Genomic DNA, 56809 nt, shown 5'->3' with positions numbered 1-56809 from the left:
GTCGACCTCGCGCGTCATGGTGACGCGAGCAAGGTGCTCGATGTTGACCTGGTGCACGATGCCCGTGCCCGGGGGGACGACCTTGAAGTCGTCGAAGGCCGTCTGGCCCCAGCGGAGGAACTGGTAGCGCTCGCCGTTGCGCTCGTACTCGAGCTCGACGTTGCGCTCGAACGCGTCGGGCTGGCCGAACAGGTCGGCGATCACCGAGTGGTCGATGACGAGCTCAGCCGGAGCGAGCGGGTTGATCTTGGTGGGGTCGCCGCCGAGCTCGCCGACTGCCTCGCGCATGGTGGCGAGGTCGACGATGCAGGGCACACCCGTGAAGTCCTGCATGATGACACGGCCAGGGGTGAACTGGATCTCGGTGTCGGGGTCTGATTCGGGCTTCCACGCGCCAAGGGCAGCGATCTGCTCCTTGGTGACGTTCTTGCCGTCTTCTGTGCGCAGCAGGTTCTCGAGCAGCACCTTGAGGCTGAACGGGAGGGTCTCGTGACCCTCGACCTGGTCGATGCGCCAGACACGGTATTCGGTGTCTGCCGCCTTGATGGTGCTCTCTGCACCGAAGCTGTTGATCGTAGACAAGGGGAACTCCTTCGCGGTCATCGAAGCGTGCAGCCAGTCTACTTGCTGCAACTGTCGGGCGATATCAATCGTTGAAGTATCTTGATATCAAGATACCTTACTCTTTGCGCCGGGGTCGACCGAAACGCTGCGGACCATCAGCCACACCACCCACAGCACTCCCGCGTAGAGCGGAGTGCCCATGAGCAGCTTGGTTGCGGCAAGCGCCTGCACGCCCGACTCCCCCATGAGGTAGAGCGGAACCTGCACGGCAAGCCTGGCTGCGAAGGTCGCGAGCAGCAGCACCGTGGCCCAGAATCCGACGCGCCTCTTGGCCGCTTCCGTGCGCCAGGCGTGCGGCTTCTCGGTGAGTGCGCCGGCGATGAGCGAGACGAGGGGCCTGCGAACCGCGAGCGTGATCAGGATGACCACGATCAGCACGCCGTTCACGATGAAGCCCCACAGGAAGTTGTTCTCGGCCCTGCCCGTCAGCAGCGCTGTCGCGGCCGAGAGCCCCACGCCGATGAGCCCGGCGAACGCCAGCATCGACTGGCCCTTCGTGATCACGCGGATGGCGACGAACAGCAGGGAGAGCCCGAGTGGCACAAGCACTGAGATCCACACATCGCGGGTGATCGTGTAGAGCAGGAGGAATAGGAAGCCGGGCGTCAGCGACTCGACGAGTCCGCGGACTCCGCCCATTGCGCTGAGCACCGCCTGGCCAGTCGGCTTCTGGTCGGGGCTCAGCTGCCCGAGCTTCGACTGCTGCAGCGCTTCTGCGAGGGGGCTGCGCTCCTGCTCCTCGGGTGTGTCTGTCACAGGTCGCTACTCGCGGCCCTTGGCCGCGGGAGCCTTGAGCGGAATCAGGTCGCGCGGAGGCATCGGCTGCTGGCCGCGGACCACGACTGTGGCGCGGAGCACGTCCACCATCGTCTCGTAGTCGGCTTCGCTGCTGGCAGCTTTGCCTGCGATCATCGCCTGCAGCATCCAGCGCGGTCCGTCGACGCCGACGATGCGCACCTGACGCTTACCGGCGTCTCCGACGGGGATGGATGCGCGGAGCTCGGGGCCGATCAGGCCGTCGACCTCTTCGACTGCCGCACCCTGCTTCTCGAGCTGCCCGAGCAGGACAGCACGCACCGAGTGCCAGATGCCCTCGCTTCGCGGAGCCGCGAATGGCTGCAGCTGCACTGTGGACTCGCCGAGAATCAGCGTCACGGCAACGACGCGCTTGGTGCGCTCTTCGACCTCGAGGCGCATCTGGAGGCCCTCGCGGGGAACGACCTTCAGGCCGCCGAGGTCGATGTAGGGGCGAACGGGCGCTTCTGCGTCGTCGAGGGGGCCGACTTCATCGCGGTCGTCGGGTGCCGACTTCTCGATGGGCTCGTACTCGACGTCAGTCTCTTCTGCTTCACTCATGCTGACTCCTGGTCTGTGGTGGTCTCGTCTGCTGCACGGTGGCCTGTCGAGCCGAAGCCACCTTCTCCGCGGTCGGATCCGGGCAGCTGCTCGACGCGGATGAACTCCGCTCGCTCCACACGCTGCACGACGAGCTGTGCGATGCGATCGCCGGGCTCGACGGAGAATGGCTCCCGCCCGAGGTTCGCGAGGATGACCTTCACTTCGCCGCGGTATCCGGCGTCGATCGTGCCCGGTGTGTTCAGCACCGTGACCCCGTGCTTCGCAGCCAGGCCGGATCGCGGATGCACGAGCCCGACGAATCCGTCGGGGAGTGCAATGCGGATGCCCGTGGCGACGAGTGCGCGATCGCCCGGTTCGAGGGTGATCGCCTCGGAGGCACGCAGGTCTGCACCCGCATCGCCCGGATGCGCGTATTCGGGAGTGTTTTCGCCTGTGACGAGTATCTGTGCGTCAGTCATCGGCACCCAGCGTAGTCGAGCTGGTGGAGAATGGAGACATGACCACGTACCGCGAACGCGTCACTCCCCCTCTGTGGGTGTTCCTTCTGACGCTCCTGCTTGTTCCCACTTCGCTCATCGTCTTCATGCCCATCGACCTGATTCTGGGATGGGTGTGCGCGATCGTCCTGGTGATCGGCGCCTGCGCGGCGCTGTGGCTCGCTTCCCCGACCATCCGAGTCGAAGGCGGGCACCTGCAGGCAGGCCGAGCGCGCATCCCGCTGACTGAGCTGGGTGCGGCAGAGGCATTCGACAAGGTCGGCGGCAGGCGGCTGCTGGGTGTCGAGTTCGACGCCGCCGCCTACCACTCGACTGCGCCTTGGGCGCTGCGCATGGTGCGAGTCGAAGTGACCGATGCGGAGGATCCGACGACGTCGTGGGTGCTGTCGAGCCGAAAGCCCGATCAGCTGGTCGCGGTGCTCAGAGAGACCGCGACCGTCTGAGATCAGCGGTGGATCAGGCGCACTCGGCACACACGGGGCCGAGCGCCGAATCGTGGTCGTACTGCAGGCGGTGCTTGACCAGGAAGCAGCTCACGCAGGTGAACTCGTCCTCCTGCGGCGGGAGGACTATCGTCTCGAGCTCGACGTCGGTGAGGTCTGCAGCGCTCAGGTCGAAGCTGCCGGGGTTGTCGGCGTCCTCGTCGGCTCCCGAGGCGGGGCGCGACGGAACGCGTTCCTTGAGCGCCTCGATCGAATCGGAGTCGTCTTCGGTCTTGCGCGGAGCGTCGTAGTCAGTTGCCATCCGTGGTCCTTCAGGTGGTGGTTAATGCGTGAACTCGGCGCACAGTATGCACGACTATCGACATGGATGCAAATGCCCTCACGGGAATCAGCGGATGTGCATGTCGAATGCCGGGCCACGCGTCTGTTCGCACCGACGCACGGCGCGCCTCCCCGAACAGAACGCACGTGTGGCCAGAATATTTCACGAACGCGCCCTTAAGGAGCAATACGCATGGAACGACTCACCGTAATCGGTGTCGAGGACGACACGCTGATCGTGGAATCCGCCGGCGGCAAGCGCTTCGGCATTGCGGTCACTGACGTGCCGAACCTGACACGACGCCCTTCGAGCGAGCATGTCAAGCGCAAAGCATCGCCGCGCGAGATCCAGACGCTCATCCGCCAGGGAATGACCGCAGCAGAGGTCGAGAAGACCACGGGCGAAGAGCTCGAGTACATCGAGCGGTTCGAAGCGCCTGTTCTCGCAGAGCGCGCGCACATCCTCGAGCGCGCTCGAGCCACGCCCGTCGCGAGCGGCGACCTCGACCCCCTGGCCGGCGAGCGCACGTTCGAGTCGGCCATGACCGAACGCCTGGACGAGCTCGGCGCGACCGGTGTCGAATGGCTCTCGTGGCGTGAGGTCGATCGCGGCTGGGTCATCAGGCTCACCTTCACGGCCGACGGCAACCAGACCGACGCCCAGTGGGCATTCGACCACCGCAAGCAGACGCTGCAGCCGCTCGGCAAGGAGTCCAAAGCGCTGAGCCAGAGCGCAGATCCGACGAGCGTCCTGGTGCCGCGGCTGCGACCGGTCGCCGCACAGGAGCCCCAGTCCCCCGCTCCGCAGGAGGCAAAGCCCGAGGCGGCAGCTGAGCCCGCGGCCAGCGCTGCCAAGACAGAGGCACCCGAGCAGCCGCAGCAGACGCGACAGCGACCGCAGCGATTCGACTCAGGAGCCTTCCGCGCCCTGCCCACCGAGCGCGACAGCCAGCCGTCGGCGCCTGAGCTCGCAGCAGAAGAGGCGCCGCGTCGCACCGCACGCGACGCTGCAGCGGCCCGCTCGAGCCGACCTGCAACCGAGCCCAGCCACACCGCTGACCTGCTCGACGCCCTTCGCCGTCGTCGCGCCGAACGCGACGCGGCGGCATCGTCGGCATCGGCTGCCAGTGCGCCGGCAGAAGAAGAGGACACACCCCTCTTCCAGGTCGAAGAGACCGAGCCCGCTGAGAAGCCAGCGGCTGATGACGACGGACGCCACCACACCTCGCCGCTGTCGCCCGGCAAGCGCAAGGGATCACGCGCGTCCATGCCGAGCTGGGACGAGATCGTCTTCGGGTCGCGCGGCGACGACGCCTAACGGCCGGTGCGCCAAGCCCCGAGGCGGATGAGCGGAACAAGCAGCTCGTCATCGGTCATGCTGCCGTGCTGCCCGATCATGCCCCGTGCTGCGTCCTGCTCGTCGAAGTAGTGCGCGTGCCTGCCTCGGCTGAGGATGAACACGTCACCCAGCCGCGGCAGCACTTCGGGGTCGACGCGGCCGAGGGCGCCGGAATCCACGAGCTCTTCGCGAGACGCCACCCAGGCGGTCTTGCCCAGCGCATCCGACAGCTCTTCTGCGACTGCCTCTGCGGCCGCTGGATCGCGCAGCCGCAGCTGGCGCCCCCTCGGCTCGCCGGCCAGGCCGTCCAGCTGCGGCACGTCATCCGCGTCGAGCAGCACATGCTTGTCTTCAGGAACATCGACCATCCCGTGGTCTGCCGTGACCGCGATTCCCGCATCGGGGTTCGCTGCGGCGAGATCAGCCAGCAGGCCGTCGATCTCCTCGAGCTTCGACACCCACGCATCGCTAGCGACGCCCCCCGAGTGGCCGAGGCGGTCCAGCTCGGGCAGATATAGGTAGGTCACGTCATGAGTCCGGGCCGCTTCGCTCGCCGCTTCGACGCGATTCGACAGCCGGTCATGACCGATGTACTCGGCTCCGCGCAGGATCGCCGCGGTGAACCCGCTGGAACGGTGCTTGGCCTCTGACACGACCGCGCATCCGTCTCTCCAGAGGGGCTGAGAGCGCTGATGCGCCACCGGATCCATGTCTGCGCCCCAGTCGCGCAGCTGGTTGCGCACCCCGACACCGGGCACGAACGCGTCGTAGCCCACGATGCCGTGCGTGCCGGCCGAGGCCCCTGTCGCCAGCGAGGCGAGGGCGGATGCGGTGGTCGTCGGGAATCCGGAGACCAGCGGTTTCGAGGCGGGCGCTAGGAATCGCGCGTGTCCGCTGTGGGCCTTCAGCTGCATGTGGCCGAGGCCGTCGATGACCACCACGATCGCTTTCTGCACAGCGGAGAAGCCGAGCGCATTGTCGCTTGCGGCGACCGCGCCGAGGCAACTGCGGAGAACGTCGGCAAGGCGCGGGGAATCGGGCTTCAGCGGGGGTAGCATCTCCTCAGCCTATGACTGAGAACACTGCAACGCACGAGCGTATCGATGAGATTGACGTAGCCGACGAGATGCGCGGCTCGTTCCTCGAGTACGCCTACTCCGTTATCTATGCACGCGCCCTGCCCGATGCCCGCGACGGGATGAAGCCCGTGCAGCGCCGCATCATCTTCCAGATGACGAAGATGGGCCTGACCCCCGACAAGTCGCACGTCAAGAGCGCAAGAGTCGTCGGTGACGTCATGGGCAAGCTGCACCCGCACGGCGACACCGCGATCTACGACGCGCTGGTCAGGCTCGCCCAGCCGTTCACGATGCGCCTGCCGCTGGTCGACGGGCACGGCAACTTCGGCTCGCTCGACGACGGTCCAGCCGCAGCCAGGTACACCGAGGCTCGGCTCGCACCGGCTGCTCTCGCCCTGACGGACGGACTCGACGAGGACGTCGTCGACTTCGTGCCCAACTACGACAACCAGTACCAGCAGCCCGACGTGCTGCCGGCGGCCTACCCGAACCTGCTCGTCAACGGAGCCAGCGGCATCGCGGTGGGCATGGCCACGAACATGGCACCGCACAACGTGGTCGAGGTCGTCAACGCCGCCAAGCACCTGCTGGCGAACCCCAAGGCGACCGTCGAAGAACTCATGGAGTACCTCCCCGGCCCCGACCTTCCCGGCGGCGGTGTCATCGTCGGACTCGACGGCATCAAGCAGGCATACGAGACCGGTCGCGGATCATTCAAGACTCGCGCCCGCACATCGATCGAGCGAACAGGCCGCCGATCGCAGATCGTCGTGACTGAGCTGCCGTACCTCATCGGTCCCGAGCGGATCATCGAGAAGATCAAAGACGGCGTCTCGAGCAAGAAGCTGCAGGGGCTCGCGTCGATCGACGACCTCACTGACCGCAAGAACGGCATGCGTCTCGTCATCGGCGTCAAGACCGGGTTCGACCCCGAGGCAGTGCTCGAGCAGCTGTTCAGACACACACCTCTTGAAGACGGCTTCTCCATCAACGCGGTCGCGCTCGTCAACGGCCGGCCTGCCACGATGTCGCTGACCGAGCTCCTCAAGGTCTACCTCGACCACCGCCTCGAAGTCGTCACGCGACGCAGCCAGTTCCGACTCGACCGCAAGCGCGAGCGACTGCACCTCGTCGAGGGCCTCCTGGTAGCCATCACAGACATCGACGAGGTCATCCAGGTCATCCGCTCGAGCGACGACAGCGCCCAGGCTCGCGAGCGGCTGATGAGCGTCTTCGACCTGACTGAGCTGCAGGCCGAGTACATCCTCGAGCTGCGCCTGCGCCGCCTCACGCGATTCTCGCGCATCGAGCTCGAGACCGAGAAGGACGAGCTGCTTGCGGCAATCGCAGAGCTCGAGTCGATCCTCGCCTCGCCGACTCGCCTGAAGAAGGTCGTCGCAGACGAGCTCGACGCATCCGCCGACTCCCTCGGCACCGAGCGACGCACGCTGCTCACGAACGGCAGCGCGACTCCGGCGAGGCCCGCGAAGGGCGCCGTCAGCCTCGAGCTCGCCGACGAGCCCGCCACAGTGCTGCTGAGTGCGACCGGCCGGCTGCTGCGGATCGACACTGCTGAGGCGCTGCCCGCACCGTCAAGGCGGTCGAGACACGATGCCATCCGTGCCGAAGTGCGCACGAGCACGCGCGGTGCATTCGGCATCGTCACGAATCGCGGACGAATCCTGCGAGCGACACCGACCGATCTTCCGTCGGTGCCGCCCTCGAGCATCGGCATGGCGGCCGGTGTGAAGCTGAAGGATCTCGCACCCGGCATGGAGCGAGGCGAGCGTCCACTGACGATCGTGTCGCTGGCAGAGGACTCGACGATGCTCGTGGCGACAGCGGCAGGCAGCGTGAAGCGGGTCAAAGCGACTGCCGTGTCAGACAAGCCAGAGAGCAGCATCATTGCTCTCAAGCCCGGTGACGAGGTCGTCGGTGCCACAGCAGCAGACGATGACGCATGGATCGTGCTCGTATCGAGCGACGGACAGCTGCTCAGATTCCAGGCGAGCCAGGTGAACCCGCAGGGTGCCGGTGCCGCAGGCATGAAGGGCATGTCACTGAAGGACGACGCCAAGGTAATCTTTGCGGCAGCCGTGACGGAAGACGCTCAGGTCGTGACCGTCACCGCTGGAGCCGAGACCCTGGCGGGACTCGACGAGTCACGTGTCAAGGTCACACCGCTCGAGGAGTTTCCGCGCAAGGGCCGAGCGACCGGAGGCGTTGCCAGCCACCGCATGCTGCGCGGCGAGCATTCGCTCTCACTGGCATGGGCCGGCATCCAGCCACTGGCGCAGGGCCGCGACGGCTCGCTCAGGCAGCTGCCTGCAGACGCAGCTCCTCGCACGGGCTCTGGCGTCTCGCTCGAGCAGTCGGTGGACATCGTCGGCTCCCGGATCGGAGCCGTGAGTGAGTGAGCCCGGTTTTCCGAGTGCACCTGTTCACGACCCACAGCTGATCATCCTCGGCGGTGCCTCGGGCTCAGGCAAGTCGTATCTGGCTCGCAAGTTTGGTCGCCCGCACGTGGAGCTCGACTCGTTCTACCGCGAGATCGACGACGACTCCCCCGAGCTTCCGCTTCCGCGCACCGAATACGACGAAGTCGACTGGGACGACGACGGCACCTACGACGCCGATCATGCCGCGGATGCCATTGAGCGCCTCATGCAGCACGGCAGCGTGTCGATGCCCGAGTACAGCATCCCCGTGTCGCGCAGAACGGGCACCCGGCAGGTGCGCGTGACACGCGGGCCGGTCGTCGCTGAAGGCATCTTCGCCGGCGTCGTCATGCAGCGGCTGCAGCAGCGCGACGTCGCACTGCACGCCTGGTACATCACCGAGCCCCGGGCCGTCACAGCATTGCGGCGCTTTGCCCGCGACGTTGCTGAGCGACGCAAGCCGATCCCCCACCTGGTCAGACGCGGTGCGAGCCTCTACCGAGCAGAATCGTCGCTGCGCCGCCAGGCGCAGGAAGACGGCTTCGAGCTGATCCGCAAGTCGCGAGCCAAGCGGCTGCTGCGCGCGATCTAGGCGTCGATCCGATCGCGGTCGATCTGGCTGCTCATGATGAGGTCGCGTCTGGGAGTGACGTCGTTGCCCATGAGCAGGTTGAAGATCTGCTCTGCCGCTTCGCCGTCCTGAATCGTCACGCGGCGCAGGGTGCGCTTCGTGCGATCCATCGTGGTCTCTGCGAGCTGGTCGACGTCCATCTCTCCGAGTCCCTTGTAGCGCTGCGGCGGCTCGACCCACTTCTTGCCTGACTTGCGCAGCCGCGTGAGCACCTGGTGCAGCTCTTCGTCGGAGTGCGTGTAGATGATCTCGTCGGGCTTGCGCGCATGCTTGACCTGAACTCGGTGCAGCGGCGGCACCGCGGCGTAGACGCGACCGGCTTCGATGAGCGGACGCATGTAGCGGTGCAGCAGCGTCAGGATCAGGGTGCGGATGTGCGCTCCGTCGACATCGGCGTCAGAGAGGATGATCAGCTTGCCGTAGCGGATCTGGCTGATGTCGAACGAACGGCCTGAGCCGGCGCCGATGCACTGCATGATCGCCGCGCACTCGGCATTCGCAAGCATGTCGGCGACAGAGGCCTTCTGCACGTTCAGGATCTTTCCGCGGATGGGCAGAATCGCCTGGTACTCGGAGTCTCGCGCTGGTTTGGCGGTTCCGAGGGCAGAGTCACCCTCGACGATGAACAGCTCGGTGTCTTCGACGCTCTTCGATCGGCAGTCTGCGAGCTTCGCCGGCAGCGATGACGATTCGAGTGCGGACTTGCGCCGTGCAGTCTCTTTCATGGCACGCGCTGAGATGCGCGCCTTCATCTCGGAGACGACCTTCTCGAGCAGCGTGCTCGTTGCGGTCTTGTCTTCGCGCTTGGAGGATTCGAATCGCTCAGCCAGCGACTGCGAGACGACCTGCGACACGATCTGTCTGACCGGTGGCGTGCCGAGCACCTCCTTGGTCTGCCCTTCGAACTGCGGCTCAGGCAGGCTCACAGTGACCACGGCTGTCAGGCCGGCGAGCACGTCGTCCTTGTCGAGCTTGTCGCTGCCAGCCTTGAGCTTTCGCGCATTCTGGGCGACACGATCTCGAAGCGTCTTCGTGAGCGACTGCTCGAAGCCGGCGAGGTGGGTTCCGCCCTTGGGCGTCGCGATGATGTTGACGAACGAATGCACCGTCGTCTCGTAGCCTGTGCCCCACCGCAGCGCGATGTCGACCGTGCACTCACGCTCGACCTCGGCCGAGACCATGTGGCCGGTCTTCTCATCGAGCACCGGCACGGTCTCGCTGAAGCTCTTGACTCCCTGGAAGCGCCATGCGGGCGTGAGCTCTTCATCGGGCGCGAGGTACTCGACGAACTCGCTGATGCCGCCCTCGTACTGGAACCGCTGCTCCTGCACTTCTTCGCCGCGCTCATCGGTGAGCGTGATGGCGAGACCGGGCACGAGAAATGCCGTCTGACGGGCCCTGCGGACGAGATCGTCGAACTGGAACTCAGCGCCCTTCGTGAAGATCTGCGGGTCTGCCCAGTACCGGACACGGGTTCCCGTCGTCTTCTTCGTGACCTTGCCGGTCTTGCGCAGCTCCTTGCCGTCGGGGCTGGGGGCCGAGGGGCTGTCGGGCGCGGGTTCGCCGCTGTCGTGGAACACGACGGGCTTGCCGCGCTCGAAGCTCATCGACCAGGTCGCCCCATCACGGTCGACCTCGACGTCGAGGCGCTGCGACAGCGCATTCACGACGGATGCGCCGACACCGTGGAGCCCGCCCGATGACGAGTAGGCGCCGCCGCCGAACTTTCCGCCGGCGTGCAGCTTCGTGAAGATGACCTCGACGCCGGTGAGTCCCGTGCGCGGCTCGATGTCGATGGGAAGGCCGCGGGCCTTGTCTCGGACCTCGACGCTGCCGTCGGGATGGAGCACGACCTCGATCTCGGTGCCGTGCCCTGCGAGAGCCTCGTCCACGGAGTTGTCGATGATCTCCCAGAGGCAGTGCATGAGGCCGCGAGAGTCGGTGGATCCGATGTACATGCCCGGACGCTTCCGGACAGCCTCGAGCCCCTCGAGCACCGAAAGATGTCGCGCAGTGTAGTCGGCAGCCGCCACGTGAAGTTCTCCTTGTCGTCAGCCTTAACACTCTACGGAATGCGGGACCGTCCGGGCGGTTGCCACGCTGTTCGCGCATCCGCTACGCCCCCGGCGAAACACACCGCAATTCGTCAGACTGAGGCCAATGCGTATGACACGATGGAAAGCCAAGAAGGAGGTCACTATGGAACAGACAGTTGCACTTGAGCACGATCACGAGGCGACGGCTCCGCTCAGCGCACTCGACCGGTGCGACAGCTGCGGCGCACAGGCATACGTGCGAGTCACGATGGCTTCCGGTCCGCTGCTCTTCTGTGCTCACCACGCATCGAAGCACAAGAGCAAGCTGCACCCCATGGCAGAGGTTTGGCACGACGAGAGCGACAAGCTCGTCGGCGCATGAGTCGCAGAAGCACAGAAGAGGAGGGCCCCGATCGGGCCCTCCTCTTCTTCGTGTGGTGCGGCGCTCGCTACTCGAGGTAGTCGCGCAGCGCCTGCGATCGCGACGGGTGGCGCAGCTTGGCCATCGTCTTCGACTCGATCTGGCGGATGCGCTCGCGTGTCACGCCGAAGGTGTCGCCGATCTGGTCGAGCGTCTTCGGCATGCCGTCGCCGAGGCCGAAGCGCATCTTGATGACGCCCGCTTCGCGCTCTGACAGCGAGTCGAGGAGTGATTCGAGCTGGCGCTGCAGCATCGTGAAGCCGACTGCATCGGCCGGAACGACTGCCTCGGTGTCTTCGATCAGGTCGCCGAACTCCGAGTCGCCGTCTTCACCGAGCGGCGTGTGCAGCGAGATCGGCTCGCGACCGTACTTCTGCACTTCGACGACCTTCTCGGGCGTCATGTCGAGCTCGTGGGCAAGCTCTTCAGGAGTCGGCTCGCGGCCGAGGTCCTGCAGCATCTGCCGCTGCACGCGTGCCAGCTTGTTGATGACCTCGACCATGTGCACCGGGATGCGAATGGTGCGGGCCTGGTCGGCCATGGCGCGGGTGATTGCCTGACGGATCCACCAGGTTGCATACGTCGAGAACTTGAAGCCCTTCGTGTAGTCGAACTTCTCGACTGCACGGATGAGGCCCAGGTTGCCCTCCTGGATGAGGTCGAGGAACTGCATTCCGCGGCCTGTGTAGCGCTTCGCGAGCGATACCACCAGGCGCAGGTTTGCGCCCAGGAGGTGGCTCTTCGCACGCTGGCCGTCACGAGCGATCGTCTTGAGCTCGCGCTTCAGCTTGGGCGTGATGCTGCCTTCTCCGCCGAGACGCTCCTCTGCGAAGAGGCCGGCCTCGATGCGCATCGCAAGGTCGACTTCCTCCGCCGCGTTCAGCAGCGCGACCTTGCCGATCTGCTTCAGGTAGTCCTTGACGGGGTCAACGGTCGCACCCGTGATCTGGGTCGACTGCACGCCCTCGTCATCTTTGGAGCTGATGACCATTGCGCCCTTGGGCAGCACCTTCGGCTCGACGGCCTCGTCTGGCTCATCCGACTCTTCGACAACGCCATTCGCCTCGATGACGACCGGCGCGACAACAGCCTTCTTCGTGGCGGCACGCTTTCGCGTGGCAGCCGGAGCGGCCTTGGCAGGCGTCTTCTTGGCAGCGGCAGGCTTCTTCGCTGCAGCGGTCTTTGCTGCGGTGGTCTTCGATGCGGTGGTCTTCGACGCTGCCGTCGTCTTCTTGGCAGGTGCGGCCTTGGCTGCCGTGGTCTTGGTGGCCGTCGTCTTTGCGGCGGCGGTTTTTGCAGCAGCTGTCTTGGCCGCCGTGGCCGGCTTCTTGGCAGCCGCAGTCTTGGTTGCAGGAGCCTTGGCAGCTGCAGTCTTGGTCGCTGCCGCGGGCTTCTTCGCAGCCGTCGTCTTGGCGGCAGCGGTCTTGGTCGCTGTGGCCGGCTTCTTCGCAGCAGGTGCCTTGGCGGCCGCAGTCTTCGTGGCTGCAGTCTTGGCAGCTGCAGTCTTCGTTGCTGTGGTTTTCGTCGCTGTGGTCTTGGCGGCCGTCGTCTTGGCAGCCGGCTTCTTCGCAGCGGCGGTCGTGGTCTTCGCTGGCGCCTTCTTGGCAGCCGTCGCCTTGGCTGTTGTGTCGTTCGCGTTGCTGGCGGGGGACATTAGACTCCGTCCGGTTGGATGCGCCACCACCCGTATTTGGGCAGTCGTTAGACCCAAGTCAAGTCTGCCTGCGGGCACGCTTGCTGGGTCTGTCACCATTATAACCGCACGTTTGCATATCCCATTCCCAGGGAGCTGCGCAAGACCCTACTTTCTGAGCCGGCGAGCCAGTGCAGTCCACAGCGGAGCGACGGTGACGCCCTCTTCTTCGCGCAGCGTGGCACGCGTCCTGCGTCTCGTGATGATGATCATGGTGATGCCGAGCAGGAGCGGCAGGAACTGGAACGAGAGGGCGATCCTGAAGGAGTCCCAGTCGTACAGGCCGACTTCGGGGCCGCGGATCCTGCTGGTGATGTCGAGCAGCAGCCCGATGGCGCCGACAGTCGTGAAGGAGGCGATGAAGCCGCCCATGTTCACGATGCCGTTGGCCGCACCGAGCGAGCGAACCGGGTTGAAGGTGCGCGCGAAGTCGAAGCTGATCATGCTGCCGGGCATGCCGATGGCCATGGCGACGAACAGCCACGCCAGCAGCCAGAATGGTGGTTCGGGAACCGCCAGCACCACTGCCCAGAGCACCACGATCTGCCATGCGATCGCCAGGATGACGGACGACCTTCGCATCGGGAAGCGTGATGCGAGCATGCCGAGCACAGGACCGCAGATGCCTCCCGCGATGATGATGCCGGTGAAGATGAGGCTTGTCTGCTCGAGGGTGAATCCGAGCCCCGCGGTCAGCACCGGCTGCCCCCACATGAGGAGGAAGACGGTGCCGGCGAACTGCGTGCTGAAGTGCGACCAGAATCCGAGCTGGGTTCCTGGGCGGAGCAGCGTGCGCTTGAAGCGCTTCCACGTCGCGCCAGTTCCGGGGAGCTCGATGGTGTTCGTCGGTGGCAGCGTGTGCCCGGCCGGAGCATCTGCGAGGAACAGCACGCAGAGCACGAACGCGACGACGCCGAGCATCGACACAGACCCGAATGCCCATTCCCACCCGTGCTGCGTGAGGATCCAGGCGAAGGGGATCGCTGAGAGCAGCTGGCCGATCAGTCCGACGATGCCCACCAGCTGCGAGAGCTGCGGCAGCAGGCGACCTCGGAACCAGTTCGGGAGCAGCCGCATGATGCAGATGAACGTGGCGGCGTCGCCGATTCCCACGAACATGCGGCCGATGACCGCAACCCACAGTTCGGGGGCAAACGTCACGAGCGCCTGACCGAGCGTCATCACGATGGCGCCGATCGCGATGAGCGCCCTCGGCCCGAACCGGTCTGCCAGCAGTCCGACCGGAATCTGCATGGCGGCGTAGACCGCCAGCTGCAGCATGCCGAGCGTGGAGAGGGCGGATGCGCCCGCATCGAACCGGTCAGCTGCGGTCGTCGCCGCGATTCCGAGTGTGGATCGATGCAGGGTTGCGGTGAGGTACGCGAAGGTGGCGATCCCGAAGATCAGCCAGGATCTCCTGCTGTTCACAGACGGCCCGAATCCTCGCCGCCGGAGTCCTTTCGCATCGCGAGGAACCTTTGGAGATCGGCCGCGATGTCGTCTGCTGACGGAACATCGCCATCCTCGTCGACGAGCGGAGATCGCACGTCAGCCTCGTTCATGAACGCGTCGTACCGGGCTTCGAGGCTCTTCACCAGTGTCGACAGCTCGTCGTGCTCGCCGATCTGCTGGGCCACTGCCTGATGGAACTCGCGGTCTGCCTTGCGCAGCGACTCGGTGCGGAACAGCAGGCCCGTGGCATTCGTGATGCTCTCGAGCGCGGTGAGCGCTGGCCCCGCATAGCCGGAGTCGCCGATGTAATGGGGCACGAGCACGCAGAACGTTGCATAGGGCCAATGCTCGCTCAGGCGGTATTCGAGCAGCAGCACGACCGAGCCGGGGATGCGCGACGACGGGCGCCAGGCTGAGTAGCGCTCGATGAGCTCGGGCTGGTTGCCGGAGACCGTCGTGGCAAGGGGTCGCGTGTGCGGAACCGGCATCGCCGCGGAGATGACCGATGTGACGCTCGCGACTTCGAGCCGCTTCGCATACTCCATCACCTCGGCTGTGAAGCGATCCCACATCCAGTCGGGCTCAGGGCCGCTGAGCAGGATGAAGCTTCTCCCTGCGTCGTCCTGGGCGAGGCTGAGGGCAAGCGTGTGCGGCGTGTAGGAGGCGACGCGATCCTCTTCGAAGTCCATCGGCGGGCGCCTGGACCTGTGGTCGATCAGCACGTCGGTGTCGAAATCGACGAGAAGACGGTGATCGAGGGTCTCGATTATCGTCGCCGCAGCGAGTTCGCCGACGCCCGCGGCATCGGCGTAGCCGTGCATGGCTATCACAAGGTGCAGGCCCCGAGGGATCCGATCGAGGTCTTCGACTTCGATGCTGAGTCGGTTGCTGCGCATGCCTCCACCCTATCGCCGCGGCTATGCTCGAAGCATGTCTATTCCCTCTCTGTCCATCATCGCCAGCCCCGACGATGCAACCGCCGACATCGTCGTCCACGGAGTGCAGAAGACCTCCGACGGACCGGTCGCCCCCGGCATGTCGCCTGAACAGCTCAAGCAGCTGGGTGCGACCGGTGCACGCGGCCAGTTCGTGCGATCCGTTGTCGACGGCACTGTCACAGGCTTCGTGGGTCTCGGCGCCGACACCTCGAGCTCTTCGCTCCGTGCCGCGGCCGCAAGCGCCGTTCGCGCACTCGGCGATGTCCCCCAGGTCGCACTCGCCCTTCCCGTGGCGTCCGACAGCGACGCATCCGCAGTGCTCGAAGGCGCAGCACTCGGCGCGTACTCGTTCCAGGGCAGCAAGAGCCGCGACCCCGAGCTGTTCGCACGCGAAGTCCAGGTCGCAGTCGGCGAGGCCCACTGCACCGACTCCGTCGTGCGCTCTGCGCGTCTGATCTCCGAGGCCGTCCACATCGCCCGTGACCTCGTGAACACTCCCCCGAACCACCTGACCCCTGAGATCTTCGCCGACCGCGTGGCTGAAGAGGCCGCAGGAGACTCCGTCAGCGTCACGGTGCTCGACGACCAGCAGCTGCGCGACGAGGGCTTCGGTGGAATCTCTGGAGTCGGCCAAGGATCCTCGAACCCGCCGCGTCTCGTCGTCGTCGACTACAACCCCGGCCCCGATGCACCGAAGTTGGCGCTCGTCGGCAAGGGAATCACGTTCGACACCGGCGGCATCTCGCTCAAGCCCTCGAAGTCGATGATCGGCATGAAGACCGACATGGCCGGTGCCGCAACCGTCTACGCGGCCGTGCTCGCGATCGCTCGCCTCGGCCTGCCCATCCGCGTGTCGGCGTACCTCTGCCTCGCAGAGAACGTGCCGTCGCACACGTCGATCAAGCCTGAAGACGTGCTCGTCATGCGCGGCGGCAAGACCGTCGAGGTGACCAACACCGACGCTGAGGGCCGCCTGGTCCTCGCCGACGGCATCCGCTACGCCATCGAGCAGGGCGCCGATGCAGTCATCGACGTGGCCACCCTCACAGGCGCTCAGGTCGTCGCACTCGGCAACCGCTACACCGGTGTCATGGGCAACAACGACCAGGTGCTCGAGCAGTTCCTCAAGGCCGCAGACGCAGCCGACGAGCCTGCATGGCCCATGCCGATCCCCGACGACTACGCAGAGAAGCTCGAGTCGCCGGTCGCCGACCTGCAGAACGCCCGCGTAGGCCACCCCGACGGCGGCATGCTGCTGGCAGGCGCGTTCCTTCGCGAGTTCGTCGAGGACGAGGGCCGCGAGACGCCTTGGGTGCACGTCGACTTCGCTGGTCCTGCATCGAACGGCGGCAAGGCGTACGACTGGAACCCTTCAGGCGCCACAGGAGTCATGGTGCGCACCCTCGTCGAGTTCGCTGCCGGCTATCGCGCCAAGTGAACCGAATCATCAACTCTCATCCCAATACCTACTAGGCTTGATGCAAAGTGCCAGTCACTGCATCAGGCGTCATAACAGCACCGAAAGTTAAGGAGCACGCGCGTGTCAGACCAGAACTTTGACATCGTCGTTCTGGGTGGTGGAAGCGCAGGCTACGCAGTCGCGCTTCGCGCCGTTCAGCTCGGCAAGACCGCAGCAATCGTCGAGAAGGACAAACTGGGCGGAACATGCCTGCACCGAGGGTGCGTCCCGACCAAGGCGACGCTGCACTCGGCAGAGCTCGCCGACGAGGCCCGCAGCGCCGGAAACTACGGCATCGACGTAGAGTTCAAGGGCGTTGACGCAGCCAAGGTCAAGAGCTTCCGCGACGGCATCGTGTCGTCGAAGTTCAAGGGCCTCCAGGGGCTGCTCTCCTCGAAGGGCATCACCGTCTTCGAGGGTGAAGGCAAGCTCACTGGCGACAAGACCGTCGAGGTCGGCGGCACAACGCTGACTGCAGGCAACATCGTGCTGGCTACGGGCTCGTACTCCAAGACGATCCCCGGACTCGACATCACCGGTCGCGTCATCGCCAGCGAGCAGGCTCTGCAGATGGACTGGACCCCGAAGCGCGCAGTCGTGCTCGGCGGCGGTGTCATCGGCGTGGAGTTCGCTTCGCTGTGGCGCTCGTTCGGAGCAGAGGTCACGATCATCGAGGGCCTGCCCCACCTCGTCCCCAACGAGGAGGAGTCGATCTCGAAGACCCTCGAGCGCTCGTTCAAGAAGCGCGGCATCGCCTTCAAGCTGGGCGCTCGCTTCTCGGGTATCGAGCAGACCGACCAGGGTGTCGTCGTCTCGACCGAGGCTGGCGACAAGTTCGAGGCGGATGTGCTGCTCGTTGCAGTCGGACGCGGTCCGGTCACGCAGAACATGGGCTTCGAAGAGGCCGGCATCGAGCTCGACCGCGGCTTCGTCACGGTCAACGACCGTCTCGAGACGAGCGTCAAGGGCATCTACGCAGTCGGCGACATCGTTCCCGGCCTGCAGCTGGCGCACCGCGGCTACCAGCAGGGCATCTTTGTCGCTGAGGAGATCGGCGGCCTGAACCCGCGGATGGTCGAAGACGTCAACATCCCCAAGATCACGTACTGCGACCCGCAGGTCGCATCGGTCGGCTACTCCGAGGCGAAGGCCAAGGAGATCCATGGCGACGATGCAATCGAGTCGTACGACTACAACCTCGCGGGCAACGCAAAGAGCTCGATTCTGGGCACCGCGGGCTTCGCGAAGATGGTGCGCGTCAAGGACGGCCCCATCGTCGGAGTCCACATGATCGGTGCCCGTGTCGGAGAGCTCATCGGAGAGGCCCAGCTGATGGTCAACTGGGACGCCTACCCCGAAGACGTCGCCGCACTCGTGCACGCCCACCCCTCGCAGAACGAGGTGCTCGGCGAGGCTGCCATGAAGCTTGCCGGACAACCCCTGCACGCGGTCTGAATCAGGAGAGAAGTTCACCATGACTGACATCAAGCTGCCGGAGCTCGGCGAGAGCGTCACCGAAGGCACCATCACACGCTGGCTCAAGCAGGTCGGCGACACCATCGAGGTCGACGAGCCCATCGTCGAGATCTCGACCGACAAGGTCGACACCGAGGTGCCCTCCCCCATTGCCGGCACGATCACCGAGCTGCTCGCAGAAGAAGACGACGAGGTCGAGGTCGGTGCTGTCATCGCCCGCGTCGGCGAGCCGTCTGAGGCTGCATCCGGCTCGGCTGACGGAGGCGATGCCGAGGCAGAGGCTCCTGCAGCTGAGTCGGCTCCGGCTGAAGAGCCGGCTGCTGAGGCAGAAGCCGCGCCCGCAGAGGCTGAGGCTGCTCCTGCCGAAGAGCCCAAGAGCGACGCGCCTGCTGACGCAGGTTCGGGTGCCACGCAGGACATCAAGCTGCCGGAGCTCGGCGAGAGCGTCACCGAAGGTACGATCACACGCTGGCTGAAGCAGGTCGGCGACACGGTCGAGGTCGACGAGCCCATCGTCGAGATCTCGACCGACAAGGTCGACACCGAGGTGCCGTCGCCCGTTGCGGGCACGATCACCGAGCTGCTCGCAGGCGAGGATGACGAGGTCGAAGTCGGCGCTGTCATCGCTCGACTCGGCGACGGTTCGGCATCTGCTGGCGGCTCTGCCGAGCCAGAGCCCGCAGCCGAAGCTCCTTCGACGGAGCAGGAGGCTCCTGCCGAAGAAGCACCGGCCGAGGAAGCACCTGCTGCAGAAGCACCGGCACAGGAGGCTCCCGCTGCAGAGGCGCCTGCCAAAGAGACCGCAGCACCCCCTGCGCCCGCCGCTCCGACGCCTGCTGCGCCAGCTCCGGCTGCCGAAGAGGCAGCACCGAAGGCAGAGGCTGCAAAGCCCGAGACTGCCACCGGCGGTGCCGTGTACGTCACGCCTATCGTCCGCAAGCTCGCGGTCGAGAAGGGTGTCGCACTCGACTCGCTGAAGGGCACCGGTGTCGGAGGACGCATCCGCAAGGAAGACGTGCTCGAGGCTGCGAAGCAGGCTCCTGCCGCCTCTGAGACGGCATCTGCTCCCACTGGCGCTTCGTCGAAGCCGGGCGCTCGCATCACCGAGGCGTCGCCGCTGCGCGGCACCGACGAGAAGATGAGCCGCCTGCGCAAGATCGTCGCGACTCGCGCTGTCGAGTCGATGACGACGATGGCACAGCTGACCACGGTTGTAGAGGTCGATGTGACTCGCGTCGCTCAGCTTCGCGACCGGGTCAAGGCAGAGTTCCTCGAGACGACCGGCACCAAGCTGTCGTTCCTGCCGTTCTTCTCGCTGGCTGCTGTCGAAGCGCTCAAGGCGCACCCGAAGATCAATGCAACCGATGACGGCGAGAAGATCTCCTACCCGGCTGCTGAGAACCTGTCGATGGCTGTCGACACCGAGCGCGGACTGCTGACTCCGGTCATCAAGAACGCCGGTGACCTCAACCTGCGCGACTTCGCTGAGCAGATCGCCGACCTCGCTGCGCGCACGCGCGACAACAAGGTCACGCCTGACGAGCTCTCGGGCGGCACCTTCACCCTCACCAACACCGGCTCGCGCGGAGCCCTGTTCGACACGCCAGTCGTGTTCCAGCCGCAGCGCGCGATTCTGGGTGTCGGCACGGTCGTGAAGCGTGCTGTCGTCACTTCAGGTGCTGAGGGCGACGCCATCGGAGTCCGTTCGATGGTCTACCTGGCGCTCTCTTACGACCACCGCATCATCGACGGAGCCGACGCTGCGCGCTACCTGAGCGCAGTCAAGGCCCGTCTCGAAGAGGGCGACTTCGAGCCTGACCTCGGTCTCTAGTCGACCCACACCTCTCTGAGAAGCCAGCCGGCCTCGGTGTTCACTGCGAGCACCGAGGCCGGCTGCTCTTCGTGTGCAACCGACACGATGACGGCATCGCCGAGCTCCTGCTGCAGCTCGAGGGCTGACCCAGGGGCATATCGCCACTGAGGCTCGCCTGCGAGATCATCGGCGTAGAGCAGGGAGCCCTGCATGAGGATCGCCCGCAGGCACTCATCTGCTTGCTCATCGAGGCATCGCTCGCGCTCCTCGAGCAGCACAGCGACCGCTTCGAGAGGCTCATCAGCGTCCGCAGGCGCGAGCGACGGCGCCGACGGCGACTGGGTGGGCGCGGTCGTCGGCTGGGCAGACGACATCGTCGGCGCAGTCGTGGCGGAGACAGTCGGCTCGACGGCATCCTGTGCAGTCGAATCCGGAATCTGCACGACCGCAACAGCAGCCGCGAGCACAGCCGCCACACCCGCCCCTCCCACAATCCAGAACTTCGGTCGAATCGCACGAACGCCGTTCAGGAAGGAGGCAGTCGACTGGGTGAGCACGCCGGACACTCGAGACAGCATGCCGCGGCGCTCCTCCCGACGCAGCATCCGTCTGGTCATCGTCTGACGGATGCCTCGCTGCTGCTTCTGGTCGGCGGCCGCGTCTTGGGCATTCGACACATCACGCAGCGAGCCGACCGGCGCTGGCGGAGCCATGGTCATCAGCTCAGAAGAGACTTGACGCCAGTCGCCGCGAGCGACGGCTTCGACCACCGCGGTGCTCGGCGCCTCGAACAGCACCTCGACCAACGCCGAGAACTCCGCGCGATCTGCCTGCACAGCGGCGGATGCAGCGGCCCAGTGCGGGGTCACGCTCTCGGTCTCCGCTGCGACCGCGTGGCCGCGCAGCATGGGGGTTCCGTTGTCGGTGATGGCGATGTCAGTAGGACGCAGCGCAATCCCGGCGACACCGTTCTCGTGACAGGCGCCGATGGCGGCTGCGATCGGTGCCAGCACCGTCACCGCAACGCCAGGGGGCATGCGCGGATGTGTGCGAAGGATGTCGTCGAGGGTCTGTCTGCAGCTCGGGCGGAGCACGACCAGCGTCTCGCCCTCGCTCCAGCAGTCGACAATCCGCGTCATGTGCGGGTGGCGCGATCGTTCCGTCGCGACGACCTCTGCTGCGAGCAGCTCACGGGCTGCACCCTGTGCACAGTGCGCTTCGTACAGGTCAGCTCCGACTCTCACGAGCATGGTCGAGACGCCGTCGGATCGGAGTCTGAGGTCTCGAACGCACTCGGCCGACTCGAGATCGAGCATCGCAGCAGTTGCGGTTGGCTTCACAGTCATGCGCTGATCCTCGCGGAATCAGCGCCGAAAGGCCTGTTTCTGCGAGAACCTGTGGAGATTATCGGGTGTGGAGAGTGGTGTGTGCACAACCTGCGCGCAGGTTCAGTAAACTAGGGGGCATGGCAAAGAACGACAAAGCGAAAGAGCCCGGTCGCCTCAAGACCATGTGGCAGGTCTTCCAGATGACTCGGAAGCTCGATTCGCTGGCTCTGCCGCTCATGATCCTGGCGTTCATCGTTCCGGTTGCGCTGACGACGGTGCTCTCGTTGCTCTTCACAGAGAGCCTGCTCCTCAAGATCCTCTGGATCGTCACGGGAGTCGTCACCGGCGTTCTGCTCGCGCTGATCGTCATGGGCCGCCGCGCCGAGAGCTCTGCGATGAAGCAGATGGAAGGCCGGCCCGGCGCTGTCGGCTCCGTGCTCAAGAACGGCCTTCGCGGTGCATGGCAGTCGAGCGAGATGCCTGTTGCCGTCAACCCGAAGTCCCAGGAGGCCGTCTACCGCGCTGTGGGCAAGCCCGGCATCGTGCTGATCGCAGAGGGCACAGAGAGCCGCACGCAGAAGATGATCGTCGACGAGAAGCGCAAGATCAGCCGCATCGTGCCCAACGTCACGGTGCACGTGCTGCGCGTCGGCGAAGAGTCTGAGGTCAAGCTGGCAAAGCTGACCAAGACCATGCGCAGGCTGCCGCGCACGATCTCGAAGCCCGAAGTCATCCAGGTGACCAACCGCCTCGCAAGCATGGGCAACCTCAACTTGCCCATCCCCAAGGGTGTCGACCCGCGCAAGGTTCGCGCCGGTCGTCCCCGCTGATCCATTAACGACAGGAGCCCCATGTTCAAGGATCCCCAGGCAGTACAAGAGTTCATCCGAGAGGAGGGGATCCAGTTCGTCGACGTTCGTTTCACGGACCTCCCAGGTGTGCAGCAGCACTTCACCATCCCTGCGTCAGCCGCAGACGATGACCTCTTCACTGAGGGGCAGCTGTTCGACGGCTCTTCGATCCGCGGATTCGCAGACATCCACGAGTCTGACCTGCAGCTCATCCCCGACGTGACCACGGCGTACGTCGACCCCTTCCGCGTGGCGAAGACGCTTGTCATCATCTTCGACATCTACAACCCCCGCACCGGCGAGATCTACGATCGCGACCCGCGTCAGGTCGCGCACAAGGCCGAGCGATACCTCGAGTCCACGGGTATCGCCGACACTGCGTTCTTCGCACCTGAGGCCGAGTTCTACATCTTCGACGACGTGCGGCACGAGTCGAAGCCCAGCGGATCGTTCTACGAGGTCGACTCCATCGAAGGCGCCTGGAACAGCGGACGCCGCGAAGAAGGCGGCAACCTCGGCAACAAGACGCCGTACAAGGCCGGCTACTTCCCGGTGGCCCCTGTCGACAAGCACGCCGATCTGCGTGACGAGATCTGCATCCAGTCCGAGAAGGTCGGGCTCGAGATCGAGCGCGCGCACCACGAGGTCGGAACCGGCGGACAGGCCGAGATCAACTACCGCTTCAACACCATGGTGAAGTCGGCCGACGATGTGCTGAAGTTCAAGTACATCGTCAAGAACACCGCTGAGGAGTTCGGATGCACGGCCACGTTCATGCCGAAGCCCCTGTTCGGTGACAACGGCTCGGGCATGCACGTGCACCAGTCGCTCTGGAACGGCGGCGAACCCCTGTTCTACGACGAGTCGGGCTATGCCGGTCTTTCAGACACCGCCCGCTGGTACATCGGCGGTCTGCTGAAGCACGCCAGCGCCGTTCTCGCCTTCACGAACCCGTCGACGAACTCGTACCGTCGACTCGTCAAGGGCTTCGAAGCGCCGATCAACCTCGTGTACTCGGCAGGCAACCGCTCGGCTGCCATCCGCATCCCGATCACCGGCACGAACCCGAAGGCGAAGCGCATCGAATTCCGTGCGCCCGACTCCGCCGGCAACCCGTACCTCGGCTTCGCAGCGATGCTCATGGCTGGTCTCGACGGCATCAAGAACCGCATCGAGCCCCTCGAGCCGATCGACAAAGACCTGTACGAGCTTCCTCCCGAAGAGGCCGCGGGCATTCCGCAGCTGCCGAGCACGCTCGAAGAGGCTCTGCAGGCCCTCGAAGCCGATCAGCAGTTCCTCCTCGAAGGCGGAGTGTTCACAGAAGACCTGATCCGCACCTGGATCGACTACAAGCGCGAGCACGAGATCACACAGCTTGCGCTGCGTCCTCACCCGCACGAGTTCGAGCTCTACTACGGCGTCTAGCGAGACAAGAAGAGGCGGCGGCACCTGCACAGGGTGCCGCCGCCTCTTCTGTGCTCACTCCTCGAAGAAGAGCTGTTCGAAGATCCTGCGCGACCGCCTCGTGGCGTGCAGGTAATCCTCTTCAAGCGCCGCTGCGCCGCCAGCCGGGTACCCGAGAATGCGCGCGACAGACTCGAGCTGCGCCCGATTGTGCGGCAGTACGTCGATGGTGCGCGCCTGCGCCAGCGAGAGCGCATTGCGCAGCCGGCTGCTCAGCATCCATGCCTCTCGCAGCGTGTCTGCCTGCATCCGCGCGATCACCTCGTGCTCGACAAGAGCGTCGAGCGCATCGAGCGTCGACGGCGTCTGCAGCTCCGGGTGCTCCCCCACATGCTGCAGCTGCAGCAGCTGCACAAGCCACTCGACGTCTGAGAGCGAGCCTGACCCCAGCTTGAGGTGCCTTGCACGCTCGGCATTCTGCGGCAGGCGCTCTGACTCGACCCTGGCCTTGATCCTTCGGATCTCACGGGCGTCGCGAGCGGTGAAGCGGCCGGAGTAGCGGATGGGGTCGATGAGGCCGATGAAGTCGTCTGACAGCGAGGCGTCTCCGGCGAGGGGTGCTGCTCTGAGGAGTGCCTGCGCCTCCCACACTTCGCTCCATCGCTCGTAGTACGACGCGTAGCTCTTCAGCGAGCGCACGAGCGGCCCCTTGCGGCCCTCAGGGCGCAGGCCGGGGTCGAGCTCGAACTTGATCTGACGATCGCGCACGGTCTCTGCCAGCTTGCGCACGAGGGCGGTTGCGCGCTCGACCGAGCCTTCAGGTCCGCGCACGACGTACAGCACGTCGATGTCGCTGCCGAAGCCGATCTCGCTGCCGCCGGTGCGTCCCATCGAGAGCACTGCGAACTCGTAGTCGCGATCGGGTTCGTGCAGGCGGATGCCCGCATCGATCACAGCGCGTGCGATGCTGACCAGCGTCTCGGCGGTCTCGATGGGGTCAGCGATGCCGACGGCACTCGCCATGGCAGCCCGAAGCAGCTCGCGTCGGCGGATGTGACGCAGCCCGTCTGCGGCTGCAGCGGCGTCGTCCTTGTGGCGCTTGACGATGGCAAGGGCCTCCTCGCGCAGTGCAGCCTCTGTTCTCGGTGCCAGCCGCTGATCGGTGCCGATCCACGACGCCGACTCGGGCATCCGCTCCATGAGACCCGCGATGAGCTTGGAGGTCGACAGCAGGAAGGTCAGCCTCTCTGCGGCGACTTTCGAGTCGCGCAGCATGCCGAGGAACCAGGGGCTGTCGCCGAGCGACTCGCTGAGGCGACGGAATGCCACCAGGCCGGAGTCGGGGTCTGGCCCCTCGCCGAACCACTGCAGCAGCACGGGCAGCAGCACCTTCTGAATCTGCGACCTGCGCGAGACCCCGCTCGTCAGCGCTGCGATGTGCTGCAGCGCAGTCTTGGCGTCGGCAAAGCCGATGGCGCCCAGTCGCGAGACCGCCTGATCGCTGGTGAGCCGGATCTGATCGTCGGGCAGCGCGGCGACAGCGCTCAGCAGAGGCCTGTAGAAGATGCGCTGGTGCAGCTCGCGCACGTCGCGCTTCACGGTCTGCCAGCGCTCCATGAGGCGGTCTGCGCTGCTGGCGCCTGCCGCCCTGGCAAGCCTTCTGAGGTCTTCCTGCTCCTCAGGCATGAGGTGGGTCCGAGACATGCGCCAGAGCTGCAAGCGGTGCTCGAGCAGGCGCAGGAATCGGTAGTGCTCTGCGAATTCGGTTGCGTCGGATCGACCGATGTAGCCGCCTTCGCTCAGGGCGCTGAGCGCAGGCAGCGTGCCTCGATGCCGGATGCCGTCGTCGGTGGCGCCGTGCACGAGCTGCAGCAGCTGCACGGTGAACTCGATGTCACGCAGGCCGCCGGGGCCAAGCTTCAGCTGCCGAGCCGCTTCGTCGCTTGCGATGTGCTCTGTGACTCGCTCGCGCATCCGATGCACTGACTCGACGAACCCGTCGCGTGCCGACGAGTTCCAGACGAACGGCGCGATGGCGGCTTCGTATTCGGCACCGAGCTCGGCGTCTCCGGCCACGTGACGGGCCTTCAGCAGGGCCTGGAACTCCCAGTCCTTCGCCCAGCGCTCGTAGTACGCGACATGCGAGCTCAGGGTTCTCGTGAGTGCGCCGTCCTTGCCCTCTGGCCGGAGGTTCGAGTCGACTTCCCAGAGGGCGGCCTCGCGTGCCAGAGCCGAGCATGCAGCGATGGTGTCGCGGGCCAGGTCACGGGCGATGCGGCTGGCAGTGTGCCCGTCGAGGTCGCCTCCGTCGTGCACCCAGATGACGTCGACGTCGCTGAGGTAGTTGAGTTCACGCGCACCGAGCTTGCCCATGGCGATGATCGACAGCCTGACCTGGGCTGTCTGCTCGCTGCCGTGCTTCTCGGCAGCGGACTGTCTGGAGATGGCGAGCGCCGCCTCGAGGGCACCGGCAGCGATGTCAGAGAGGGCTCTCGTGACGTCTTGCATGACGACGGTGGGCTCGGGCTGGCTCAGGTCGTATCCGGCGATCTCGATCAGGTGCAGGCGGTAGGCCTGACGCATGCGGACGACGGCATCGTCATGCTCGAGGCCTTCGACTGCCGCCAGCATCGACTCTCGGTACTCCTCCTGCGAGCGGATGCGCCAGGGGCCGGCAGCGGCGGCTACGGCACCGTCGATGCGGGGAATCGCCGCAGCGAGGCCCTCGGATGCGCCGAGCAGTCGAATGAGCGACGCGAATCGATCTCTGTCTGCGAGCACGGAACCGGGTGCACCGGACTCGATGATCGAGATGACTTCACGCAGGGCGACGTCGGGATCGGCCGCGCCTTCGAAGGAATCGAGACGATCGAGGATGACCGCCGCCGTCTCGGAGCTGACGGACTCGAGGAGGTCTGCTGCTGTGCTGGGCTCTGCGAAGCGTGCTGTGGCCAGTCTCGAGCGGAGCGAGGGCCTGCGCATCAGAGCAGGTTCAGCGTCGCATCGAACTCCCACGGCGTGACCTGGGCGCGATACTGCTGCCAGTCGTCGCGCTTGTTGCGCAGGAAGAACTGGAACACCTGCTCGCCGAGCGTCTCGGCCACGAGCTCAGACTCCTCCATGTTGCGCAGTGCGCGGTCGAGGCTCTCGGGCAGCGGCGTGAAGCCCATGGCCTTGCGCTCGAGCCTGGTCAGCATGGGGATGTCGTCGACGGCCTCTTCTGGCAGCTCGTAGTCCTCTTCGATGCCCTTGAGGCCGGCTGCCAGCAGCAGCGCATACGACAGGTACGGGTTGGCGCCGGAGTCGAGACCGCGGTACTCGATTCGAGCGCTCTGGGCCTTGCCGGGCTTCGAGAGCGGCACCCTGATGAGAGCCGACCGGTTGAGGTGGCCCCACGCGATGTGGCTCGGTGCCTCGTCGCCGGCCCACACGCGCTTGTAGGAGTTCACGAACTGATTGGTGACCGCTGTGAACTCGGGTGCGTGATGCAGGATCCCGGCCATGAACTGGCGTCCGGTCTTCGAGAGCCGGTACTGCGAGCCCGCCTCGTAGAAAGCGTTCGATTCGCCCTCGAACAGCGAGAGGTGCGTGTGCATGCCGCTGCCCGGGTGCTCGGCGAAGGGCTTCGGCATGAACGTGGCGTGCACGCCCTGGCCGATGGCCACCTCTTTCACCACCGTGCGGAACGTCATGATGTTGTCGGCGGTCGTCAGCGCGTCTGCGTACCGTAGGTCGATCTCGTTCTGGCCGGGGCCCGCCTCGTGGTGCGAGAACTCGACCGAGATGCCGAGCTGCTCGAGCATGCGGACGCTCTCGCGCCGGAAGTCGTGCGCCGTGCCTCCCGAGACGTTGTCGTAGTAGCCGGCTCGGTCTGCCGGCTGCAGCTGGCCGTCGACGTTGCGGAGCAGGTAGAACTCGATCTCGGGGTGCGTGTAGAACGTGAAGCCGTGGTCGGCGGCCTTGGCGAGCTGGCGCTTGAGCACATTGCGGGGATCAGCGGCTGCAGGCTGGCCGTCGGGGGTGTAGATGTCGCAGAACATCCGGCCGGTGTGGTCCTGGTCTCGGCGCCACGGGAGCAGCTGGAACGTGCTCGGATCCGCCTTGGCGATGACGTCGGACTCCTGTGTACGCGTCAGGCCCTCGATCGCGGAGCCGTCGATGCCGAACCCTTCAGTGAACGCGCCTTCGACCTCGGCCGGAGCGATGGCGATCGACTTGAGGCAGCCCACCACATCGGTGAACCACAGCCGCACGAAGCGAACGTCCTTCTCTTCGATCGTACGGAGTACGGCGTCGCGCTGCTTGTTCATCTCGTCCCCTCTTCGGTCGTGCCTCAACAGTACCGGCACCAGCGGATCGGTGAGCGTAGGATGGCAGGCATGGACAAGCCTGCAGCAGCTGAGACCGAGGCTCCCGCAGCCCCAAGCGAAGAGGCCACGGCGTACGGCGCAGCCGACCAGAGCAAGAAGCCACGTGCGCGCATCCGCGTCCGGCACTTCGCACGTGCCAAGCGCGAGAGCATCCGCATCACGGGACTCACCAGCTATGACTATCTTTCGGCGAAGATCTTCGACGATGCAGGCATCGACTTCCTGCTGGTCGGCGACTCGGCCGGCAACACCGTCTTCGGCTACGACACGACGCTCCCGGTCACGGTCGAAGAGCTCATGCCCCTCACGGCGGCTGTGGCACGCGCGGCAGAGCGTGCGCTCGTCGTGGCCGACATGCCGTTCGGCTCGTACGAGGCAGGCTCTCAGGAGGCTTTGCACAACGCCACGCGCTTCATGAAGGAGGCGGGCGCCCACGCTGTGAAGCTCGAGGGCGGCGAGCGGGTCGCGAAGCAGATCCGCCGCATCGTCGACGCAGGAATTCCCGTTCTCGCACACATCGGATACACGCCCCAGTCCGAGCACGGGCTCGGCGGCCATGTGATCCAGGGTCGTGGCGGCGAGGGCCTCGAACAGCTGCTGCGCGACGCGCGCGCTGTCGAGGAGGCGGGCGCGTTCGCGGTCGTCATCGAGATGGTGCCGTCAGATGCCGCCGCCGCAGTGACACGCGAGGTCGGCATCCCGACGATCTCTGTCGGAGCCGGCCCCGAGTGCGACGGCCAGCTGCTCGTCTGGACCGACTGGGCAGGATTCAGCACCGGTCGCACTCCGCGATTCGTCAAGCAGTACGCGCAGATCGGCCAGACGCTCCGAGACGCCGCCGTCGAGTTTCAGAATGACGTGCGCTCTGGGGCGTATCCGGCCCCCGAGCACGAGTACGACCAGGGCTAGAAGCCGAAGCGGCCCAGCTGCTTGGCGTCGCCCTGCCACTCCTTGGCGACCTTCACCTGCAGCTGTAGATGCACCTGGTGCCCGAGCAGCGCCTCGATCTCGCGACGGGCATCGGCTCCGATCTGACGGATGCGAGCGCCTCGCTGGCCGATCACGATGCCCTTCTGGCTGTCGCGCTCGACCCACAGGTTCGCAAAGATCTCGGTGATGCCGTCTTCTCGATCGACCATCTCGTCGACGGTCACGATGATGGAGTGCGGAAGCTCGTCCCACGATTCCTCGAGCGACGCCTCGCGAATGAGCTCAGCGATTCGGTCGCCCGTGACCTGCTCCGTGATCATGTCGTCTGGATACAGCTTCGGAGACTCCGGCATCAGCGACTCGATGACATCCACGAGGTCTTCGAGCTGCGAGCCCTGCAGCGCCGAGACCGGAACCACGGCGTCCCAGTCGCGCAGCTGCTCGATCTCGAGCAGCCGCTCGGCAGTCTTCGACTTGCTCGCCTTGTCGGTCTTCGTCACGACGGCGACCGTTCGAGCACGGGGGTTGGCGTCGATCTCAGCAGAGATGAAGCGGTCCCCCGGGCCGATCGGCTCGTCGGCGCTGATGCACATGCAGACGACCTGCACATCCGAGATCGCTTCGCGAACCATGGCATTCAGCCGCTTGCCCAGTTCGGTTCGGGGACGGTGCATGCCGGGGGTGTCGACGATGATCAGCTGCGAGTCGGGGCGGGTGAGGATGCCGCGAATCGTGCGTCTGGTCGTCTGCGGCTTCGACGACGTGATCGCGATCTTCTCGCCCAGCAGGGCATTCGTCAGCGTGGACTTGCCAGCATTGGGCCGCCCCACGAACGTCAGGAATCCTGCGCGAAATGTCATCGTGTCTCCTCGTGTTCTACGCGAATTCTGCCGACGTGCCGGCCCTTGCCGTCGAGTCGCAGCACCTCGAAGCTGAGGCCGTCTGAGCGCACGACGTCTCCGACTTCGGCCATGCGCCCGAGCAGCTTCTGCACGAGTCCGCCGACCGTGTCGACGTCCTCGTCATCGAGTTCGAGATCGAATGCCTCGCCGAGGTCTTCGATGTCTGTTCTCGACGACACTTCGACGACACCGTGCGAGATCAGTCGGATCTCCTCTTCGGCGCGGTCGTACTCATCCTCGATCTCGCCGACCAGCTCTTCGACGAGGTCCTCGAGCGTGACGAGACCGGCAGTGGAGCCGTACTCGTCGACCACCATCGCCACATGCACCTGCTGCACCCGAAGTTCGGTGAGCGCGTCATCGGCCTTCTTCGACTCGGGCATCCAGTGCGCCGGCCTGGCGAGGTGGTGTGCGGTCTCGTGCTCTTCAGGCCGCCAGACGCGTGACTTCACGACGTCGCGCAGATACAGGATTCCGAGGATGTCGTCGGAGGACTCCCCCACGACCGGCATGCGGCTGAGCCCGTGCTCGAGGAACACCTTGAGCGCAGAGTCGGCATCGACGTCGCCGTCGATCCAGACGACGTCGGGCCTGGGGATCATGACTTCGCGCACGGTCGTCTCGCCGAACTCGAACACGGAGTGGATCAGCTCGCGCTCGTCCTCTTCGATCAGGTCGCGGCTGGTGGCCTCATCGACCATCGAGAGCAGCTGCGACTCGTTCGCGAAGGCGTGCTGGCGCTGGTGCCCGGGCGTGACCTTCTCGCCCGCCGCCATGATCAGCTGGGCGAGGGGGCCGAGGATCGTGCGAGTCGTGCGGATCAGCGGGGCCGAGAATCGCAGCAGCTGCTCGGGCCTCGTGCGTCCGACGGCTCGTGGAGAGGATCCGACGAGCACGAACGACGAGAGCACCATGACGAGCCCGGCAAGCAGCAGCGTCCACCACCAGTCGCCGACGAGCGAGTCGATCGCAAGGGTCACGAGGATGGCCGCAAGGGTCTCAGAGAGCACGCGTGCGAAGGTCACCGACATGATGTGCACCGTGAGCGACTCGCCGATGCGGTTGAGCTGCTCGCCGCGGCGCGGAGACTGCTCGGAGAGCCTGGCGAGGTCGGAGCGCGACACAACCGACATCGCGGCATCACAGGCCGCAAGCCAGGCCGCCAGCGCGATCAGCAGCGCCGCGATCACGAAGAACAGCGTCTCAAGCATCAGCGGCCTCGAACTCAGCAAGCAGCCGGTCCTGCAGCTCGAACATCTCGCGCTTCTCGTCGGCTTCTGCGTGGTCGTACCCCAGCAGATGCAGCGTCGAGTGCACGGTCAGCAGGAGCACTTCGTGCATCGTCTCGTGGCCGGCTTCGCTCGCCCGCTCGGCCGCGACCTCTGGGCACAGCACGATGTCGCCGAGCATCCCCGGCGGCGTCGGGTGTTCGGGTGACCCGGGGCGCAGCTCATCCATCGGGAACGACAGCACGTCGGTGGGGCCCGGAATGTCGAGCCACTGCACGTGCAGCTGCTCGATGGCGGCCGCGTCTACGAGCACGATGCTGACTTCGGCGTCGGGGTGCACGTGGAGGCTCGCCAGCACGTGGCGCACTGCACCGATGATGCGCGCCTCGTCGAGCTTCGCGTCAGTCTCGTTCAGCAGCTCGATGCTCATCGTCGTCCTCTGCTCTCAGCGGCGTGCTTGCGTGCGATCTCGCGCTCGTCGTATGCGGTGTAGGCGTCGACGATCTCGCCGACGAGCGTGTGGCGAACGACGTCCTTGCTCGTGAGCCTGGCGAAGTGCACGTCTTCGATGCCCTTCAGCACCTGCTGGGCAACCTGAAGCCCGCTGCTGCCCGCCGGGAGGTCGACCTGCGTCGCATCGCCCGTGACGACCATCCGTGATCCGAATCCGAGCCTGGTGAGGAACATCTTCATCTGCTCTGGTGTCGTGTTCTGCGCTTCGTCGAGCACGACGAACGAGTCATTGAGGGTGCGACCGCGCATGTACGCAAGGGGCGCGACCTCGACGACCCCCGTCGTGAGCAGCTTCGGCACCATGTCGGGATCCATCATCTCGTTCAGCGCGTCGTAGAGCGGCCGAAGGTAGGGATCGATCTTGTCGGTCAGTGTGCCGGGCAGGAAGCCCAGTCGCTCGCCGGCTTCGACAGCCGGACGCGTGAGGATGATGCGATTGACCTCTTTGCGGTGCAGCGCCTGCACGGCCTTGGCCATGGCGAGGTAGGTCTTGCCGGTGCCGGCGGGGCCGATGCCGAACACGATCGTGTTCTCGTCGATCGAGTCGACGTAGTCGCTCTGCCCGGCCGTCTTCGGCCTGATGGTCTTGTTGCCGCGCTGCAGGATCACCGAGCCGACCGCATCCGTCACGGAGCGATCGCCGGTTCTGGCCGCACGGGCGCCCTCTGTCACCTCGGCTGCCCCGAAGTCGACGCCGTCTCGAACCAGTGCGATCATCTCGCCGACGAGCCTGCTGGCCTGGTCGACCTGGTCTTCGTCGCCGAGCATCGAGATCTCGTTGCCGCGAACCGTGACTCGAACGAGCGGGAACTCATGCTCGAGCCTGGTCAGCAGACGGTCCTGGGGGCCGAGCAGCCGCACCATCTGGATGCCGTCTGCAGTGAATGTCGCCTCTTTGTCACGCAATGCTCTCCTCAGTCAGTGAAGGCCCCGACAGCACATGCATGTGCACGTGGTGCACCGTCTGTCCGGCCTTCTCGCCCGTGTTGAACACGAGCCGGTAGTCACCGTTGCCGCGCTCGACAGCGATGGGGCGTGCCAGCGCGATCATCTCGCCCAGCAGCACAGGGTCTGCAGCGGCGAGCTCTTCGACGGTCGAGTACTCGCTCGTCTTCGGCACGATCAGCACGTGACACTCGGCCTGCGGGCTGATGTCTTCGAAGGCGATGATGCGATCGTTCTCGACGACGATCTTCGCGGGAATCTCTCGGGCAATGATCTTTGTGAAGACGCTCTCTTCGCTCATGCTGCGATTCTACCCACGGTGCCATCTGCCGAGCGCAGGGCTGAGCGCAGCGAGTGCTGCCAGCCCCGCGGTGGACGTGCGAAGCACTTCGGGACCGAGCTTGACCTCGATGGCGCCGGCTGCAGCGAACTGCGCGCGCTCTTCAGCAGAGACTCCGCCCTCGGGGCCGACGACAAGCGCCAGATCACGATCGACGGGAACAGCGTCGATGCCGCTGCTGGCCTCGGGATGCAGCACCACGAGCTGCTCGTTCATGGAACAGACGTCACCGGTGGTCATGAGCGGATGCACGATCGGCACAAAGGGACGCACCGACTGCTTTGCAGCTTCAGTGACGGCGCTGCGCCACTTCTCGACTCCGCGCTCCGCCTTGTCGCCGCGCCACTGCGACACCGACCTGGATGCCTGCCACGGCACGATCGCGTCGGCGCCGAGCTCCGTGGCCGCGGCAATGCCGACCTCTGCCCGATCGGTCTTGGCCAGTGCCTGCACGAGCGTGACACGAGGGGTTCGCTGCTCGAATCGCTCGGTGGAGTCGACCCTGACGCTGACGCGCTTGCGATCGACCGACACGACCGTGACGCCGGCGATCACGCCGTCGCCGCTAGTGACGAGCAGCTGCTCGCCCGGCCTTGCCCGTGCAACGACAGCGTGATGCGCCTCGGAGCCCGTGATCTCGAGCTCGTCGCCGACGGAAGCGTCGGCCGCACCCGGCAGGTGGTAGCAGTGGGCCATGGTTCGGACTACCCGAAGAAGCGGTCGCGGAGCCTGGCGAAGAGCCCCTGCTGGAACTTCGACAGCTGCGGCGATGACGACCCGAGTCGCTTGCGCAGGTCTTTCACCAGTGCCTCGGTCTTGTGATCGAGTCGCTGCGGGGTCATGAGCTGCACCGCGAGTCGCAGGTCGCCGCGACCGCTGCCGCGCAGCTTCGTGACACCGCGATCGGCAACCGTGATGATGTCGCCGGCCATCACGCCCGCCTTGACGGTGACGTCGACCGGTCCGTCGAGCGCGTCGATTCGGGAGGAGACGCCGAGCATGGCATCGGGCAGCGAGACCTCGAGCGTGCCGAGGATGTCGTCGCCGTCGCGGCTGAAGACATCGTGGTGCTTGACGTTCACCTCGAGGTGCAGGGTTCCGGCGGGGCCGCCGGCCTCGCCGACTTCGCCCTTGCCGGGCATCTGGATGCGGAGTCCGGTGTCGACACCGGCAGGGACGTCGACGGGGATGACCTGCTCGGAGCGGACGCGGCCGTGACCGTCGCAGCCGGGGCACGGGTGCGGAATGGTGGTGCCGTGACCGCGGCAGCTCTGGCAGGGCTGTGTCGTGACGACATTGCCGAGGAGCGAGCGCATCTGGCGCTGCACGTGGCCGGAGCCTCCGCAGATGTCGCACTGCTCTTCGCGCGTGCCTTCGGCCACGCAGGAACCGTTGCACGTCTCGCAGAGCACTGCGGTCTGCACCCTGACCTCTTTGTGCACGCCGAACATGACCTCGTCGAGCGTCAGGTTCAGGCGCAGCAGCGAGTCCTGGCCGGGCTGTCGCCTCGGGATGGGCCCCTGGCGCTGGCCTCCTCCGCCGAAGAACTGGCTGAAGATGTCGCCGAAGTCGAAGCCCATGTTCGCGCCGCCGGGGCCACCGACATCGCCGCGATCGTACGCGCTGCGCTTGTCAGCGCTCGAGAGCACGTCATACGCGTGGTTGACCTGCTTGAACCGCTCCTCTGCTTCAGCAGACGGGTTGTGATCGGGGTGAAGCTCACGCGCCAGTCGGTTGTATGCGCGCTTGATGTCCTGCTGGGAAGCGTCGCGCTCGACGCCCAGGGTCTGGTAATGATCGCTCATGCGTCCTCACTCAGCACCCGCGAGAGGTAGCGTGCTACCGCCCTCACGGCTGCCATGTTGCTTGCGTAGTCCATTCGGGTCGGGCCGAGAACCCCGACCCTTGCCATGTCTGAGCCCGGTGCGGCATAGCCGCCCGCGATGATGGAAGCCTCGTGCAGCGAACCGGAGTTCTCGCTGCCGATGCTGGTTGCGATGCCGTCCTCGCCTGCCGCCATCTCGCCGAAGAGCCGAAGCAAGGTTACCTGCTCGTCGATCGCTTCGAGCACAGGCATCACGGAGTGCGCGAAGTCGTGTCCAGTGCGAACAAGGTTCGACGTGCCTGCCACGAGCATCCTGTCGGGCCGTGCAGGCGCCATCATCTGCTCGACAGCATCTGACACTGCCCTGGCTATCGGCCTGAGGCGAGGCTCAAGCGACTCGTCAGGGCTCTCGTCGCCGTCGCGGATCGCGTCGCTCAGCAGGCGAACCAGGAGCAGTCGCTCGTGGTCTTCCATGGCGTGCGGGAGGTCGACCATGCGCTGCTCGATCGAGCCCGACTCTCTGATGACGATGACGAGCACACGAGTGTCAGACACCGGGACGAGCTCGATGCGCTTCGCAGGCGACTCGGCTCGAGTCGGGTACTGGACGATGGCCAGCTGGTTGGTGAGCTGAGCCAGCAGCCGCACCGATCGCTGCATGACGTCGTCGAAGTCTGCTGCGGGCTCGAGGAACTGCGCGATGGCGTGTCGCTGGGCCACGGTGAGCGGGCGCGCGGCCTGCAGTCGGTCGACGAAGACCCGATAGCCCTTGTCGGTCGGCACACGTCCGCTCGAGGTGTGCGGTGCTGTGATCAGCTCGTCCTCTTCGAGCACTGCCATGTCATTGCGGATCGTTGCGGCGCTCACGCCGAAGCTGTGACGGTCGACGATTGCCTTGGAACCCACGGGCTCGCCGATGGACACGTAGTCCTGCACGATGGCCCTCAGAACTTCTAGGCCTCGGTCCGAAACCACGCCTGCACCGCCCTTCCTGAAACGCTGGGAACGTACTGGCACTCATCGCTCCCGACTGCCAATCCTAGCGTGTCATGCCCATTCACAGCTTGACCCGGGCAGAATGGTCAGCAAAACGTCAGAAGAGCCAAGGAAGGGCACCATGACTGATCAGACCAATCCTTCTCACGGAGGCAACGAGCACGACGGCGACGCCGCGAACGCACCTGCTGCCGACTTCGGGGCTCCTGCAGACCAGAGCCAGCAGTTCAGCGCACCCGCTGAGCAGAACCCCTACGCTGCACCTGCTGCAGACTTCGGGGCTCCTGCCGACCAGGGTCAGCAGTTCAGCGCACCGGCTGAGCAGAACCCCTACGGAAGCGCACCCGCAGAGCAGAACCCGTACGGCGCACCCGCCGACCAGGGCCAGCAGTTCAGCGCACCGGCAGAGCAGAACCCCTACGGAAGCGCACCCGCTCCCAGCTACGGCAGCGCACCCGCCGACCAGGGCCAGCAGTTCAGCGCACCGGCAGAGCAGAACCCTTACGGAAGCGCACCCGCTCCCGGCTACGGCAGCGCACCGGCTGACCAGGGTCAGTACGGCGCGCCTGCAGGAGGCTACGGCAGCGCTCCTGCCGACCAGGGGCAGTACGCGGCTCCCGGCCAGCCCAACTACGGCGCGCCCGCTGGCGGGCAGTACGGCGCACCTGGGCAGGGTGGCCAGTACGGCGCACCCGGGCAGCCTCAGTACGGTGCCGGTCAGGGATACGGAATGCCCTCGAGTCCGCAGGACGAAGTCGAAACCGCCAAGAACGGCCACATGTTCGCTGGAATCGGATCGATCTTCGGTCTCGGTTGGCTGGTCGCCATCATCATGTATGTCACTGGCAAGGACAAGGGCCCCTTTGCCCGCCAGGAGCTGGCGGCATCTCTCAACTTCCAGTTGAGCATGCTGATCTACACAGCCGGCATCCTCATCGTCAGCTCGATTCTCATGTTCGTGTTCATCGGCTTCCTGACGATCTGGCTGTACGTCGTCCCGCTGATTCTCGCGATCATCTTTGCCTTCGTCTCGATGTCAAAGGTCAGCAACGGCGGTTCGTCGAACTACCCGCTGACCATCAAGATGGTCAAGTAAGCGCTCGCGCCACTCGATCAGCCAGCAGCCGCCCTCGCAGCGTCGGAACAATCCGGCCCGCGAGGGCGGCTTTCGCATCCAGCAGACCATCCGCGATGAGCCCAGCGACAGCCTGACGGCCCTCAGCAGTCAGCACCTGAGCATCGAGTCCTTCGCGGATGCGCGTCTCCAGCAGCACGCGCTCGCTCCACCGGGTGTGCTCGTCGAGGGTCTCCCGCGCCAGCGCCGGTGAGACGCCCTCTCGCAGGCGATCGGCGTAGGCAGACGGGTGCTTCACGTTCCACCAGCGCACTCCCCCGACGTGGCTGTGTGCCCCGGGGCCGATACCCCACCAGTCGGCGCCCTGCCAGTACGAGAGGTTGTGGCGCGACACGAGGCCGCTCTTGGCCCAGTTGCTCACCTCGTACCAGTCGTAGCCTGCTTCGGCGAGCCGCGCATCCGCCATCTCGTACATGTCGGCCTGCAGATCCTCGTCGATCTCAGGCACGCGTCCGGCGCGGATGTTGCGGGCCATTGCGGTGCCGTCCTCGACGATGAGCGAGTATGCCGAGAGATGGTCGGTGTCGTAGGAGATCGCGGCGTCGAGGCTGCGCTGCCAGTCGTCGAGCGTCTCGCCCGGGGTGCCGTAGATGAGGTCGATGCTGACCTCGAGCCCGGCGTCGCGTGCCCATTCGACGACGTGCGGCACGCGCGCGGGGTCATGCGTGCGGTCGAGCGTGCGCAGCACGTGCGGAACAGCTGACTGCATGCCGAAGCTGACCCTGGTGAAGCCGCCTGCCGCGAGCTCTCGGAGCCCGGCTGCGTCGATCGAGTCGGGATTCGCCTCGGTGGTGACCTCGGCGCCGTCTGCCAGGCCGAAGGCGTCGCGCATGCCGTGCAGGGCGCGCACGAGATCACTGGGAGGAAGGATGGTGGGCGTGCCGCCGCCGAAGAAGACGGTGCTGATCTCACGGGAGGCCCCGAGGTCAGCCATGACGCCCTTCGCGAGCGACAGCTCGGTCAGCGCCGTGTCGATGTATGACGACTGGTTCGTGCCCCGCAGCTCGTCGGCCGTGTAGGTGTTGAAGTCGCAGTACCCGCAGCGCACCCGGCAGTACGGAACATGCAGGTAGACGCCGAACGCGCGCTCGTCTGCGCCCTCTGCGGCAGACTGCGGAAGGGCGCCGTCTGCAGGAGCCGGGTCGCCGTCGGGCAGCCGCGCCATGTCAGACCTTCGTCAGAGCGGTCATGAAGCGACCGTGATGCTTGCGCTGGATCCGCTTGAACCAGGGCATCGTCGGACGCAGCCACCAGGCATTCGGCGCCCAGATCACACGCAGCTCGAAATGCACCGCACCGTCTTCGCCGATGGTGACGCGCATCCGCTCTTCGCCCTTCTCGGGGTGGCCCTCGAGCGCCCCGAAGGTGACGGTGTGCGAGTCGGCCTCGTCGAGCACCGAGATGACGCGAATGGGTGCCTGAAACTGCTTGCCGGCAACGCGGATGCGCTGGATCGCCGAGTCGCCGGGCTGCAGCAGGGCCGCGCCCGTGGCGTCGTAGTCGGTCGGCTTCTCGTAGCTGGCGCCGCGTGCGACGTCGTCGCCGTCGAAGATGACGGGCGAGTAGACATCGCCTGCGTCGGCGGGAAGCACCTCGACCGAGATGCCGCTGAGGCGCTGCACCTGCCAGGTGCGGAGTCCGGCGACGGCCGCATCGAACCGCGGGCGACCGTGGCCGATGCGCGCACGGTGCTCGTTGAGGTGGAAGCCCCTCGGGATGAACCGCTCGAACTCAGCCTGCGACGTGATGCCGATCTGGCCGTAGTTCGTGCTGCGCTCCTGCACTGGCTTTCTGCTCACTTTGCGTCCTTCTTCGTCTCTCCGGTCGACAGCACTGCGATGAAGGCCTCTTGCGGCACCTCGACGCGGCCGACCATCTTCATGCGCTTCTTGCCTTCCTTCTGCTTCTCGAGCAGCTTGCGCTTTCGGCTGATGTCACCGCCGTAGCACTTGGAGAGCACGTCCTTGCGGATGGCGCGGATGTTCTCGCGGGCGATGATCCGGGCGCCGATGGCGGCCTGGATCGGCACCTCGAACTGCTGGCGCGGGATGAGCTCTTTGAGCTTGCCGCTCATCAGCACACCGTAGGCGTAGGCCTTGTCACGGTGCACGATCGCGCTGAATGCGTCGACCTGCTCGCCCTGCAGCAGGATGTCGACCTTGACGAGGTCGGCCTCCTGCTCGCCGTCGACTTCGTAGTCGAGCGATGCGTAGCCCTGCGTGCGTGATTTCAGGTGATCGAAGAAGTCGAACACGATCTCGCCGAGCGGCAGCCGGTAGCGAAGCTCGACGCGATCTTCTGAGAGGTAGTCCATGCCGTCGAGGGTGCCGCGACGCGACTGGCAGAGCTCCATGATGGCTCCGACGTAGTCCTTCGGTGCGAGGATCGTCGAGCGCACGACGGGCTCGATGATCTTCTCGATGCGGCCGTCGGGGAACTCCGAGGGGTTCGTCACCCGGACGAGCTCGCCGTCTTCGCGCTGCACCTGGTAGATGACGCTGGGCGCGGTCGCGATCAGGTCGAGGTTGAACTCGCGGCGGAGTCGCTCGCTGATGATCTCGAGGTGGAGGAGGCCGAGGAAGCCGCAGCGGAAGCCGAAGCCCAGCGCGACCGATGTCTCGGGCTCGTAGACGAGCGCCGCGTCAGAGAGCTTGAGCTTGTCGAGCGCCTCGCGCAGCACCGGGTAGTCGCCGCCGTCGATCGGGTACAGACCCGAGAACACCATGGGCTTGGGCTCTTCGTAGCCGGTCAGCGCCTGCTCAGCGGGCGTGCGAGCATTCGTGACGGTGTCGCCGACCTTCGACTGGCGCACGTCTTTCACACCTGTGATCAGGTAGCCGACCTCGCCGGTGCCGAGCCCCTTGCTGGGCACGGGCTCGGGGCTGGAAACGCCGATCTCGAGCAGCTCGTGCGTCGAGCCGGTCGACATCATCTGGATCTTCTCGCGCGGCTCGAGCTTGCCGTCGATCATGCGCACGAAGGTGACGACCCCGCGGTACGCGTCGTACACGGAGTCGAAGATCATGGCGCGCGCCGGTGCGTCCTCGTCGCCGACCGGAGCGGGAATCGTGCCCACCACGCGGTCGAGCAGCGCGTCGACGCCCTCGCCGGTCTTGCCTGAGACTCGCAGCACGTCGTCTGCGCTGCCGCCGATGAGGCCGGCGATCTCTGCCGCGTACTTCTCGGGGTCCGCCGCTGGCAGGTCGATCTTGTTGAGCACGGGGATGATCTCGAGATCGTTCTCCATGGCCAAGTAGAGGTTTGCGAGCGTCTGCGCCTCGATGCCCTGCGCTGCGTCAACGAGGAGGATGGCGCCCTCGCACGCTGCAAGGGAGCGTGACACCTCGTAGGTGAAGTCGACGTGGCCCGGGGTGTCGATCATGTTGAGCGCGTAGGTCTCGCCGTCGACCTCCCAGGGCATGCGCACGGCCTGGCTCTTGATCGTGATGCCGCGCTCGCGCTCGATGTCCATGCGGTCGAGGTACTGGGCTCGCATCACGCGCTCTTCGACGGCACCCGTCAGCTGCAGCATGCGGTCGGCCAGTGTCGACTTGCCGTGGTCGATGTGCGCGATGATGCAGAAGTTGCGAATCGAGGCGGGCTTGGTCTGCGCCGGCTGGAGCGGCGAGGATGCGCGTGGACTCACGTGTTCCTCTCGTGATCGGCGGTCTGGACTGCCTTCCATCCTCCCACAGATGCGCGCACCGCCATCGACCGCCGGAGCGGGCCTCTCGAATGAGTACACTCAGGCCATGGTCAACGACGTCCAGGCGAGAGACGGCATTGCCGAAAGGCTGTCGACTCTGATTCGCATTCCCACCGTCTCAGCAGAGCGAACCGCACACAATGATGCTTTTGCGCGCTTTCCGGGGGTGCTTCGCACGCTGTACCCGCGCATCCATGCTGACCTCGCCCTGCGCACCGTCGACGGCACAGGACTTCTGTTTCACTGGCGCGGCGAGACGAGCGCTGCTCCCCTGGTGCTGATGGCCCACTGGGACGTCGTGCCGGCTCCCGAAGACTGGCAGTCGACCGGCTGGCAGGCAGCTCCCTTCTCAGGCGAGACCGCCTCAGCCGCGGGCGAGGACTGGATCACAGGGCGCGGCGCCCTCGACGACAAGGGGCCGCTCGTCGTGATGCTCGACGCGGTCGAGAATCTGCTCGCGGCTGGATTCACCCCCGCACACGACATCTGGATCGTGCTGGGCGGCGACGAAGAGGTGATGGGCGGCAACGCCAAGGCCATGTCTGCACTGCTGCAAAGCGAGCTGGACGGCGAAGTTCCGCACCTCGTGCTCGACGAAGGAGGAGCAGTGACGGATGCGCCGCTCAGCTTCGTCGACGCGCGCTGCGCCATGATCGGGCTCGCCGAGAAGGGCGTGCTCACCGTTCGGCTGTCGTCGTCGGGCGCCGGCGGACACGCATCCGCGCCGATTCCCGATGCACCCATCGCACGCATCGCGAACGCACTGCGTCGCATTGAGCGCAGGCCCCTGCAGCCCCGTCTCACTCGAGCTGTGCAGTCGATGCTCGCGGCATTCGCGCCACTGGCCGACGGTGCGGCAGGAGGCGCGCTCAAGGCAGCGGGCCGCGGCGGGCGCGTGACCGCCGAGCTGCTGGCTGCATCGGGCGGCGAGTCGGCCGCCATGGTGCGCACGACCGTCGCACAGACGAGGATCAGCGGCGGATCTGCCGACAATGTGGTCGCGACCGAGGCCACGGCGACGCTCAACTGCCGCATCCTGCCGGGCTCATCGGTGCAGGCCACGATGCGGGCGCTCAGGCGGCGCATCCGAGACGACAGCGTTGAGCTCACGATTGTCGAAGCGCATGAGCCGTCTGCATCATCACCCGTCGGCGATCGCTTCGAGCTGCTGTCAGACGCGCTCGCTGCCTCCTGGCCGGGGGTCGCCCCCGTGCCGTACCTGATGATGGCTGCGAGCGACTCGCGGCACTTCCACACGTGGTGCCCGCACGTCTATCGATTCGCGCCGCTGCTGATGAATGCAGACGAGCGCGCAGGCATCCACGGAGAGAATGAACGGATTGCCGTCTCGTCACTCGTGCGCGGCGAGCAGTTTCATCGCGCACTGGTGCTGGCCAGAGGCGGATCCTGGGCTGAAGAGAGCGCGGCATGAGCAGGCGGGCGGCTCCGCTGCTCTTCGGCGGACTCGCTTCGGTCGTCGGCTACCTCGCATTCGTCGAGTTCACGAGCGGGGTGCTGCAGGGCTATTACACGCCCATGCTCACCGACATTGCACGTCACCTGGGGGTCGGCGACGCTGACGTCAACTGGCTCGAGGGCGCCCAGCTGATGCTGTCTGCCATGGTCGTTCCTGCTCTGTCGAAGCTCGGCGACCAGATCGGCCACAGGCGCATCCTGCTGCTGTCGACGGCCGTGACATTCGCGGCGTCGCTCATGCTGGCCTTCTCGCCCGTGTTCTGGCTCTTTCTGATCGCCTGGGCCGTGCAGGGGTTCTACGTCGTGTGGCTGCCGCTCGAGATCGCCCTCGTCTACATTCGCAGCCGCCACCTGGCCCAGCAGCAGGGCGACCGAATCGCGGGAGGCGCGCCAGCACTGACGAGAAGGGCCGCCGGTGTGCTCGTGGGCGCGCTCGAGCTCGGCGCGATCTCCGGTGCACTCGTCGGAGGTGCGCTCATCGACTCGCTGTCGCTGCAGGTCGTGCTGCTGATTCCCGCGGTCGTCGTGGGCATCTGCTGGATCGTCATCGCCGTGGGCGTCAAGGAGACGCCGGGAGCCTCTCCCGAGAACTGGCGCGCATCCGCCTTCGACTTTCGCGGTCTCGTGACGATCACGCTTGCGCTCATCGCCGTCATGGGCGGCTTCTTTCTGCTGCGGGCAAGCGGCATCGACACCGGCAGCCCGATGTTCTGGGCGGCAGCGGGCGCCATGCTTCTGGGCGCTGTCGGCGTCTGGGCGTTCGTGCGCATCGAGCTCGCGCACGCCGACCCGATCATCGACATGCGCATGTTCGCGGACTCGAGGCTGTGGCCGGTGTTCGCGACCGCTGGCCTCTTCGGCGTCTCGGTGCTCGGCGCCCAGGCTCCGCTGTCGACCTTCGCCCGCACCGACCCGAGCGTGACCGGCTACGGGCTCGGCACCAGCGGTTTCGAGACTTCGCTGATCATCGGCGTCTACCTGATCGCCATGGTCATCGGGGCGCTGCTCGTGCCCACCGTGTCACGCCTGACGACGCCCAGATGGGCGCTGCTGATCGCATGCCTGCTCGTGGCGCTCGGCTTCGGGCTCTTTCTGCCGTTCCACGACACCTACCTGCAGGTCATCGCGAACATGGTCATCGTCGGACTCGGCTCAGGCGCCTTGGTCGCATCACTGCCGGCTGCCGCCGCTGCCGCTGCTCCTGAAGGCCAGACCGGCGTTGCGACAGGTCTCACCAACTCGGTCAAGACCGTTGGCGGCGCAGCGGCGTCATGCGTCTTCGGCATCGCGCTCTCGACATTCGCTGCGGGCGCGTCAGCCACCGGAACCGCCGGCTCGTTCGAGGGCTACATGACGGTGTGGATCGTATGCTCTGCAACGGGCCTTGCGGCGGCCGCCCTGATGCTCTTCGTGCCGACGCGAGCCTTCAACGACGCCGTCTGACACGCTCAACGGCGGATGTCGTTGTTCAGGCCTCTGAATTCGTCTATACTTGATCCTTGGCTTCCACGTCGATCCCTCTGATTTTCCCCATCGACGTGCCGTGGAGTCGAAAACGGTTCCACTCATCATTGATTCGCGAGAGAAAGAGCATCACACGTGGCAAACATCAAGTCGCAGATGAAGCGCATCCTGACCAACGCAAAGGCTACCGAGCGCAACCGCCAGGCCAAGAGCGAGCTGAAGACCGTCGTGCGCAACACGCGCACCGCGATCACCGCTGGCGACAAGGCTGGCGCCGAGAAGTCGCTGAAGCTTGCTTCGAAGAAGCTCGACAAGGCTGTCAGCAAGGGCGTCATCCACGCCAACCAGGCTGCCAACCGCAAGTCGTCGCTGGCCAAGCAGGTCGCAGCGCTCTAGCACTGAGCTAAGCAGAACAGCCGCGCATTCCTTCGGGGATGGGCGGCTTTTCTCGTTGTCGGCGACGCCTGCTCAGGCGGCGAGGATGCGAATCATGCGCTCGAGTGCGTACTCGGGGCTGCGCTCCCCGCCCTTGACGGCGAGGTCTGTCTCGGCCACGACGCGAACCGCGCGTGCGAGCTTCGCCTCGTCGAACCGGCGCAGATCGCTGCGAGCCTCGTCGATGGCCTTGGGTGCGAGCCTGACGCGCTGTCCCGTCGAGACCTTCGCGAGTGAGCGAATGCGGTAGGCGAATGCGGCGACGATCGGCACCGGATGCGCACCCGACCAGAGCGTCTGCCGCAGCAACACCAGCGCCTGGGCGGCATTGCCTCGCACGGCCGCGTCAGCGACCTGGAATGCGGTCGTGTGCTCGTGCGCCTCGTAGTACTTCTCGACCACCTCTTCGGTGATCTGGCCTGTGGTGTCGGCGACGAGCTGCGCTATCGCACCGGCCAGCGAGCCGATCGAGTCTGAGAACCGCTTGACGAGCAGGTTCTGCGCACCGGGTGTCGCTTCACGACCGGCCTCGACGAACTCGGCCCTCGCGAACGCCTGCTTGTCAGAGTCGTACTTCAGCTCGCCGCAGTCGACGACGATGCCCTTGCCGCCCTTGACAGCATCGAGCAGGCGCTTGCCGCGGGTCGTGGCACCGGAATGGTGCATCACCACGGTGGCGCCGTCGAACGGATCATCGATCATCGCCATCGCGTCGTCGAGAAACGCGTCGGTCATGCTGTTGAGATCGCTGACCCGCAGCAGCTTCGGCTCCATGAACAGCGACGGGCTCGCCTGCAGGGCAAGCGTGCCGGGGTCGTAGGAGCCCGCGTCGATGTCGTGGACCTCGAGCCCCTCGTCTTCCATCCGGAGGATGTCGCGGATGCGCCGGTTGGCTCGCGAGACGAGCAGCTCTTCCTTGCCGAGCAGCAGGACGATGGGTGCCGGTGCGGCTTCCTGCCAGCGAGTCATCGGTGTGCGAGCCATGAGGTCAATCCTAGTTGGCGCGGCGTTCTGACCAGACCGTGCCGTCGGCCATGATCGCGATGGTGCCGAGCAGATCGGTGCGCAGCGCTGCCGAGTCCGCGGCCTCGATCAGCGAGAGGCACGATGGGGTCGGGTGGCCGTACGTGTTCTCGCCCACCCCGACGAGCACGACGGGAGGAGCGACCTCTGCGTACAGTGCTGCGTCCTGATCGCGGCTGCAGTGGTGTGCGGCGAGCATCGCGTGGGCTGGCGGCAGGCTCCCCTTCAGGCGCCGCTGCTGGCGCTCGCCGATGTCGCCGAGCACAATCAGCTCAGCGACGCCGTCGGCGTCTGCGTGCAGCGCAAGCACGAGCGAGCCCTCGTTGCCGGCATCGCTCTCCGGCGGCGGCCAGAGCACGTCGATGCCGATCGGCCCGACGTCGATGCGCTGCCCCTGTTCGACCTCGACGGCCTCGACACCGTGCTGGGCCAGTATGTGCAGCTGTTCGGCCGCATCCGCATCCGTCGGCCCGTGCACGACCGTCGACGTCAGCCCGGCGACGGCTTCTGCGGCGCCCGAGTGATCGTGGTCGAAGTGCGTCAGCAGCAGCGCGTCGATTCGGTCGACGTGTGTTGTGGCAAGGCACTCCCTGAGCGCTTCGGGGTCGGGACCGGTGTCGATCAGCACGGTCTGACCCGCCGCTCTGAACAGCGTCGCGTGGCCCTGGCCGACATCGCACTGCACGATCCGCCAGTCGCGCAGGGCGCTCCACTGCACGACCTGGGGCACGGTGGCAGAGAGCAGGCCGAGACAGCACGCCGCAGCCACGACTGCCGACCCCAGGCGCTGCCGTCGCAGCATGATGAGCGCGCCGGCCACCAGCACCGCACTCAGCACAGCGCCGATCCATCCGCCCGGCCAGGGCACCTGCACGCTCGGCAGGGTCTCACTGAGCCGTGCGAGGGCCCCGATCCACGCTGCCGCCGGCCACGCGATGGCCGCGATGAGACCGCCGATGATCCCGCTGAACTGCGCTGCGATGCATGCAACGAGCCCGACCACCGTGACAATCGGCGCAGCGGGAGCGGCAGCGAGATTCCAGAGCACCGAGAGCGGCTGCACTCCGTTGTCGAGGGTGATGAGCATGGGCAGGCACCACAGCTGCGCCGCCGCCGGAACCGCGATGGCCAGCGCAAGCGGCGTGGGGAGCCACTTCGAGAGCCACGCTCCGAGCGGGGCCGAATGCACCACGAGACCGGTTGTCGCGAGCACCGACAGCACGAAGCCTACGGTGAGCGCCAGCTGCGGGTTGATGAAGAGCGCGGCGAACACGGCCAGTGCGATGAGCGGCAGGGCGCCGCGGGGCTCGCCTCGCAGCAGTCCCAGCAGGGCGATGCCGGCCATGAGGGATGCGCGCACGACGCTGGGCTCAGGAGTCACCAGCACCGCAAAGAGCACCAGTGTGGCCGCTGCGACGATAACGCGCACACCGCGCCGGGCTCCGAGCGCAGCTGCGGCAGCGAACCCGGCACCGGTCACGATTGCGCAGTTGGCGCCCGAGACGGCCGTCAGATGCGAGAGGCCCGCGTCGAGCATTGCCTTCTGCAGATCGTCGTCGGTTCGCGAGGTGTCGCCGATGGCAAGGCCGGCGAGCAGTGCTCCCCCGTCACCCGGCAGCCATGCGGTCGCCTGCTGGAACTCCCCGCGCCAGGCCGCGCTGAGCACCGCGTGCGTCGGCCGCTCGAGCACGACGGCGTCGGTGCATTCGAGCATCCAGGTGCCCTCGAACAGCCACGTGCTGCAGTCAGCGGTGAAGCGCGTGCCGAAGCCCAGCTCCTGCGGGTTCAGTTCGGCCTCGAGCATGAGCGCTTCTCCGATGGGTCCGGGGTCGCCGTCGCACTCCGACGCTGCGACATCGACGGTGACCGGCAGCGGGTTGCCGGCATTCAGTCTCGCCTCGACCTCGCAGCGCTCAGGCGGATCATCCGGGGTCAACGGCACTGACGACCAGCGCACGGCCAGCAGCAGCGTGGCTCCGCCAGCGACGGCGATCATGAGCAGCGAAGCGAAGAGCCGCGGGTGCCGCCGCAGCGCCCACGCGCTCATGACAGCGCACAGCGTGACCGCAAGCACCACAAGGCACAGTGCTGCTCCGTCAGCACGCAGCACGGTTGCGGCGCTGATCGTGGCCCATGCTGTCGCAACCGGAACCGCCAGGCGCAGATCGAGTCGCATGCCGCCTGGCCTCACAGCTTCACCAGGGATGCGAGGCGGCTCATCATGGCAGGCCCGATGCCGGGAACCTCTTCGAGCTGCTCGACCGCGGTGAAGGGTCCGTTCTCGTCGCGATAGGCGATGATGGCGCTCGACAGTGCCGGACCGATGCCCGACAGCATCTGCAGCTCCTCGGCTGAGGCACTGTTGATGCTGACGAGGCCGTCGTCTGCTCCGGCTGCTTCAGCGCTGCCGTCGGGCACGACGAGCTGCTCACCGTCGACCACCTCGCGAGCGAGGTTGACCGACCCGGCTGCCGCGTCATCCGTCATTCCCCCGGCCGCGGCCACCGCGTCGATGACGCGCGCGCCCGACGAGAGCATGACGATGCCGGGCCGCTCGACGGCGCCCTGCACGTCGACGTAGAGCTCTGTGCTCGCAGACGCCTCGGCCACGGCGATCTGGGCGGCAGGAGCCGGCTGCACGGCGTTCGTGACCGCTGCGCCTGCGACGGCGCCGATCACCAGCACGACAGCCGCACCGGCTCCGATTCGCAGCTTGTCTCCGAGCATGCGCCCGAGGCTATGCGCAGGCGTTCAGACCCTGCACGCCCCTGACCGAGGCTGTGCAGAGTCTGCTCTGTGGAGAGTCGCTACTTCACCACGATGTTCACGAGCTTCGGAGCCCGCACGATGGTCTTGACGACTTCGCGCTCACCGATCGACCGCTGCACCGCGCTGTCTGCGAGGGCGAGCTGCTCGAGCTCGTCTGCCGTGATGTCGGCGTCGACCTCGAGCCTGGCGCGAACCTTGCCGGTGACCTGCACGACTGCCGTGACGGTGTCGTCTACCAGCAGCGCCTCGTCTGCCTCGCCCCAGGTCACATTCGCAACAGAAGCCTCGTGACCGAGTCGCTCCCACATGTCCTCTGCCGTGTACGGCGCGAAGAGCGACACGGTCGAGGCGAGCTGCTCGACAGCCTCGCGAACAGCGGGGTCTGCGGCACCGGGGCCGTTGTCGACCGTCTTGCGAATCGCGTTGGTGAGCTCCATGAGGCGCGCGACGACAACGTTGAACTTGTACGACTCGACCAGGTACGGCAGGTCGGCGCGCAGGCGGTGCGTCACCGAGCGAAGCGCGCGGTCACCGGCGGTCGGGTCTGCTCCGACAGGCGATGTCACCTCACCCGACAGTCGCCATGCGCGAGCCAGGAACTTGCCGCTGCCGGCCGGAGACACGTCGTGCCAGTCGATGTCGTCTTCGGGCGGCCCGGCGAAGCACATCGTCAGACGCACAGCGTCGACACCGTGCTGGTCGAGCTCCTCAGAGAGCGTGACCAGATTGCCCTTCGACTTCGACATCTTCGCGCCGTCGAGAATGACCATGCCCTGGTTGAGCAGTGCTGTGAAGGGCTCTTCGAAGTCGACGTAGCCGAGGTCGTAGAGCACCTTGGTGATGAAGCGCGAGTAGAGCAGGTGCAGAATCGCGTGCTCGACACCGCCCACGTAGACGTCGATCGGCGCCCACTTGCGCACCTCTTCTGGGTCGAACGCCTGGGTGTCGTCCTTCGACGACAGGAACCGCAGGTAGTACCAGGAGGAGTCGACGAAGGTGTCCATCGTGTCGGCGTCGCGCAGCGCGGGAGTGCCGTCGGATGCGGTCGTCTCGACCCAGCTCGTCGCGGCGGCCAGCGGGCTCTGCCCCTTGGGCGTCAGGTTGAGCCCCTCTGCCTCAGGCAGCACGACCGGCAGCTGCTCGGCGGGAACAGGCTCCATGGTGCCGTCTTCACGATGCAGGATCGGGATGGGGGTGCCCCAGTAGCGCTGACGCGAGATCAGCCAGTCGCGCAGACGGTATGTGGTCGCAGCTCGGCCGGTGCCCCGGTCTTCGAGCAGCTGGATCGCAGCGCTGACTGCTTCGGCGCCGGAGAGTCCGTCGAGCACGCCCGAGTTGACCGCAGCGCCATCGCCGACGTATGCCTCGCCAGAGGCAGCGGGGTCGATCGGGTCTTCGTCGACGGGCTGCACGACAGCCTTGACCTCGAGCCCGAACTGCAGGGCGAAGTCGAGGTCGCGCTGGTCGTGGCCGGGCACGCCCATCACTGCGCCGTGCCCATAGTCGGCCAGCACGTAGTCGGCTGCCCAGATCGGCACGCGGTCACCGGTGATGGGGTTCACCGCGAATCGCCCGAGGGGCACGCCGGTCTTGGTGCGGTCGGTCGCCTGGCGCTCGATGTCGGTGAGCTTCTGGGTCGACGTCAGGTAGTCCTGGAAGCGGATGCGCGACTCGGCATCCGAGCCAGCGGCGAGTTCTGCAGCCAGGTCTGAGTCGGGCGCGACAGCCATGAACGTGACGCCGAACAGGGTGTCGGGACGCGTCGTGAACACCGGAACCGTGCGGTCGCTGCCCTCGATCGTGAAGTCGACGTCAGCGCCCCGCGAGCGGCCGATCCAGTTGGCCTGCATGCGCAGCACCTTGTCGGGCCACTTGCCCTTGAGCAGGTCGAGGTCGTCGAGCAGCCGGTCGGCGTAGTCGGTGATCTTGAAGTACCACTGCGTCAGCTTCTTCTTGACGACTTCGGTGCCGCACCGCTCGCACTGGCCGGCGACGACCTGTTCGTTCGCCAGCACGGTCTGGTCTTTCGGGCACCAGTTGACGGGTGAGTCCTTGCGGTACGCCAGACCCCGCTTGTACAGCTCGAGGAACAGCCACTGGTTCCACTTGTAATAGCCGGGGTCTGAGGTGTGGAGGATGCGCTCCCAGTCGAAGGCGGTCGCGTACCGGTGCATCGAGCGCTTGTGCTGCTCGATGTTCGAGTAGGTCCAGGCCTTGGGGTCGATGCCGTTCTTGATCGCCGCGTTCTCAGCGGGCAGGCCGAAGGAGTCCCAGCCGATCGGATGCAGCACGTTGTAGCCCCTGTGGCGCCAGTATCGGGCGAGCACATCGCCATACGCATACGCCTCAGCGTGCCCCATGTGCAGATCGCCCGAGGGGTACGGGAACATGTCGAGCACGTACTTTCTGGGGCGCTCGTCACTCGGGTCTTCGGTTGCGAACGGGCGCAGCTGCTCCCAGCGGGGCTGCCACTTCTCCTGCAGGCTCGCGAAATCGTACTGTTCTTCTGGCACTGTTCCTCCATGCACGCGCATTCAATAATCGTAGCCGTGATTTTGTAGGGCAGAATCGAACCATGACCCTCGACGGCACCGGCGACGACTTCGTGAATCCGCCTGCGACGGCAGATGTTCCGTCGCGTCGCATCACGCGGGTCGCAACCGCTCGAGCAGAGCCTGCCGCCGTCTGGACGGCCATCAGCCAGCCAGCGCATCTTGCGGGCTGGCTCGGTGACATCGCGACCTTCCCGGCAGGCATCAAGCCGGGCGCAACCGGTCGCATCGCCTGGACGGGCGAGATCGTGCTCGCAGTAGAGGTGCTGGCGGTCGAGCCCGGCCAGCGACTCGAGTTCGCATGGGCAGAGGGCTTCATGTCAGATGCCGCTTCGCGAGTCGCGATCACGCTCAAGCCCGACGAGCTGGGCACTCTCATTCACCTCGAGGAGTCGGGCTTCGCCTTCCCAGAAGGCGATGACGCACAGGTGCTCCGGGCCCTTCGCTCACTCGCCCAAGGCTGGACGCTCGAGCTCGACGAGCTCATCGCCTACGTCGAGAGCGCCTGACCGGCGTCACGCGGGCGAAGCAGCCAGCGCGGCTCGCAGCGCCTTTGCCTTCAGATGCATCTCTGCCACCTCGTCGTCGGCATCAGAGAGTGCTGTCACTCCCCCGCCGACGCCGAATGACGTGCCGCCTGAGTCACTCACAATCGTGCGGATCGTCATCGAGAGCTCGCCTTCGCTTCCGCTGATCCAGCCGAAGCAGCCGCTGTAGAGACCGCGCTCTGAAGGCTCGAGGCCAGCGAGCAGCTGCATCGTGCGCTCCTTGGGTGCACCGGTCATCGACCCGGCCGGAAACAGCGCCCTGACAGCATCGAGCACACCGAGGCCGCCTGAGAGGCGTCCGTGCACAGAAGAGACCAGCTGGTGCACCGTCGGAAAGCTCTCGACCTCGAGCAGCTGCGAGACCGACACCGAATCCGCGTCGCACACACGATGCAGGTCGTTTCGGCAGAGGTCGACGATCATCACATTCTCGGCCCGCTCCTTGACGCTGGAGCGCAGCTCTTCAGCTGCTCGCGCATCCGCCTCCGGGTCACTGTGCCGCGCCCTCGTGCCCTTGATGGGGCTCGTCTTGACTTCGCCGTCTGCGGCCGAGAGGAAGCGCTCTGGCGAGATCGACGAGATGGCGGTGTCGCCGATCCGCATGAAGCCGCCCCGGTGCACAGGACTCTGCGCGCGCAGACGGCGGTGCGTCTCGACCGGGTCGATCTTCGGTGCGTGCCACTGCGTCGTCAGGCAAGCGACATACGAGTCGCCGCGGGTGATCCACTCCTGGCATTCGCGCACTGCGGCTGCGTACGCGGTGTCGTCGACCTGCGGATGCGCAAGCACGGGCACCGCAGGAGCCTGGGGCCCCGCAGACACCGCCGCGAGGTTCCAGGCCCGCCCCCGCGACTGCAGCTGAGCCCTGCCCTGATCGACGACGACCCATCGCTCTGGCAGCAGCCACCGCGAAGACCCGTCGTACGCGATCCAGCCGCACGCAAGCCGATCATCGAGCCGCAGCGACTCGAGGCTTGCCGATTCGACGACGGCTCCGCCGGCAGCGATGACGCTGACTCCGGCGACCGCATCCTCGAGCCAGACCACGTCGGCAGCGGGGTCGTTCGCCCCGAGCGCAAAGAAGGCGTCTGCCGCGCTGAGCCGCGCATCCTGCCACCAGGTCGCCCCCAGTCTCGGCATCAGGAGCGGCGACTCTGGCATAAACTCGATCCTATGGCAACAGTCGATGCAGCCGACTCCTGGCTGAGCCTCGACGGTCGCGTGCTCGCCTTCGAGGCACACGTGGCCCGCTTCTCTCGCGCCGTCGAATTCTCCGGCGGCGACGCGACGGCAGCAGAGGCCGCAATGCGCGCAGCGCGCGAGGCCACGCCTGCAGCCGGCGCATTCTTTCCGCGCGTCGACTTCGCGGATGGCCGCTTCGAGCGAGACATCCGCCCAGACCCTCGTCTCGACGACGCTGCCGTGCTCTGGACTTCGCCGAATGACCCTCGCACGACTCCCGCAGTCAAGGGCCCGGATCTGCCTGCGCTCGCCGAGCTCAACGCCGAGGCCGCCGAAGCAGGCGCCACAGAAGCCGTTCTGCTGAGCTTCGACGGCGAAGTCATCGAGGGTGCGTTCTCGGCCATGTGCTGGTGGCGCGGCGACACGCTCTGCTATCCCGATGAGGATCTTGAGCGCATCGATTCGGTCACCTGGCGCACCGTCAAGAGGCTTGCTGCTGCAGACGGCGTGCGGATGTCGCCCGAGTTCTCTCAGCCCGCTGATCTCGAGGGGTGCGAAGTCTGGATCATGAACGCGAGACACGGCATCCGCCCCGTTACATCTTGGGTCGGCGGACCCCCGCTCGCTGACCTGACTCGGGCGAGTGTCTGGCGTGCGCGGCTCGACACGCTCCGCGAAGGAGTGATGCAGTAGGTGGTGATCGACGACCTGATCAGCGCGCTGCTCGAGTTCGTGGCGAGTGTGCCCGACTGGCAGCGGCTGCTGCTCGCGTTCGTCGCGATCGCGCTTGAGACGAGCATCCTCATCGGGCTCATCGTGCCCGGCGACACCGTGGTGCTGGTTGCCGCAACGGCGACAGAGAACTGGTGGCAGTGGGCCGGCCTGATCATCGGCTGCATACTGGGCGCGCTGCTCGGCGAGTCATTCGGCTACTTTCTGGGCAAAGTGTTCCGGCCCCGAATCCTGCAGCTGCTCATCCGCCGAAAGCGCTGGTTCCGCGCCTGGAAGTCGATCGAGCGAAGCGTGCTGCGCCGCGGCGGGCCATTCATCTTCCTCTCGCGGTTCCTGCCCGTTGCGCACTCGCTCGTGCCGCTCGCCGTGGGCGCCAGCGGCTTCGCATACAAGCGGTTCGCCATCTGGACCCTGCCGGCATGCGCCATCTGGGCAACGCTGTACGCAAGCGCCGGATGGGCGGCAGGCGGCACGTACGCGGCTCTGGCAGATCGCCTGCACGGTGCCGGTTACATCTTCGTCGCGATCATCCTGGCGTTCATGATCATCATGTGGGCGGCAAAGAAGGTGATTGCGCGCTTCAGCCGGGGCTGAAGCGCGCAATCACCTTGTCTGCTGCGGGGCAGTGTCTCAGCTGAAGGCAGGAGCCGCTTCGAGCTCGCTGTGACGACGCGCGGCGTTCAGCAGCGAGTTGTCGCCGCCGGGGAATGCCGAGAACGCGCTGTAGGTGAGGCCGATGGCCAGCACTGCTGCGACGCGGATCGACTCGCGGTTGCCGGAGTTCTCGTCGAGGCCGAACTGCGTCGAGACACGCTCCCAGAGGCGCTCAACGAGGTCGTCGGTCACGCGAGTGCGCGCACGTCCGTCAGCGAACTCGATGTGGTCGCCCGTGCGAACGGCCCGAAAGCCGGGCTCGGTCTTCAGCAGCGTCGCGAAGGCGTCGATGAGGCCCCTGAAGTAGAGCTTCCACTCAGGCAGCTCCTGTGCGAAGACCTCGTCGACCTTCACGAGCAGACGCTCGGTGTTGCGCTCTGCGAGCCCCCTGATGACAGCGAGGCGGTCTGGGAAGTAGCGGTACACGGTGCCGATGGACGCACCAGCGCGCTCAGCAACGATCTGCGTGGTCAGAGTCTCGTAGCCACCGGCGTCGATTGCGGCCGCAGCGGCGTCCAGCAGCGACTCAATCCTGTGGCTGGCTCGAGCCTGCACTGGTTGATTCCTCAAAGTAATAGACAAAGATTCTTTGGACGACATCACAACTTCCCTTCAGTCACCCTGTGCAATTGTTTTGCAACGCGGCATTACGTGCAACGCAACTTTACGTCGCAACTCAGGCAGTGTACAACGCGAATCCAGGAAATTCCTCTGTGCCTCGACCAATTCCTTGAGATTGCTCAACCAGTTCTGCCGTAGGCTTGCGTCGGACACCGAAAAGGATGGAAATGGCGACCAACTCCTCCCCCCTCGACTATCTGCCCAAGCCCCTTCTGCACCGAGCAGCGAAGGTCGAAGACTGGATCCACGAGTTTCGTGAGGCTCGTGCCCTGCGATCGGGCCGCATCCCCGCAATCATCGCCTATCCCGGCTACGGAGGCGACGGATGGGCTCGCGTGCTCTGCCGAGTCCTGCTCGTCAGACACGGCGAGGAGAACCAGGCGCTGTACGAAGACGTGCGCGGCTGGCGCAGCTTCACCTCCATCGCCCTCAACCACGTCGATGTGACCGTCTCTCACAACGGCGAGTCGCATGTCGTCACAGCTGACAGGGGCGGCGTGGTCGATGCCGTTGTTCCCTTCTCACTCGAACCCGGCTGGAACACCCTCAAAGTCTCGACTTCTGGCTCGGCTCCGGTCGACGCACCTGTCTTCGTAGTCGACCCCGAATGCCGAATCGGCGTCATCTCCGACGTCGACGACACGGTGATGGTGACGCTGCTTCCGCGGCCCATGCTCGCCGCCTGGAACGCGTTCGTGCTCGACGAGCACGCGCGTCGTCCGGTGCCCGGCATGGCGGTGCTCTACGAGCGCATCAAGAACGCGCATCCGTCCGCGCCCTTCATCTACCTGTCGACCGGAGCCTGGAACGTGGCGCCCACGCTCTCGAGGTTCCTCTCGCGCAACCTCTATCCGGCCGGCCCGCTGCTGCTCACTGACTGGGGCCCGACGCACGACAGGTTCTTCCGATCGGGCAAAGATCACAAAGAGCAGAATCTTGCGCGTCTGGCAGAGGAGTTCCCGAACATGCGCTGGATCCTCGTCGGCGACGACGGGCAGCATGACGAGCAGATCTACGGAGCGTTCGCCAAGCATCACCCTGAACACGTCGCTGCAGTCGCCATCCGCGAGCTCTCCCCGCAGGAGGCTGTGCTCGCCGGTGGGCGCAAGAGCCAGCCGCATGACGACGGCACAATTTGGGTCTGGGCGCCGAACGGCGGCGGTCTGGCGAGCGAGCTCAGCAGACAGGTGCCGGAGACCGCGATCTGAGCTCAGTGTGCGCGCAGCAGCGAGTCTGCCTCGTCGAGCAGCCGCACAGTGACACCGTCGCCCGATTCGGTCTGCTTCGACGCGGTGGCCAGCGCGTGACCGACCAGGTGCGTCGCTGCGATGCTGCGCACGCGCCAGTCGGAGAAGCCGGCCCTCAGCGTCGTCGCCATCTGCCAGAACGCCGTGTCGGCATCTGCGCGCCCTGCCGCAGCGGCTTCGAGCGACGAGACGCAGATGTGCCCATAGAGCGCACCGCGATCATCTGCCGGGTCGCCCATGCCTGCCGTGTCGATGTCGAGCACGCCGATGATCCGCCAGGGCTCCGCCGGGTCGACGAAGATCTGTCCGAGGTGCATGTCGCCGTGAATGGCGACGAGCGCCTCCTGCTTGGCATCGCCGTAGATGCGGGCGATCGCCTGCGTCAGCACCTGAGTGCGGTCGGCGAAAGCCGGAGCAATCTGTCGCATGCGGCTCGAGTACCAGTCCGCTCGCTTAGCCAGTGACGCCCGTGCGTACCCCGTGAGCGGCACCTGAGCCATGTGCAGGGTGAGCGCGTCGAGGGAGGAGAGGAAGCGCGGGTCGCCGCCGATGTCGGCGATCCTTGCCGCTGCGCTGTCTCCGGGCAGGCGATCGAGCAGGAGCATGCCTGAGTCTGCATAGCCGAGCGAGTGCGGAACCCGAACTCCGCGCGCCAGGAACATGCCGTGCATCCCGTGAATCGCACTGACTGACGCGGGGTCGACGACTTTGATGAAGTATCGGCCCGACTCGGCGTCGACACGGAACACCGCCCGCTTGCCGGGCCGATAGGCCTCGAGCGTGACAGAGGCCCCGTGTGCGCGGATGCCGAACTTCTCGAGCACGTGTCCGACCGCCTCAGGAAACGAGACTGCCGAGAGCGCGGGCAGCGACGGGTCATGCGGATACTGCCAGGCGACGACACGAGACCCGTCGGCACCGGTCAGCACGAGGGAGCGCTCATCGGCAGCTGCCCTGCTGGCGGTGTTCAGGTAGACGTCTGCGTGCTCCTCTGCCCCGTCGGCTGTGCGCAGCTCGACCGAGTAGCCGACGATGAATCCGTCGCCCGTGGGCTCACTGTCGTGCTGCCTGAACGAGACGACAGACGCCTCGCGTGCGGCGGCGAACTGGTCGAGCAGGCCTTGCGGCGCTGGGATCATGCGGCATCGGTCGTGTGGAGCCACGTCAGGCGCCAGAACTCGTCGGCGGTCAGCTCGAAGCTGTAGGTGTCGCGCGCGACGAGGGTGCGCACCTCCTCGGGCTTCAGGTTCTCGTGAGCGAGGATGTTGACCCAGCTGTCGCCCTGCCCGCTGTTGCCGAAGTGCACAGCGATGATGTCGGTTGTCGCAGGCGTGTCGCTGACGACGAAGGCGCTGTCGAGCTGCGGCTCGTCAGGAATCTGCCAGACGAAATGATCGCCTTTCCACTGCGAATGGCACACGAACTCACGCTCGCCCTTGTCGGTGCGCGTGTAGCGGTTGGTCTCGAGCAGCTCGAGGGGACTGCTCTTGACGATCTCGTACTCAACCGTGGGGCGAAGTCGTGTTGGAGTGCGCCAGTAGTTGAACGTGGTGCCGCAGATCTGCCAGCGACCGAGCAAGGTTCGGGCGAGTTCAGCGGGGTCTGCAACGCGT

51 protein-coding genes (2 of these 51 running past the window's edge) are annotated in these 56809 nt (G+C 66.0%); 19 read left to right on the top strand and 32 right to left on the bottom strand.

Translation table 11 applies throughout. The features are described 5' to 3' along the window. The 4 genes from CZ674_RS05770 to dut all read right to left on the bottom strand — a co-directional run. Positions 1–582, bottom strand: partial view of an aconitate hydratase gene (locus CZ674_RS05770; protein WP_086991575.1) — the 5' portion only. Its footprint begins 2247 nt before the window's first position; only the first 582 of its 2829 coding nucleotides appear in the window; it begins with the start codon at positions 580–582; its stop codon lies beyond the left edge, outside the window. Between the two features lie 87 nt (positions 583–669). Next, positions 670–1380, bottom strand: coding sequence for a DUF3159 domain-containing protein (locus CZ674_RS05765; RefSeq protein WP_086991574.1), 711 nt, complete (start codon positions 1378–1380; stop codon positions 670–672). Between the two features lie 6 nt (positions 1381–1386). After that, positions 1387–1980, bottom strand: a complete 594-nt coding sequence (locus CZ674_RS05760; protein ID WP_086991573.1) for a DUF3710 domain-containing protein — start codon at positions 1978–1980, stop codon at positions 1387–1389. Next, the gene (gene dut / locus CZ674_RS05755) at positions 1977–2441 is read right to left on the bottom strand and encodes a dUTP diphosphatase (RefSeq protein ID WP_086991572.1); all 465 of its coding nucleotides are present in this window, start codon (positions 2439–2441) and stop codon (positions 1977–1979) included. The genes CZ674_RS05760 and dut overlap by 4 nt, the downstream gene beginning before the upstream one ends. Positions 2442–2479: 38 nt before the next feature. On the opposite strand from dut, the gene CZ674_RS05750 reads away from it, so the two are divergent. Then, on the top strand, positions 2480–2923 hold the full coding sequence (locus CZ674_RS05750; protein WP_086991571.1) for a DUF3093 domain-containing protein: 444 nt from the start codon (positions 2480–2482) through the stop codon (positions 2921–2923). 13 nt (positions 2924–2936) lie between these two features. On the opposite strand, the gene CZ674_RS05745 is transcribed toward CZ674_RS05750, so the two are convergent. Next, entirely contained in the window at positions 2937–3224 is a 288-nt protein-coding gene (locus CZ674_RS05745) for a DUF4193 domain-containing protein (RefSeq protein ID WP_086991570.1), read from the bottom strand. A 213-nt stretch (positions 3225–3437) separates the two neighbouring features. On the opposite strand from CZ674_RS05745, the gene sepH reads away from it, so the two are divergent. Next, positions 3438–4562 (top strand): septation protein SepH, encoded by a 1125-nt coding sequence (gene sepH, locus CZ674_RS05740; protein WP_086991569.1) that lies wholly within the window; start codon positions 3438–3440, stop codon positions 4560–4562. On the opposite strand, the gene CZ674_RS05735 is transcribed toward sepH, so the two are convergent. Beyond that, positions 4559–5641, bottom strand: coding sequence for an alkaline phosphatase family protein (locus tag CZ674_RS05735; RefSeq protein WP_086991568.1), 1083 nt, complete (start codon positions 5639–5641; stop codon positions 4559–4561). The genes sepH and CZ674_RS05735 overlap by 4 nt on opposite strands. An 11-nt stretch (positions 5642–5652) precedes the next feature. Between CZ674_RS05735 and CZ674_RS05730 the strand changes: the two genes are divergently transcribed. Together CZ674_RS05730 and CZ674_RS05725 are read left to right on the top strand one after the other, a co-directional pair. Beyond that, positions 5653–8079: a DNA gyrase/topoisomerase IV subunit A gene (locus tag CZ674_RS05730; protein WP_234988453.1), complete on the top strand. Its 2427-nt coding sequence runs from the start codon at positions 5653–5655 to the stop codon at positions 8077–8079. After that, positions 8072–8692, top strand: coding sequence for a hypothetical protein (locus tag CZ674_RS05725; protein WP_086991567.1), 621 nt, complete (start codon positions 8072–8074; stop codon positions 8690–8692). The genes CZ674_RS05730 and CZ674_RS05725 overlap by 8 nt, the downstream gene beginning before the upstream one ends. Here the strand turns inward: CZ674_RS05725 and CZ674_RS05720 are convergent. Beyond that, complete coding sequence (locus CZ674_RS05720; RefSeq protein WP_086991566.1) at positions 8689–10764, bottom strand: DNA gyrase/topoisomerase IV subunit B; 2076 nt, start codon at positions 10762–10764, stop codon at positions 8689–8691. The genes CZ674_RS05725 and CZ674_RS05720 overlap by 4 nt on opposite strands. 166 nt (positions 10765–10930) lie before the next feature. Here CZ674_RS05720 and CZ674_RS05715 point away from each other — a divergent pair, with 166 nt between their 5' ends. Then, positions 10931–11149: a DUF7455 domain-containing protein gene (locus tag CZ674_RS05715; RefSeq protein WP_086991565.1), complete on the top strand. Its 219-nt coding sequence runs from the start codon at positions 10931–10933 to the stop codon at positions 11147–11149. Between the two features lie 67 nt (positions 11150–11216). On the opposite strand, the gene CZ674_RS05710 is transcribed toward CZ674_RS05715, so the two are convergent. From CZ674_RS05710 to CZ674_RS05700, 3 genes are all read right to left on the bottom strand, one after another. Further along, positions 11217–12842, bottom strand: a complete 1626-nt coding sequence (locus tag CZ674_RS05710) for an RNA polymerase sigma factor (protein ID WP_086991564.1) — start codon at positions 12840–12842, stop codon at positions 11217–11219. A gap of 147 nt (positions 12843–12989) precedes the next feature. Beyond that, positions 12990–14309, bottom strand: coding sequence for an MFS transporter (locus tag CZ674_RS05705; protein WP_086991563.1), 1320 nt, complete (start codon positions 14307–14309; stop codon positions 12990–12992). Next, the gene (locus tag CZ674_RS05700) at positions 14306–15229 is read right to left on the bottom strand and encodes a proteasome assembly chaperone family protein (RefSeq protein WP_086991562.1); all 924 of its coding nucleotides are present in this window, start codon (positions 15227–15229) and stop codon (positions 14306–14308) included. Before CZ674_RS05700 ends, CZ674_RS05705 begins: the two co-directional genes overlap by 4 nt. A gap of 34 nt (positions 15230–15263) precedes the next feature. Here CZ674_RS05700 and CZ674_RS05695 point away from each other — a divergent pair, with 34 nt between their 5' ends. From CZ674_RS05695 to sucB, 3 genes are all read left to right on the top strand, one after another. Continuing rightward, positions 15264–16709, top strand: a complete 1446-nt coding sequence (locus tag CZ674_RS05695; protein ID WP_086991561.1) for a leucyl aminopeptidase — start codon at positions 15264–15266, stop codon at positions 16707–16709. 102 nt (positions 16710–16811) lie between these two features. Beyond that, positions 16812–18185: a dihydrolipoyl dehydrogenase gene (gene lpdA / locus CZ674_RS05690; RefSeq protein WP_086991560.1), complete on the top strand. Its 1374-nt coding sequence runs from the start codon at positions 16812–16814 to the stop codon at positions 18183–18185. A gap of 19 nt (positions 18186–18204) precedes the next feature. Then, positions 18205–20037 carry a 2-oxoglutarate dehydrogenase, E2 component, dihydrolipoamide succinyltransferase gene (sucB, locus tag CZ674_RS05685; RefSeq protein WP_086991559.1) on the top strand — a complete coding sequence of 611 codons (1833 nt, stop codon included), beginning with the start codon at positions 18205–18207 and terminating at the stop codon, positions 20035–20037. On the opposite strand, the gene CZ674_RS05680 is transcribed toward sucB, so the two are convergent. Beyond that, positions 20034–21365, bottom strand: coding sequence for a serine/threonine-protein kinase (locus CZ674_RS05680; RefSeq protein ID WP_086991558.1), 1332 nt, complete (start codon positions 21363–21365; stop codon positions 20034–20036). The genes sucB and CZ674_RS05680 overlap by 4 nt on opposite strands. Positions 21366–21484: 119 nt before the next feature. Here CZ674_RS05680 and CZ674_RS05675 point away from each other — a divergent pair, with 119 nt between their 5' ends. Together CZ674_RS05675 and glnA are read left to right on the top strand one after the other, a co-directional pair. Beyond that, the gene (locus CZ674_RS05675) at positions 21485–22177 is read left to right on the top strand and encodes a DUF4191 domain-containing protein (protein WP_086991557.1); all 693 of its coding nucleotides are present in this window, start codon (positions 21485–21487) and stop codon (positions 22175–22177) included. Positions 22178–22198: 21 nt separating this feature from the next. After that, positions 22199–23623 (top strand): type I glutamate--ammonia ligase, encoded by a 1425-nt coding sequence (gene glnA, locus CZ674_RS05670; protein WP_086991556.1) that lies wholly within the window; start codon positions 22199–22201, stop codon positions 23621–23623. A 54-nt stretch (positions 23624–23677) separates the two neighbouring features. Here glnA and CZ674_RS05665 read toward each other — a convergent pair whose 3' ends face one another. Beyond that, the gene (locus CZ674_RS05665; protein ID WP_086991555.1) at positions 23678–26584 is read right to left on the bottom strand and encodes a bifunctional [glutamine synthetase] adenylyltransferase/[glutamine synthetase]-adenylyl-L-tyrosine phosphorylase; all 2907 of its coding nucleotides are present in this window, start codon (positions 26582–26584) and stop codon (positions 23678–23680) included. After that, positions 26584–27912, bottom strand: a complete 1329-nt coding sequence (locus tag CZ674_RS05660) for a glutamine synthetase family protein (protein ID WP_086991554.1) — start codon at positions 27910–27912, stop codon at positions 26584–26586. Before CZ674_RS05660 ends, CZ674_RS05665 begins: the two co-directional genes overlap by 1 nt. A 69-nt stretch (positions 27913–27981) precedes the next feature. On the opposite strand from CZ674_RS05660, the gene panB reads away from it, so the two are divergent. Beyond that, positions 27982–28881 carry a 3-methyl-2-oxobutanoate hydroxymethyltransferase gene (gene panB, locus CZ674_RS05655; RefSeq protein WP_086991553.1) on the top strand — a complete coding sequence of 300 codons (900 nt, stop codon included), beginning with the start codon at positions 27982–27984 and terminating at the stop codon, positions 28879–28881. Here the strand turns inward: panB and era are convergent. From era to hrcA, 8 genes are read right to left on the bottom strand one after another with little or no spacing between them, the layout of a single operon-like run. Next, complete coding sequence (era, locus tag CZ674_RS05650; protein WP_086991552.1) at positions 28878–29762, bottom strand: GTPase Era; 885 nt, start codon at positions 29760–29762, stop codon at positions 28878–28880. The genes panB and era overlap by 4 nt on opposite strands. Then, on the bottom strand, positions 29759–31015 hold the full coding sequence (locus tag CZ674_RS05645) for a hemolysin family protein (protein ID WP_086991551.1): 1257 nt from the start codon (positions 31013–31015) through the stop codon (positions 29759–29761). Before CZ674_RS05645 ends, era begins: the two co-directional genes overlap by 4 nt. Beyond that, entirely contained in the window at positions 31008–31463 is a 456-nt protein-coding gene (gene ybeY, locus CZ674_RS05640) for an rRNA maturation RNase YbeY (protein WP_086991550.1), read from the bottom strand. Before ybeY ends, CZ674_RS05645 begins: the two co-directional genes overlap by 8 nt. Continuing rightward, positions 31460–32410: a PhoH family protein gene (locus CZ674_RS05635; protein WP_086991784.1), complete on the bottom strand. Its 951-nt coding sequence runs from the start codon at positions 32408–32410 to the stop codon at positions 31460–31462. Before CZ674_RS05635 ends, ybeY begins: the two co-directional genes overlap by 4 nt. A gap of 34 nt (positions 32411–32444) precedes the next feature. Then, on the bottom strand, positions 32445–32792 hold the full coding sequence (locus CZ674_RS05630; protein ID WP_086991549.1) for an HIT domain-containing protein: 348 nt from the start codon (positions 32790–32792) through the stop codon (positions 32445–32447). Positions 32793–32801: 9 nt separating this feature from the next. Continuing rightward, positions 32802–33527 carry a 16S rRNA (uracil(1498)-N(3))-methyltransferase gene (locus CZ674_RS05625; RefSeq protein WP_086991548.1) on the bottom strand — a complete coding sequence of 242 codons (726 nt, stop codon included), beginning with the start codon at positions 33525–33527 and terminating at the stop codon, positions 32802–32804. An 8-nt stretch (positions 33528–33535) separates the two neighbouring features. Next, positions 33536–34636 carry a DnaJ C-terminal domain-containing protein gene (locus CZ674_RS05620; RefSeq protein ID WP_086991547.1) on the bottom strand — a complete coding sequence of 367 codons (1101 nt, stop codon included), beginning with the start codon at positions 34634–34636 and terminating at the stop codon, positions 33536–33538. Beyond that, complete coding sequence (gene hrcA / locus CZ674_RS05615; RefSeq protein ID WP_086991546.1) at positions 34633–35631, bottom strand: heat-inducible transcriptional repressor HrcA; 999 nt, start codon at positions 35629–35631, stop codon at positions 34633–34635. Before hrcA ends, CZ674_RS05620 begins: the two co-directional genes overlap by 4 nt. Positions 35632–35773: 142 nt before the next feature. Between hrcA and CZ674_RS05610 the strand changes: the two genes are divergently transcribed. Then, positions 35774–36748, top strand: coding sequence for a DUF4870 domain-containing protein (locus tag CZ674_RS05610; RefSeq protein ID WP_086991545.1), 975 nt, complete (start codon positions 35774–35776; stop codon positions 36746–36748). Here CZ674_RS05610 and hemW read toward each other — a convergent pair. Genes hemW through lepA form a run of 3 tightly spaced genes read right to left on the bottom strand, consistent with a single transcriptional unit; the run spans position 36741 to position 40472 of the window. Next, positions 36741–37952 (bottom strand): radical SAM family heme chaperone HemW, encoded by a 1212-nt coding sequence (gene hemW / locus CZ674_RS05605; RefSeq protein ID WP_086991544.1) that lies wholly within the window; start codon positions 37950–37952, stop codon positions 36741–36743. The genes CZ674_RS05610 and hemW overlap by 8 nt on opposite strands. A 1-nt stretch (position 37953) precedes the next feature. Then, positions 37954–38586, bottom strand: a complete 633-nt coding sequence (locus CZ674_RS05600; RefSeq protein ID WP_086991543.1) for a DUF1990 family protein — start codon at positions 38584–38586, stop codon at positions 37954–37956. Next, complete coding sequence (gene lepA / locus CZ674_RS05595; RefSeq protein ID WP_407640215.1) at positions 38583–40472, bottom strand: translation elongation factor 4; 1890 nt, start codon at positions 40470–40472, stop codon at positions 38583–38585. The genes CZ674_RS05600 and lepA overlap by 4 nt, the downstream gene beginning before the upstream one ends. A 67-nt stretch (positions 40473–40539) precedes the next feature. Between lepA and CZ674_RS05590 the strand changes: the two genes are divergently transcribed. From CZ674_RS05590 to rpsT, 3 genes are all read left to right on the top strand, one after another. Next, the gene (locus CZ674_RS05590) at positions 40540–41925 is read left to right on the top strand and encodes a M20/M25/M40 family metallo-hydrolase (protein ID WP_086991541.1); all 1386 of its coding nucleotides are present in this window, start codon (positions 40540–40542) and stop codon (positions 41923–41925) included. Beyond that, entirely contained in the window at positions 41922–43412 is a 1491-nt protein-coding gene (locus CZ674_RS05585) for an MFS transporter (protein ID WP_086991540.1), read from the top strand. The genes CZ674_RS05590 and CZ674_RS05585 overlap by 4 nt, the downstream gene beginning before the upstream one ends. Positions 43413–43568: 156 nt before the next feature. Then, entirely contained in the window at positions 43569–43829 is a 261-nt protein-coding gene (gene rpsT / locus CZ674_RS05580) for a 30S ribosomal protein S20 (RefSeq protein ID WP_086991539.1), read from the top strand. Between the two features lie 72 nt (positions 43830–43901). Here the strand turns inward: rpsT and holA are convergent, their stop codons facing one another. The 4 genes from holA to leuS form a co-directional block, all read right to left on the bottom strand. Continuing rightward, positions 43902–44852, bottom strand: a complete 951-nt coding sequence (gene holA, locus CZ674_RS05575) for a DNA polymerase III subunit delta (RefSeq protein WP_086991538.1) — start codon at positions 44850–44852, stop codon at positions 43902–43904. 10 nt (positions 44853–44862) lie between these two features. Continuing rightward, positions 44863–47067 (bottom strand): ComEC/Rec2 family competence protein, encoded by a 2205-nt coding sequence (locus CZ674_RS05570; protein ID WP_086991537.1) that lies wholly within the window; start codon positions 47065–47067, stop codon positions 44863–44865. 11 nt (positions 47068–47078) lie between these two features. Beyond that, positions 47079–47618, bottom strand: coding sequence for a ComEA family DNA-binding protein (locus CZ674_RS05565; protein ID WP_086991536.1), 540 nt, complete (start codon positions 47616–47618; stop codon positions 47079–47081). 80 nt (positions 47619–47698) lie between these two features. Beyond that, a complete protein-coding gene (leuS, locus tag CZ674_RS05560) occupies positions 47699–50194 on the bottom strand; it encodes a leucine--tRNA ligase (RefSeq protein WP_086991535.1) in 2496 nt (831 codons plus the stop codon). A 41-nt stretch (positions 50195–50235) separates the two neighbouring features. Between leuS and CZ674_RS05555 the strand changes: the two genes are divergently transcribed. Continuing rightward, positions 50236–50721, top strand: a complete 486-nt coding sequence (locus CZ674_RS05555; protein ID WP_086991534.1) for an SRPBCC domain-containing protein — start codon at positions 50236–50238, stop codon at positions 50719–50721. Positions 50722–50727: 6 nt separating this feature from the next. Here the strand turns inward: CZ674_RS05555 and CZ674_RS05550 are convergent, their stop codons facing one another. Further along, complete coding sequence (locus CZ674_RS05550; protein WP_086991533.1) at positions 50728–51921, bottom strand: anthranilate synthase component I family protein; 1194 nt, start codon at positions 51919–51921, stop codon at positions 50728–50730. A gap of 12 nt (positions 51922–51933) precedes the next feature. Here CZ674_RS05550 and CZ674_RS05545 point away from each other — a divergent pair, with 12 nt between their 5' ends. Then, the gene (locus CZ674_RS05545; RefSeq protein WP_086991532.1) at positions 51934–52635 is read left to right on the top strand and encodes an aminotransferase class IV; all 702 of its coding nucleotides are present in this window, start codon (positions 51934–51936) and stop codon (positions 52633–52635) included. After that, a complete protein-coding gene (locus CZ674_RS05540) occupies positions 52636–53268 on the top strand; it encodes a DedA family protein (protein ID WP_234988451.1) in 633 nt (210 codons plus the stop codon). It begins immediately after the preceding gene. 36 nt (positions 53269–53304) lie between these two features. Here CZ674_RS05540 and CZ674_RS05535 read toward each other — a convergent pair whose 3' ends face one another. Continuing rightward, positions 53305–53883, bottom strand: coding sequence for a TetR/AcrR family transcriptional regulator (locus tag CZ674_RS05535; protein WP_159456912.1), 579 nt, complete (start codon positions 53881–53883; stop codon positions 53305–53307). Positions 53884–54116: 233 nt separating this feature from the next. Between CZ674_RS05535 and CZ674_RS05530 the strand changes: the two genes are divergently transcribed. Next, positions 54117–55157: an App1 family protein gene (locus CZ674_RS05530; protein WP_200810046.1), complete on the top strand. Its 1041-nt coding sequence runs from the start codon at positions 54117–54119 to the stop codon at positions 55155–55157. Between the two features lie 2 nt (positions 55158–55159). On the opposite strand, the gene CZ674_RS05525 is transcribed toward CZ674_RS05530, so the two are convergent. Continuing rightward, positions 55160–56335 carry an aminoglycoside phosphotransferase family protein gene (locus tag CZ674_RS05525; RefSeq protein ID WP_086991529.1) on the bottom strand — a complete coding sequence of 392 codons (1176 nt, stop codon included), beginning with the start codon at positions 56333–56335 and terminating at the stop codon, positions 55160–55162. Next, positions 56332–56809, bottom strand: the 3' portion of a protein-coding gene (locus tag CZ674_RS05520) for a hypothetical protein (protein ID WP_086991528.1). It continues 5 nt past the right edge of the window; 478 of the gene's 483 nt are visible here — the last part of the coding sequence; the start codon falls outside the window, past its right edge; its stop codon occupies positions 56332–56334. Before CZ674_RS05520 ends, CZ674_RS05525 begins: the two co-directional genes overlap by 4 nt.

Origin of the sequence: Agrococcus casei LMG 22410 (assembly GCF_900163565.1) — a bacterium.
In the GTDB taxonomy this organism is placed as follows: Bacteria; Actinomycetota; Actinomycetes; order Actinomycetales; family Microbacteriaceae; genus Agrococcus; species Agrococcus casei.
Note: the sequence above shows the minus strand (reverse complement) of the source record. Positions and strands in the feature narration are given on the sequence as shown.

Excerpts from the sequence above, each read along its gene's own strand:
- CZ674_RS05760 (WP_086991573.1), bottom strand. The coding sequence starts at position 1,980 with ATGAGTGAAGCAGAAGAGACTGACGTCGAGTACGAGCCCATCGAGAAG.
- dut (WP_086991572.1), bottom strand. The coding sequence starts at position 2,441 with ATGACTGACGCACAGATACTCGTCACAGGCGAAAACACTCCCGAATAC.
- CZ674_RS05750 (WP_086991571.1), top strand. The coding sequence starts at position 2,480 with ATGACCACGTACCGCGAACGCGTCACTCCCCCTCTGTGGGTGTTCCTT.
- CZ674_RS05745 (WP_086991570.1), bottom strand. The coding sequence starts at position 3,224 with ATGGCAACTGACTACGACGCTCCGCGCAAGACCGAAGACGACTCCGAT.
- sepH (WP_086991569.1), top strand. The coding sequence starts at position 3,438 with ATGGAACGACTCACCGTAATCGGTGTCGAGGACGACACGCTGATCGTG.
- CZ674_RS05735 (WP_086991568.1), bottom strand. The coding sequence starts at position 5,641 with ATGCTACCCCCGCTGAAGCCCGATTCCCCGCGCCTTGCCGACGTTCTC.
- CZ674_RS05730 (WP_234988453.1), top strand. The coding sequence starts at position 5,653 with ATGACTGAGAACACTGCAACGCACGAGCGTATCGATGAGATTGACGTA.
- CZ674_RS05715 (WP_086991565.1), top strand. The coding sequence starts at position 10,931 with ATGGAACAGACAGTTGCACTTGAGCACGATCACGAGGCGACGGCTCCG.
- CZ674_RS05710 (WP_086991564.1), bottom strand. The coding sequence starts at position 12,842 with ATGTCCCCCGCCAGCAACGCGAACGACACAACAGCCAAGGCGACGGCT.
- CZ674_RS05700 (WP_086991562.1), bottom strand. The coding sequence starts at position 15,229 with ATGCGCAGCAACCGACTCAGCATCGAAGTCGAAGACCTCGATCGGATC.
- CZ674_RS05695 (WP_086991561.1), top strand. The coding sequence starts at position 15,264 with ATGTCTATTCCCTCTCTGTCCATCATCGCCAGCCCCGACGATGCAACC.
- sucB (WP_086991559.1), top strand. The coding sequence starts at position 18,205 with ATGACTGACATCAAGCTGCCGGAGCTCGGCGAGAGCGTCACCGAAGGC.
- CZ674_RS05680 (WP_086991558.1), bottom strand. The coding sequence starts at position 21,365 with ATGACTGTGAAGCCAACCGCAACTGCTGCGATGCTCGATCTCGAGTCG.
- CZ674_RS05675 (WP_086991557.1), top strand. The coding sequence starts at position 21,485 with ATGGCAAAGAACGACAAAGCGAAAGAGCCCGGTCGCCTCAAGACCATG.
- glnA (WP_086991556.1), top strand. The coding sequence starts at position 22,199 with ATGTTCAAGGATCCCCAGGCAGTACAAGAGTTCATCCGAGAGGAGGGG.
- CZ674_RS05665 (WP_086991555.1), bottom strand. The coding sequence starts at position 26,584 with ATGCGCAGGCCCTCGCTCCGCTCGAGACTGGCCACAGCACGCTTCGCA.
- CZ674_RS05660 (WP_086991554.1), bottom strand. The coding sequence starts at position 27,912 with ATGAACAAGCAGCGCGACGCCGTACTCCGTACGATCGAAGAGAAGGAC.
- panB (WP_086991553.1), top strand. The coding sequence starts at position 27,982 with ATGGACAAGCCTGCAGCAGCTGAGACCGAGGCTCCCGCAGCCCCAAGC.
- era (WP_086991552.1), bottom strand. The coding sequence starts at position 29,762 with ATGACATTTCGCGCAGGATTCCTGACGTTCGTGGGGCGGCCCAATGCT.
- CZ674_RS05645 (WP_086991551.1), bottom strand. The coding sequence starts at position 31,015 with ATGCTTGAGACGCTGTTCTTCGTGATCGCGGCGCTGCTGATCGCGCTG.
- ybeY (WP_086991550.1), bottom strand. The coding sequence starts at position 31,463 with ATGAGCATCGAGCTGCTGAACGAGACTGACGCGAAGCTCGACGAGGCG.
- CZ674_RS05635 (WP_086991784.1), bottom strand. The coding sequence starts at position 32,410 with ATGGTGCGGCTGCTCGGCCCCCAGGACCGTCTGCTGACCAGGCTCGAG.
- CZ674_RS05630 (WP_086991549.1), bottom strand. The coding sequence starts at position 32,792 with ATGAGCGAAGAGAGCGTCTTCACAAAGATCATTGCCCGAGAGATTCCC.
- CZ674_RS05625 (WP_086991548.1), bottom strand. The coding sequence starts at position 33,527 with ATGGCCCACTGCTACCACCTGCCGGGTGCGGCCGACGCTTCCGTCGGC.
- CZ674_RS05620 (WP_086991547.1), bottom strand. The coding sequence starts at position 34,636 with ATGAGCGATCATTACCAGACCCTGGGCGTCGAGCGCGACGCTTCCCAG.
- CZ674_RS05610 (WP_086991545.1), top strand. The coding sequence starts at position 35,774 with ATGACTGATCAGACCAATCCTTCTCACGGAGGCAACGAGCACGACGGC.
- hemW (WP_086991544.1), bottom strand. The coding sequence starts at position 37,952 with ATGGCGCGGCTGCCCGACGGCGACCCGGCTCCTGCAGACGGCGCCCTT.
- lepA (WP_407640215.1), bottom strand. The coding sequence starts at position 40,472 with ATGGAAGGCAGTCCAGACCGCCGATCACGAGAGGAACACGTGAGTCCA.
- CZ674_RS05590 (WP_086991541.1), top strand. The coding sequence starts at position 40,540 with ATGGTCAACGACGTCCAGGCGAGAGACGGCATTGCCGAAAGGCTGTCG.
- CZ674_RS05585 (WP_086991540.1), top strand. The coding sequence starts at position 41,922 with ATGAGCAGGCGGGCGGCTCCGCTGCTCTTCGGCGGACTCGCTTCGGTC.
- holA (WP_086991538.1), bottom strand. The coding sequence starts at position 44,852 with ATGGCTCGCACACCGATGACTCGCTGGCAGGAAGCCGCACCGGCACCC.
- CZ674_RS05570 (WP_086991537.1), bottom strand. The coding sequence starts at position 47,067 with ATGCGACTCGATCTGCGCCTGGCGGTTCCGGTTGCGACAGCATGGGCC.
- CZ674_RS05565 (WP_086991536.1), bottom strand. The coding sequence starts at position 47,618 with ATGCTCGGAGACAAGCTGCGAATCGGAGCCGGTGCGGCTGTCGTGCTG.
- leuS (WP_086991535.1), bottom strand. The coding sequence starts at position 50,194 with ATGCGCGTGCATGGAGGAACAGTGCCAGAAGAACAGTACGATTTCGCG.
- CZ674_RS05555 (WP_086991534.1), top strand. The coding sequence starts at position 50,236 with ATGACCCTCGACGGCACCGGCGACGACTTCGTGAATCCGCCTGCGACG.
- CZ674_RS05550 (WP_086991533.1), bottom strand. The coding sequence starts at position 51,921 with ATGCCAGAGTCGCCGCTCCTGATGCCGAGACTGGGGGCGACCTGGTGG.
- CZ674_RS05545 (WP_086991532.1), top strand. The coding sequence starts at position 51,934 with ATGGCAACAGTCGATGCAGCCGACTCCTGGCTGAGCCTCGACGGTCGC.
- CZ674_RS05530 (WP_200810046.1), top strand. The coding sequence starts at position 54,117 with ATGGCGACCAACTCCTCCCCCCTCGACTATCTGCCCAAGCCCCTTCTG.
- CZ674_RS05525 (WP_086991529.1), bottom strand. The coding sequence starts at position 56,335 with ATGATCCCAGCGCCGCAAGGCCTGCTCGACCAGTTCGCCGCCGCACGC.